The sequence below is a fragment of the Psychrobacter sp. 78a-MNA-CIBAN-0178 genome, assembly GCF_040309625.1.
GTDB lineage: Bacteria > Pseudomonadota > Gammaproteobacteria > Pseudomonadales > Moraxellaceae > Psychrobacter > Psychrobacter okhotskensis.
This window is the reverse complement of sequence record NZ_JBEOOZ010000002.1, coordinates 57,672-115,342: the sequence shown is the minus strand read 5'-3', so window position 1 is coordinate 115,342 and position 57,671 is coordinate 57,672. Positions and strand designations below refer to the sequence as shown.

44 protein-coding genes, 1 tRNA gene and 1 pseudogene (2 of these 46 cut by a window edge) are annotated in these 57,671 nt (G+C 43.7%); 10 read left to right on the top strand and 36 right to left on the bottom strand.

The window, feature by feature from the left end; genetic code table 11:
• The 4 genes from AAEY80_RS02235 to AAEY80_RS02220 form a co-directional block, all read left to right on the top strand.
• A protein-coding gene (locus AAEY80_RS02235; RefSeq protein WP_201608601.1) for an NADP-dependent malic enzyme crosses the window boundary here: on the top strand, window positions 1-1,613 show its 3' portion. 730 nt of this gene lie to the left of the window's left edge; 1,613 of the gene's 2,343 nt are visible here — the last part of the coding sequence; the start codon falls outside the window, past its left edge; the stop codon is at window positions 1,611-1,613.
• A 166-nt stretch (window positions 1,614-1,779) separates the two neighbouring features.
• Window positions 1,780-2,982 carry a tRNA nucleotidyltransferase/poly(A) polymerase-related protein gene (locus AAEY80_RS02230; RefSeq protein ID WP_350587830.1) on the top strand — a complete coding sequence of 401 codons (1,203 nt, stop codon included), beginning with the start codon at window positions 1,780-1,782 and terminating at the stop codon, window positions 2,980-2,982.
• Window positions 2,983-3,015: 33 nt separating this feature from the next.
• Window positions 3,016-3,822: a pteridine reductase gene (locus tag AAEY80_RS02225; RefSeq protein WP_350587829.1), complete on the top strand. Its 807-nt coding sequence runs from the start codon at window positions 3,016-3,018 to the stop codon at window positions 3,820-3,822.
• A gap of 83 nt (window positions 3,823-3,905) precedes the next feature.
• Window positions 3,906-3,982 (top strand) — tRNA-Ile (locus tag AAEY80_RS02220).
• Window positions 3,983-4,036: 54 nt separating this feature from the next.
• On the opposite strand, the gene AAEY80_RS02215 is transcribed toward AAEY80_RS02220, so the two are convergent.
• From AAEY80_RS02215 to AAEY80_RS02195, 5 genes and pseudogenes are all read right to left on the bottom strand, one after another.
• Window positions 4,037-4,876 (bottom strand): IS3 family transposase, encoded by an 840-nt coding sequence (locus AAEY80_RS02215; protein ID WP_265088546.1) that lies wholly within the window; start codon window positions 4,874-4,876, stop codon window positions 4,037-4,039.
• On the bottom strand, window positions 4,864-5,379 hold the full coding sequence (locus AAEY80_RS02210; protein WP_201577444.1) for a helix-turn-helix domain-containing protein: 516 nt from the start codon (window positions 5,377-5,379) through the stop codon (window positions 4,864-4,866). The genes AAEY80_RS02215 and AAEY80_RS02210 overlap by 13 nt, the downstream gene beginning before the upstream one ends.
• Window positions 5,380-5,593: 214 nt before the next feature.
• Window positions 5,594-6,553, bottom strand: a pseudogene (locus tag AAEY80_RS02205) (NAD(P)H-dependent flavin oxidoreductase).
• A gap of 63 nt (window positions 6,554-6,616) precedes the next feature.
• On the bottom strand, window positions 6,617-8,257 hold the full coding sequence (locus AAEY80_RS02200; protein ID WP_201566079.1) for a long-chain-fatty-acid--CoA ligase: 1,641 nt from the start codon (window positions 8,255-8,257) through the stop codon (window positions 6,617-6,619).
• Window positions 8,258-8,354: 97 nt separating this feature from the next.
• A complete protein-coding gene (locus AAEY80_RS02195) occupies window positions 8,355-9,506 on the bottom strand; it encodes an acyl-CoA dehydrogenase family protein (protein WP_201566071.1) in 1,152 nt (383 codons plus the stop codon).
• A 265-nt stretch (window positions 9,507-9,771) separates the two neighbouring features.
• On the opposite strand from AAEY80_RS02195, the gene AAEY80_RS02190 reads away from it, so the two are divergent.
• Window positions 9,772-10,509: a TetR/AcrR family transcriptional regulator gene (locus tag AAEY80_RS02190; protein ID WP_201566070.1), complete on the top strand. Its 738-nt coding sequence runs from the start codon at window positions 9,772-9,774 to the stop codon at window positions 10,507-10,509.
• A gap of 306 nt (window positions 10,510-10,815) precedes the next feature.
• Here the strand turns inward: AAEY80_RS02190 and AAEY80_RS02185 are convergent, their stop codons facing one another.
• Window positions 10,816-12,498: an NAD-dependent malic enzyme gene (locus tag AAEY80_RS02185; RefSeq protein ID WP_025650720.1), complete on the bottom strand. Its 1,683-nt coding sequence runs from the start codon at window positions 12,496-12,498 to the stop codon at window positions 10,816-10,818.
• Between the two features lie 36 nt (window positions 12,499-12,534).
• Here AAEY80_RS02185 and AAEY80_RS02180 point away from each other — a divergent pair, with 36 nt between their 5' ends.
• Window positions 12,535-12,747 (top strand): hypothetical protein, encoded by a 213-nt coding sequence (locus tag AAEY80_RS02180; protein ID WP_201566069.1) that lies wholly within the window; start codon window positions 12,535-12,537, stop codon window positions 12,745-12,747.
• 270 nt (window positions 12,748-13,017) lie between these two features.
• Here AAEY80_RS02180 and AAEY80_RS02175 read toward each other — a convergent pair whose 3' ends face one another.
• From AAEY80_RS02175 to AAEY80_RS02105, 15 genes are all read right to left on the bottom strand, one after another.
• A complete protein-coding gene (locus AAEY80_RS02175) occupies window positions 13,018-14,151 on the bottom strand; it encodes a M14 family metallopeptidase (RefSeq protein ID WP_173239890.1) in 1,134 nt (377 codons plus the stop codon).
• Window positions 14,152-14,550: 399 nt separating this feature from the next.
• Entirely contained in the window at window positions 14,551-15,477 is a 927-nt protein-coding gene (locus AAEY80_RS02170; protein WP_025650724.1) for a bestrophin family protein, read from the bottom strand.
• 332 nt (window positions 15,478-15,809) lie between these two features.
• Entirely contained in the window at window positions 15,810-18,197 is a 2,388-nt protein-coding gene (locus AAEY80_RS02165; protein WP_201566068.1) for a TonB-dependent receptor, read from the bottom strand.
• 184 nt (window positions 18,198-18,381) lie between these two features.
• On the bottom strand, window positions 18,382-19,020 hold the full coding sequence (locus AAEY80_RS02160) for an RraA family protein (protein ID WP_201566067.1): 639 nt from the start codon (window positions 19,018-19,020) through the stop codon (window positions 18,382-18,384).
• A gap of 54 nt (window positions 19,021-19,074) precedes the next feature.
• A complete protein-coding gene (locus tag AAEY80_RS02155; RefSeq protein WP_201566066.1) occupies window positions 19,075-21,183 on the bottom strand; it encodes an IucA/IucC family protein in 2,109 nt (702 codons plus the stop codon).
• Between the two features lies 1 nt (window position 21,184).
• Entirely contained in the window at window positions 21,185-23,107 is a 1,923-nt protein-coding gene (locus tag AAEY80_RS02150; RefSeq protein ID WP_201566065.1) for an IucA/IucC family protein, read from the bottom strand.
• A 120-nt stretch (window positions 23,108-23,227) separates the two neighbouring features.
• Window positions 23,228-24,736, bottom strand: coding sequence for an MFS transporter (locus AAEY80_RS02145; RefSeq protein ID WP_201575750.1), 1,509 nt, complete (start codon window positions 24,734-24,736; stop codon window positions 23,228-23,230).
• On the bottom strand, window positions 24,736-25,338 hold the full coding sequence (locus AAEY80_RS02140) for a GNAT family N-acetyltransferase (protein ID WP_201575748.1): 603 nt from the start codon (window positions 25,336-25,338) through the stop codon (window positions 24,736-24,738). Before AAEY80_RS02140 ends, AAEY80_RS02145 begins: the two co-directional genes overlap by 1 nt.
• A gap of 80 nt (window positions 25,339-25,418) precedes the next feature.
• Entirely contained in the window at window positions 25,419-26,798 is a 1,380-nt protein-coding gene (locus AAEY80_RS02135; protein ID WP_201575747.1) for a lysine N(6)-hydroxylase/L-ornithine N(5)-oxygenase family protein, read from the bottom strand.
• Between the two features lie 83 nt (window positions 26,799-26,881).
• Window positions 26,882-28,675: an IucA/IucC family protein gene (locus AAEY80_RS02130; RefSeq protein WP_201575746.1), complete on the bottom strand. Its 1,794-nt coding sequence runs from the start codon at window positions 28,673-28,675 to the stop codon at window positions 26,882-26,884.
• The gene (locus AAEY80_RS02125; RefSeq protein ID WP_201575745.1) at window positions 28,662-30,194 is read right to left on the bottom strand and encodes a pyridoxal phosphate-dependent decarboxylase family protein; all 1,533 of its coding nucleotides are present in this window, start codon (window positions 30,192-30,194) and stop codon (window positions 28,662-28,664) included. Before AAEY80_RS02125 ends, AAEY80_RS02130 begins: the two co-directional genes overlap by 14 nt.
• Window positions 30,195-30,311: 117 nt before the next feature.
• Window positions 30,312-31,661 carry a diaminobutyrate--2-oxoglutarate transaminase family protein gene (locus tag AAEY80_RS02120; RefSeq protein WP_201575744.1) on the bottom strand — a complete coding sequence of 450 codons (1,350 nt, stop codon included), beginning with the start codon at window positions 31,659-31,661 and terminating at the stop codon, window positions 30,312-30,314.
• 370 nt (window positions 31,662-32,031) lie between these two features.
• A complete protein-coding gene (fhuB, locus tag AAEY80_RS02115; protein ID WP_227687548.1) occupies window positions 32,032-34,182 on the bottom strand; it encodes a Fe(3+)-hydroxamate ABC transporter permease FhuB in 2,151 nt (716 codons plus the stop codon).
• Complete coding sequence (locus AAEY80_RS02110) at window positions 34,182-35,210, bottom strand: TroA family protein (protein WP_201575743.1); 1,029 nt, start codon at window positions 35,208-35,210, stop codon at window positions 34,182-34,184. The genes fhuB and AAEY80_RS02110 overlap by 1 nt, the downstream gene beginning before the upstream one ends.
• A 67-nt stretch (window positions 35,211-35,277) precedes the next feature.
• Window positions 35,278-36,042: an ABC transporter ATP-binding protein gene (locus tag AAEY80_RS02105; protein ID WP_201567902.1), complete on the bottom strand. Its 765-nt coding sequence runs from the start codon at window positions 36,040-36,042 to the stop codon at window positions 35,278-35,280.
• A 165-nt stretch (window positions 36,043-36,207) separates the two neighbouring features.
• Here AAEY80_RS02105 and AAEY80_RS02100 point away from each other — a divergent pair, with 165 nt between their 5' ends.
• Complete coding sequence (locus AAEY80_RS02100; RefSeq protein WP_201575742.1) at window positions 36,208-37,428, top strand: siderophore-interacting protein; 1,221 nt, start codon at window positions 36,208-36,210, stop codon at window positions 37,426-37,428.
• A gap of 349 nt (window positions 37,429-37,777) precedes the next feature.
• Here AAEY80_RS02100 and AAEY80_RS02095 read toward each other — a convergent pair whose 3' ends face one another.
• The 6 genes from AAEY80_RS02095 to AAEY80_RS02070 all read right to left on the bottom strand — a co-directional run bounded on the left by AAEY80_RS02095 (window position 37,778) and on the right by AAEY80_RS02070 (window position 45,123).
• A complete protein-coding gene (locus AAEY80_RS02095) occupies window positions 37,778-38,809 on the bottom strand; it encodes a porin (protein WP_201575741.1) in 1,032 nt (343 codons plus the stop codon).
• Window positions 38,810-38,932: 123 nt separating this feature from the next.
• Window positions 38,933-39,403 (bottom strand): acyl-CoA thioesterase, encoded by a 471-nt coding sequence (locus AAEY80_RS02090; RefSeq protein WP_201575739.1) that lies wholly within the window; start codon window positions 39,401-39,403, stop codon window positions 38,933-38,935.
• A gap of 129 nt (window positions 39,404-39,532) precedes the next feature.
• Window positions 39,533-41,242: a fatty acid--CoA ligase gene (locus AAEY80_RS02085; protein ID WP_201575737.1), complete on the bottom strand. Its 1,710-nt coding sequence runs from the start codon at window positions 41,240-41,242 to the stop codon at window positions 39,533-39,535.
• Between the two features lie 119 nt (window positions 41,243-41,361).
• A complete protein-coding gene (locus tag AAEY80_RS02080; protein ID WP_201575735.1) occupies window positions 41,362-42,564 on the bottom strand; it encodes a 3-oxoadipyl-CoA thiolase in 1,203 nt (400 codons plus the stop codon).
• Window positions 42,565-42,625: 61 nt separating this feature from the next.
• Complete coding sequence (locus AAEY80_RS02075; protein ID WP_201575767.1) at window positions 42,626-44,209, bottom strand: 3-hydroxyacyl-CoA dehydrogenase; 1,584 nt, start codon at window positions 44,207-44,209, stop codon at window positions 42,626-42,628.
• Window positions 44,210-44,346: 137 nt separating this feature from the next.
• Window positions 44,347-45,123, bottom strand: coding sequence for an enoyl-CoA hydratase (locus AAEY80_RS02070; protein ID WP_201566057.1), 777 nt, complete (start codon window positions 45,121-45,123; stop codon window positions 44,347-44,349).
• Window positions 45,124-45,438: 315 nt separating this feature from the next.
• Here AAEY80_RS02070 and AAEY80_RS02065 point away from each other — a divergent pair, with 315 nt between their 5' ends.
• The 3 genes from AAEY80_RS02065 (at window position 45,439) to AAEY80_RS02055 (ending at window position 49,222) form a co-directional block, all read left to right on the top strand.
• Window positions 45,439-46,593: an acyl-CoA dehydrogenase family protein gene (locus AAEY80_RS02065; protein WP_173239897.1), complete on the top strand. Its 1,155-nt coding sequence runs from the start codon at window positions 45,439-45,441 to the stop codon at window positions 46,591-46,593.
• Between the two features lie 147 nt (window positions 46,594-46,740).
• A complete protein-coding gene (locus AAEY80_RS02060; protein WP_101212060.1) occupies window positions 46,741-48,006 on the top strand; it encodes an MFS transporter in 1,266 nt (421 codons plus the stop codon).
• Window positions 48,007-48,376: 370 nt separating this feature from the next.
• A complete protein-coding gene (locus tag AAEY80_RS02055; protein ID WP_025650885.1) occupies window positions 48,377-49,222 on the top strand; it encodes an IclR family transcriptional regulator in 846 nt (281 codons plus the stop codon).
• A gap of 62 nt (window positions 49,223-49,284) precedes the next feature.
• Here AAEY80_RS02055 and AAEY80_RS02050 read toward each other — a convergent pair whose 3' ends face one another.
• From AAEY80_RS02050 to AAEY80_RS02010, 9 genes are all read right to left on the bottom strand, one after another.
• Window positions 49,285-49,731, bottom strand: coding sequence for an acetyl-CoA carboxylase biotin carboxyl carrier protein (locus AAEY80_RS02050; RefSeq protein WP_201633581.1), 447 nt, complete (start codon window positions 49,729-49,731; stop codon window positions 49,285-49,287).
• A gap of 10 nt (window positions 49,732-49,741) precedes the next feature.
• Window positions 49,742-50,929 (bottom strand): NRAMP family divalent metal transporter, encoded by a 1,188-nt coding sequence (locus tag AAEY80_RS02045; RefSeq protein WP_201608539.1) that lies wholly within the window; start codon window positions 50,927-50,929, stop codon window positions 49,742-49,744.
• A 53-nt stretch (window positions 50,930-50,982) separates the two neighbouring features.
• Window positions 50,983-51,717 (bottom strand): 5-oxoprolinase subunit PxpA, encoded by a 735-nt coding sequence (gene pxpA, locus AAEY80_RS02040; RefSeq protein ID WP_025650882.1) that lies wholly within the window; start codon window positions 51,715-51,717, stop codon window positions 50,983-50,985.
• Entirely contained in the window at window positions 51,707-52,627 is a 921-nt protein-coding gene (locus AAEY80_RS02035) for a 5-oxoprolinase subunit C family protein (protein ID WP_025650881.1), read from the bottom strand. The genes pxpA and AAEY80_RS02035 overlap by 11 nt, the downstream gene beginning before the upstream one ends.
• 49 nt (window positions 52,628-52,676) lie before the next feature.
• Window positions 52,677-53,330: a 5-oxoprolinase subunit PxpB gene (gene pxpB / locus AAEY80_RS02030; RefSeq protein WP_201566056.1), complete on the bottom strand. Its 654-nt coding sequence runs from the start codon at window positions 53,328-53,330 to the stop codon at window positions 52,677-52,679.
• Between the two features lie 69 nt (window positions 53,331-53,399).
• On the bottom strand, window positions 53,400-54,746 hold the full coding sequence (gene accC / locus AAEY80_RS02025) for an acetyl-CoA carboxylase biotin carboxylase subunit (RefSeq protein WP_201566055.1): 1,347 nt from the start codon (window positions 54,744-54,746) through the stop codon (window positions 53,400-53,402).
• Window positions 54,747-54,806: 60 nt separating this feature from the next.
• The gene (accB, locus tag AAEY80_RS02020; RefSeq protein WP_025650878.1) at window positions 54,807-55,328 is read right to left on the bottom strand and encodes an acetyl-CoA carboxylase biotin carboxyl carrier protein; all 522 of its coding nucleotides are present in this window, start codon (window positions 55,326-55,328) and stop codon (window positions 54,807-54,809) included.
• Between the two features lie 387 nt (window positions 55,329-55,715).
• Window positions 55,716-57,122 (bottom strand): YjiH family protein, encoded by a 1,407-nt coding sequence (locus tag AAEY80_RS02015; protein ID WP_201575721.1) that lies wholly within the window; start codon window positions 57,120-57,122, stop codon window positions 55,716-55,718.
• Window positions 57,123-57,401: 279 nt separating this feature from the next.
• Window positions 57,402-57,671: the final stretch of a 5-guanidino-2-oxopentanoate decarboxylase gene (locus tag AAEY80_RS02010; protein WP_350587827.1), read on the bottom strand. Its footprint extends 1,452 nt past the window's final position; only the last 270 of its 1,722 coding nucleotides appear in the window; its start codon lies off the right edge, out of view; its stop codon occupies window positions 57,402-57,404.

The window sequence follows — 57,671 nt, the reverse complement described above, 5'->3', positions numbered from 1 at the left end:
AAAACCTTGACGAAACAAAGCAACGCTACGCTCGTGACACGACCGCGACTACTATCGATGAAGTGATGGATGATGTCGATATGTTCCTTGGGCTATCTATGCCAGGAACTTTATCAGAAGATATGGTTCGTCGTATGGCAAAAGACCCTATTGTATTTGCCCTTGCCAACCCCACACCAGAAATTATGCCAGAGTTGGCACATGCTGTACGTCCAGACGTCATTATGGCGACCGGTCGCTCGGATTATCCAAACCAAGTTAATAATGCCTTATGTTTCCCTTATATCTTCCGCGGTGCATTAGACGTCGGTGCTACGACTGTCAATGAAGAGATGAAAGTTGCCTGTGTACGTGCGATTGCTGCCATGGCGCACGTTGAAGCGACACCGACCACCAATGTTAGAAACATCGAATCGATGAAAAGTTTTGGTCGTGACTACTTAATCCCAGGCCCATTAGAGCCAAACTTAATCATTGAAATCGCTTCTGCGGTTGCCAAAGCGGCGATGGATTCCGGCGTTGCCACGCTTCCTATCACAGATCTTGCAGCTTATCGTCAACGTCTATCTGAGTTTGTCTATAACTCAGCCTTTGTCATGAAGCCTATTTTTGCTCGTGCCAAAGCCGCACCAAAACGCATTGTTTATTGTGAAGGCGAAGACAATAACATCTTACTTGCGGTTCAGGTCGTCGTCGACGAAGAACTGGCGCAACCTATCTTGGTTGGTCGTCCTTCAGTTATCGAAGCCAATATCGAAAAACTGGGCTTGCGTCTAAAAGATGGCGTGAACATCACTATCGTCAATCAAGATGACGACCCACGCTATAAAGAGTACTGGCAGGGTTATTATGAGAAGAACAAGCGTAAAGGCGTTAGTATTGAACTTGCCCGCCGTGATGTTCGTCGCAAGACCACATTAATCGGCTCACTATTGGTCGAAAATGGCGATGCCGATGGTATGATCTGTGGTACGTTTAGCCATTATCAACTGCATTTAGACTACGTACAAAGCGTCATTGGCAAAAAAGAAGGCGTCAAAGATTTTTATGCGATGAATGCCGTACTTATGCAAGATCGCAATATTTTTATCGCTGACACCTATATCCATGAAGATCCAACGGCTGAACAACTGGCTGAAATGACCGTTCTGGGCGTTAATCAATTACGCCGCTTTGGGATCACGCCACGTGTTGCGCTCGTATCACATTCTAACTTTGGTACCTCAAACCGTGCCAGCGCGGTCAAAATGCGTAAAGTGTATCAATTACTAACCGATATGAATGTTGATTTTGATTTTGAAGGCGAGATGCAAGGTGATGCTGCTCTGAACGAAGCGATTCGTCTAGAAGATATGCCATCAAGCCCATTAAAAGGTGCCGCAAACTTGCTTATCTTGCCAACGCTTGATTCAGCAAACATCGCCTTTAACCTGCTCAAAACAGCAACTGGTAGCGCCTCTATTGGTCCTATTTTGCTCGGTGCGAATAAACCAGTCCATATCCTAACGCCATCAGTTACCGCTCGTCGTGTGGTCAACATGACTGCGCTTGCCGTGACGGAAGCTCAAGATCTAGAGAATGAAGCTCAGGATTTAAAGGACGAAGCTCAATGATAGTATGAGTGCACTATTGAGACTGTCGCTATAATTTATTTATCGCGACGGTCTGCTATACTAAAACCAGTCAACGCTTTTAATAAAGCATTGACTGGTTTTTTTTGCTCAGTACCACTTCTATTCATGCTATGAATGCCAATTGGGTCAATACCTAGGGAATATTATGCAAGTTTATCTCGTCGGCGGCGCAGTACGTGATCGACTGTTAGGTCGTCCTATCAAAGACAAAGACTTCGTCGTCGTTGGGGCGACAGTAGCTGAGATGATAGCTGCTGGGTTTCAACAAGTCGGCGCAGATTTTCCTGTGTTTTTGCACCCTACCAGTCATGAAGAGTATGCGCTAGCTCGTACCGAACGTAAGCAAGGTCAAGGCTATCAAGGCTTTAATGTTCATGCCAGTCCTGATATCAGCTTAAAAGACGATCTACAACGTCGCGACTTGACCGTCAATGCCATGGCAATCGAAGTTACTAGCCTCACTGACGCCACCCCTATCAGTGGCGAAGTGGTCGATTACTATGGTGGACTGGATGATATAAAAAGCAAAACCCTACGTCATGTCTCTAGTGCTTTTAGCGAAGACCCATTGCGTGTTCTGCGAGTCGCGCGCTTTTATGGACGGTATTATGACTTGGGCTTTATCATCGCTGGCGAAACACTGGAATTGATGCGTCAGTTGGTCAGCTCGGGCGAACTAACACATTTAAGTAGCGAGCGCATTTGGCAAGAATCGAGCCGTGCAATGATGCAGGTCTCTCCTCAGGTATACTGGCAGCAACTGTTCGAAATCGATGCTTTAACAGAATACTTTGCGCCCTTACATCAGACGTGGAGCATTAACGGTCACATAAGAGAGACGGTACAGACCGCACTATATTTCGCGGGTCAAATGCAATTGAACTTATCACAACGCTGGGCGTTATTACTGTCGAGCCTTAATCCGGCGTTATTCGGTTTAGTACCCAGTGAAACGATGTCTGCCACAAAAGCCATTACTGAAATAGGCAACACCGCCAAAATACCAAAAGCCCAAACTCAGTTTGCGACTTTATTCGTGCAACAAGGCGAAAAATTAAAGCGTATAAACGAGTTGAGCCCGAGCGAAAAAATAGACCTTATTCAAGCCTGTAGTGCTCATAAAGAGCCTGATAAGCTCTCGCAACTGCTAGTAACCAGTCACGTGTTACAGCTCGCCTCTCAGCACCGTGAGATGATGTTAGCTCTAGGCAGCTTCCATGCTATTGGCGTCAAAGATATCGAATCAGACCTCAAAGGTCCAGCGATTGGTGCTGCATTGCGACAAGCCAGAATTGAACACTTACAAGCGCACGATATGTCATCAATACCCTCTGAAAAGATGGCTTAGAAATCACTCTTCAATGTCTATTAAAACCTAACTATGAATCAAAAACTTAAGATATCTTTAGCAGAAAATACTGTTGCACCAGTGATGCTGGTGACTGGCAGCGCCAAGCGTATTGGTGCCGCTATTATTCGTGCCGCACACTATCAGGGCTATCGGGTGATTATCCATTGTCATCATAGTAAGAATGCAGCAAATACCCTAGCCAATGAGCTAAATGAAAATCGAGCCGATAGTGCCGTGGTAATCGTCGCTGATTTGGCAATCATTAATGACAGCTCGGCTCTTAGCCAGTTCATCCAAAATATCATAGGAAGTTTTGGTCAGCTCGATGTGCTGGTACATAATGCGTCACGGTTTTATCCGAGTCCGCTTGGTAGTATCGAAAACGCGCAATGGGACGAATTGTTTTTGACTAATGCAAAAGCGCCCTTACTATTAAGCCAAGCGTTATATCCCTATCTTAAAGCACGGCAAGGTTGCATCATTAGCCTACTCGATATCCATGCACACAATAAGCCATTCAGCACTTATACCATCTATAACATGGCGAAAGCCGCTCACCGAATGATGGTACAATCTCTCGCACTCGATATGGCACCTGATGTACGTGTCAATGGCGTTGCCCCTGGAGTCAATATTTTGCCTGAGACTGATAGCGATCAAGCGCTTGATGATGAGCAACAACAAAGCATCGTTAGCTCCATTCCCATGCAAAGAATAGGAATGCCTGATGAAATTGCACATTGCGTGCTATATTTGGCTAAAGCAAGTTATGTAACCGGCGAGATAGTCGCGGTAGATGGTGGACGTAGTTTGACGCTGGCCGGTGGCAGTTATTAACAAGCCGTCAAATACTCTACGCGATTTGCTAACTTTTACTTGAAAAATAAAAAAAATCAGGTATCATTGTGCGTCTACCGTTAGGGCCCATAGCTCAGTTGGTTAGAGCAGAGGACTCATAATCCTTTGGTCGTAGGTTCAAGTCCTACTGGGCCCACCAAATTTAAACCCTTACAGTCATTGTGAACTGACCCCCGAAACTTGGACGGTTTAATTAAAGATAGTACTGAGCTCTGTATTGTACAGGGCTCAGTCCTTTTAGTTTAAGCTGAATTCTCTCATGATTATAATAATGCATATACTCATGAATCTGTTTCTCTAAATCTTCAATGGTTTTCGGCTTCTTAATATAAATCGTCTCACACTTTAAAGACCCAAAGAAGCTTTCCATCAATGCATTATCTAAACAGTTCCCTTTTCGGCTCATACTTTGCTTAATGTTATTCTCTTTAAGCGTATTCGCAAACGCTTTCATCTGATAATGCCATCCTTGATCTGAATGCAGCGTGAGCTGCTCGGTGCGCTTTGTTGGTATGCCCTTAAGCGCACGATCAAGCATCTGTTTGACCAAGTCATATACCGGTCGTTTTGATAGCTGGTAGCTGACAATCTCATTATTAAAGCAGTCAAGTATCGGTGACAGGTACAGCTTGTCATCGCCGACTTTAAATTCAGTAATGTCTGTCAGCCATCTGCGATTGGGCGCACCCGCCCGAAACTTGCGCTTGACTCTATTCTTAGCAATGACGCCGCACGCTCCTTTATAGGATCGGTACCTTTGTCGTCTGATTCTCGCTGTCAGCTTAAGCTGTCCCATCAGCCGTGCAATCAGTTTGTGGTTATGAATGAGACCCTCATTCTTAAGGGTTTGGGTGATTCGACGGTAGCCATACCGACCTTTATGCTGATGATAGATGTCACTAATACGCTGTTTAAGATCGGCGTATTTATCTTGACTACTAAGACTCGCCCTACGGTAGTAGAAACTACTCCGCGCAAGCTTTGCTATGCTGAGTAAGTCAGATAACGTGTGCTTTAGTCTCAATCCTTCGATGAGCCTTGCTTTGTCGCGGCTTGTTCCCTTTCCCGAAGCAAGGCATCGAGCTTTTTTAGATAGGCATTCTCCGCTCGTAGATATGCGTTTTCACGTTTGAGCTCTGCTAGTGTCTTTTCATTATCGGGTTTGTCTGTGATAGGAGAGGTCATGGGATGACTACCTTTATATTTGGATGTGAGTCCAGACATACCATGGAGCCTGTAAGCTTTATGCCAGTGGCTAATAAGCGCAGGTGAGCTGATATTAAACCTAAGGGCAGTTTCAGATTGGCTTAATCCTTCTGCTAACATCACAGCGATCACTTTATACTTAAAGTCGCTACTGTATTTAGTTTTATTAGTCTTAGGTTTGATGGCGTCTATACCACTATGCTGATACTGCTGAACCCACTTAGATACCATTTTGTTATCAAGTCCAAACTTCTCACCTGTCGCACCGCTACTATGTCCTTGACGGTAGTATGCTATGACTTTGATCTTAAAGTCTATGTCGTATTTCATAAAATAACCCCCAGAAGTTGTGTCCAACTTATGGGGGTCAGTTCATTAGGCTTGAAGGGTTTTTTTGTTGTCTAAGTTTTCGGAAAATCCCTACATGCTATTACTTGCATAGCATGTAGGGATTAGGTATGAATTTTAACTTTCTCAGGTGATGTTGTTAATATCAGGGTTTACCATTATTCAAACAAATTAATATGGCTTAACTTTATAGATTTTACTTCATCCAGCTTGAAGCAACAGATAAGCGCTCACCACACTCAGCGACGATACGTTCAATGAGCTCGGCACAAGTAGGGATATCGTCGATAAGACCGACAACTTGACCTGCGGTGATAACCCCGTTATCCACCTCTCCTGAATTCAGTGCGGCTTGACCACGCGCACCAGCGACTAGCGGACGTATCTCAGCAAATTCAACGCCGCCTTCTTGATACTCCATTGAGACAACTTCATCTGAAATAGCGTTTTTGAGGACGCGGACCGTGTTATTTAGGCTTCTAAAAATAAGGCGAGTATCACGCTCTGAGGCGTTGACTAACGCTTGCTTAATATTATCATGCATGGGCGCCTCGACAGTGGCACAAAAGCGCGTGCCCATGTTGATGCCTTCTGCACCCAATACTAAAGCGGCGGCCCGATACCGCCAGAGGCGATGACAGGGATTGATAGCTGTTTGACGGCAGCTGGGATGAGCACCAAGCCACCGATATCTTCCTCTCCTGAGTGACCAGCACACTCGAACCCATCAATAGATATTATATCGACACCGTGGCGCTCAGCAGATAAAGCATGACGAACCGACACACATTTATGGATAGTAATTAAGTTGGCCGCTTTGGGTTTTGCCATAAAGTCTCTGGGATTATTGCCAGCGATTTCTAAAATCTTGACCCCACTTTCGATAATGGCGTCCATATACTCATCGTAAGGCGGCGGATTGATAGTAGGATAAATGGTTAAATTAACGCCAAAGGGCTTATCCGTCATCTCACGGCAACGGGCAATCTCTTTGGTCAGCGCTTCAGGCGTCGGCATCGTGAGGGCGGTAACCATGCCTAAACCGCCAGCATTTGATACAGCGAGCGGCCGCCATGTCCGCAGTGCCCACCCACATCATGCCGCCTTGGATAATAGGGTATTTAATATTGAGCATTTCGGTGATTCTGGTTTTCATAACAAGTCCATTTAGAGTTTATAAATATATATTGATACTAGGGAAACTAGCGCTTCACTTTAATTAATCGATCAAACCGCGCTCAATGAGATGATTTTCATACTGTTCACGCATATCCTTTTTGAGCATTTTTCCAGTGCCATTCAGCGGAACAGTGTCTACAAAGACTACGGCGTCCGGAAGCTGCCATTTTGCAAGCTTTCCCTCATAATGAGCGATTAAGGCCTCCTCTGTTAACTCCTCGCCAACTGCTAATTGAGCAATAATTATTGGACGCTCATCCCATTTTGGATGCTTAGCGCCGATGACCGCTGCCATAGCCACCGCCGGATGCGACATAGCAATATCCTCTAGCTCTACTGAGGATATCCACTCACCACCTGATTTTATTAAGTCTTTCGCACGGTCGCGAATGCTTAGATAACCGTCCTCATTGATGGTTGCAATGTCACCCGTATCAAACCAACCGTCAGCCTCAAGTGCCGACTCTGCACTATTGAAATAACTATCGACAATCCAATATCCTCGAATTTGTAGATTGCCTGAGGTTTTACCATCATTAGGCAGTAGCTTATTGTTCTGATCCTTATCAACAAGACGAATCTCCACTCCAAATGGCGGACGACCCTGCGACAGACGCGTCTTTAGCTTATCGTCTGCTGATAACTCGCTATGTTTGGCTTTGAGCTGATTGGCGGTCCCTAGTGGACTGGTCTCCGTCATACCCCACGCATGTAAGGTCTCGCAATCAAACTCATCACGAAAAGCTTTAATCATGGACGATGGACAAGCTGAACCACCAACGACGTTACGTTTAAGGCTAGGCAGCTTAGTCCCCGTCTCTTTGGCCGCTGCTAGTAAGGTTTGCCAAATAGTCGGTACGCCAACCGCCACATTGACCTTATACTCATCGATCATATTGGCCAAACTGTGTCCATCTAAATTTGGCCCTGGTAGCACCACTGAGGTCCCAATCATCGCCGCCGCATAAGGCAAACCCCATGCATTGGCATGAAACATCGGTACTACAGGCAACACGATATCTTGTGACGATAAATTCATTGAATCAGGTAAGCTGGCCGCGAAGCTATGTAGCACCGTACTACGATTGGTATATAACACGCCTTTAGGATTGCCCGTGGTACCTGAGGTGTAGCATAGCGAGCTTGGTGCATTTTCATCAAGCTCAGGCCATTTATAGTCATCTGACTCTTCATCTATCAGCTCATCATAGAATAGAACATTAGGGAGTTGCGCTCTGACCTCTTCGTCAGCCGCGGTCATACAAATGAAATGCTTAACCGTGTGCAGATGGTCTTTAACCCCTAATACCAGCGGTAAAAACGTCTTTTCGAAAAACAGCACTTGATCCTCAGCATCATTAACAACATAGATAATTTGCTGCGGAAATAAACGTGGATTGATGGTATGACATACCATGCCGGAGCCGGACACCCCATACCATATCTCAAGATGACGACGGTTATTCCATGCGATGGTCGCTAAGCGATCGCCCTGCTCTATGCCCAGCTTGGCTAAAGCGTTTGCGAGGCGCTTACTGTTATTATGTATCGTTTTCCAATCAGTATGAGTCGTACTACCATCAGTCTCACGCGAATAAATCGGTGTATCACCATGGTAATCGGCAGCGTGTTCAATCAAATGGCTAATCAACAATGGCCGTTGCATCATGTGTCCGAGCATACTTTTCATACTTTCTTCCTTGAAAGTTCGTTCTGAATAATAAATATAAAATAGAGGTATAAAAGGGGTATAAAGTACTGATATCAAAAAACCGCTTTTACATAAAACGTGAGGCCAGTTCCTTCATAATCTCATTGGTACCGCCATAGATTTTTTGTACTCGGGCATCGGCATAGAGTCGTGCAATTGGATATTCCATCATGTAGCCATAACCACCAAATAGTTGTACGCATTCATCCATGACGATGCATTGCTTTTCGGTCACCCAATACTTAATTAAAGCCGCATGTTGAACCGTTAGCTCTTTTTCCAGTAATGATTCAATAGCAGCATCGCATAGGGCACTTGAAGCGATATAATGACTGTTACACTCTGCTAACTTAAAGCGGGTATTTTGAAAGCTCCATACTGGCTTACCAAAAGCGGTGCGCTCTTTGGTGTAATCAATGGTGAGATCCAGTGCCAATTTCATGGCACCAACCCCCGCCAAGGCGACGATGAGACGCTCTTGCGGCAGCTCTTGCATCAGCTGCATAAACCCCATACCTTCAACCGTACCCAAGAGGTTCTTTTGTGGCACTCGCATATTACTAAAAAACAGCTCCGAGGTATCTTGAGACGCCATACCGAGCTTTTTTAGCTTCTTGCCACGCTCAAACCCGGGCGCATTGTCCGTCTCTACTACAATCAGCGAAACGCCTTTCGCCCCTTGCTCTCTATCCGTTTTGCAAGCCACGATTATTAAATTGCCCAATTGACCATTAGTAATAAAGGTTTTAGAGCCATTGATAATATAATCATCACCGTCTTTGACTGCGAAGGTTTTGATATTCTGTAAGTCAGAGCCTGTACCCGGCTCAGTCATCGCGATTGCACCAATCAGCTCACCGGTCGCCATCTTGGGTAGCCATTTCTGCTTTTGCTCTTCGGTACCATGATGCAAAATATAAGGGGCGACAATTCCTGAATGCAAAAAGCCGCCAAAACCTGCTTGATTGGCTTCTGACTGTGCATAAATCAGCGCCGCTTCATGACGAAAATCACCGCCTGCGCCGCCATATTCCTCTGGCATCGAGGCGCATAAAAAGCCCATCTCGCCAGCTTCTAGCCAAGCTGCGCGGTCAAGCATGCCGTTCTCACGCCATTTTTCATCATGCACTTCCCAACCTTTAAACACTTTTAGCGCACTCTCATGCAGCATCTCGATTTCTTCGTCCATCCACTTCGGTTTAAAACAGGCGATAGTCATAAAGTCTTCCTTGATATGGTATTAGTTTTAATGGATGTTAAACTTCTTACACGGATAATATAATAAAAAATTATAAAATAGTAATTAATATTACCTTTTATAAAGTTATAAAAATACATATTAATACTAGCCTAGTTGCTTTTATCTTATAAAATAAATCTTACATTTGCAACAGAGTTCATTATAATGGTAATTATAATTATCCTAAATATTAACTGCTGGTTTTAAAAATTGATAAGCTAGAATTATCAAGGAGATACTAAATATGAAAACCACTCGCTCAAAAGCGCAAGCAAGTAGCAAAACTGACATTGATAAAAAAAGCGCCAAAAATAAACGTGGCAAACATAAAAGCAACTCTGCTAATTTGATTGCTCAAACGGAGTCTTTAGCCTTAGCGCCATTGTCCGATATGCGCCCTGCTACTTTAGATAAAATAGAGAAAGCCGTACGCCAGCTTTTTGCTAGTAGTGATGCTAGCGATATTACGATGATACAAATTGCTAAGGCTGCAAACGTCTCGTTGCAAACACTCTATAAGTATTTTGGCGATAAACAAACGGTACTTTATACTATTATGGATATAGTGCTTGGTAGGCTAGCGACAAGGATGATGGATCATTTGCAAGGTATTGATAGCGTAGAAGATCGTCTGCGTAAGACGTTATGGGTGTGCTTAGATTTTGTCGACACTCATCCTGACGCCGTGATGGTGTTATCGAAGGTATCGATAGCGCGTTTTCATAACATCGCTATTTACAATAATAAAGAGCTTATCAATGCTTTTTTGAGCGTGCTTGAGGATGGTCAAAAGCGAGGGGTACTGGTGGAGACGGTTCCACTGCATATCTTATTTGACGTGTTTATGGGGTTTATCAGCCGTCTCGGTATTATGAAAACGATTCGTCAAGCAGATGCCCCGCTCAATGCAAATTTTGATGCCTTATTTGATATATTATGGCGTTCGATGTCAAAACCTGAGGCAATGCAAAACTCGTCTTAGTAGCGCTAGAAGAAGAGAGACACCACTTTAATAAAACCCTCTTATCAGCCGTCCTGAATTAGTTGACTACCACAATAATGAAAAAAGCCAAATGCTACTTTTAACGGTAACGTTTGGCCTTATTATATGTATAGTCAAAATATCCTAAAAACGCGACGGTATTGCTGATATCAATTTTTTGTCGCCTCTGTCTGCGCAGGCACAGCAAGCAAGAAAAATAGATATCAGCAGTGTGTGATGGTTCGATATTATTTTTCACTGACTATATTTTATTATGAGTGCTTTTTAGCAGCTACTTTTTGACTACTAAAAAGAAGTACGACGATAGTTGCGGTATTTTGGTAACCAAAAATTGGCTTGTAATTGACGTTCTAAATTCTCTGCCGTGACAGGTAGCGCCAATTTATCTTCAATTGCTTGTCGTGCAACTGCGTAGGCTATTTTTTCACTGATCTCTCTAATGACTCTAATTGGCGGTAATATTGCACCTGGTGCTTTTTCATATTCCATAGATATATCTGCCAGTGCTTGGCTTGCGGCCATTAACATATTATCGCTGATACCCGTCGCACGTGAGGCTAACACTCCTAGGCCAATACCAGGGAAAATATAGCTGTTATTACACTGCGACACTTCGAAAGTCTGACCTTCAAAAGTGGTGTGAGGAAAAGGGCTTCCGGTTGCAATAATTGCGCGACCTTTGCTCCAATTGGTCACTTCTTGCGGCGTTGCTTCGACACGAGACGTTGGGTTTGAAAGCGGTAAGACAATGGGATGTTCAGTATTAGCACATAACGTTTCGATCACCTCTTGGGTAAACAGACCTTTTTGGCCACTGACGCCAAATAATACCGTTATTTTTGCTTGTTTCACCACTTGGGCTAAACCAAGCTTCTTACTTTTATCCCAATTTGCAATGGCCGATTCTTTTTGTACCAACGGTTCTTGGAATTTTTGTAGCTCTGTCATGCTATCAGTAAGTAGGCCATAACGATCCACCATAAATACTTGGCTACGCGCCTGCGCCTCCGTTAACCCTTCACGCTGCATTTGGCGAATGATATGCTCGGCGATACCGCAACCTGCAGATCCTGCACCCAAAAACGCTATTTTTTGTTCGCTAAGCTTTTGACCCTTATTTAAACACGCTGCAATCAAGGTGCCGACTGAAACAGCAGCAGTACCCTGAATATCATCATTGAAGCAGCATAATTGGTCACGATATCTATTCAATAATGGCGTCGCGTTCTCTTGGGCAAAATCTTCAAATTGCAATAATGCCTCTGGCCAGCGACGTTTGACCGCTTGAATAAACAAGTCTACAAACTCATTATAGTCATCACCAGAGATGCGTGGATTTCTCCAGCCCATGTACATAGGGTCGTCAATTAGCTGTTGATTATTGGTGCCGACGTCTAACAAAATCGGTAAGCAGTAAGCTGGGCTAATACCACCACAAGCCGTATATAACGCTAACTTACCAATGGGGATTCCCATGCCGCCAATACCTTGGTCGCCTAGGCCTAATATACGCTCACCATCGGTGACAACGATCACTTTTACGTTTTGTTTGGTGGCATTTTGCAGCATGTCATCGATTTTATGGCGCTCAGGATAAGAGATAAACAAACCACGTTTGCGGCGATAAATTTGCGAGAATTTTTCACATGCTTGACCAACCGTTGGGGTATATATGAGCGGCATGACCTCTTCAATATGCTGTTCAATTAGATGATGAAATAAGGTTTCATTAGTGTCTTGTATATTACGCAGATAAATATGCTTATCCATATCACTAGTGAATGAGCGCAGTTGATGATAAGCGCGCAGAGATTGCTCTTCAATCGTCTCAATGTTATGAGGTAGCAAACCTGTCAGATTAAAGCTATCACGCTCTTCTGATGAAAAAGCGCTGCCTTTATTTAGTAAAGGGGTTTCTAATAATGCAGGACCTGCAAAGGGAATATATAGTGGACGTTTGGTTTGCATAATAAAGTCTTCTTATTAATTATTAAAGGCGTATGGATGAAAAATCAATGGGTCAAATATTTTACTGATTTATTAGAGCGTGTTGAAAAAATCGTAGTGGTGAACTTGGTAAAACAGCCACTCTATGATGAGTGTATCATGACCAAAAAATTGCAGAGCAATAATGCGGAATTCAAAGCAGAAGCGGTCAAAAGAAGGCATGCTTGTCGTCACAGCAACCTATTATACTGGAGTGCTGACCGTTCTTGAAGGAATCAAGCCACTTAAACGCCAATTAAAAATAGCGGAAGAGAAATGAGAGATATTAAATAAGGAAGGATTAAGCTTCAAACAATTAACCTGAATATTTAACTATAGTCGATGTACTCTAAAAAGAACATAGCGCTACTGGGATGCTGTCTTTAAATATGGGTTGCGCAGCCTATGGGAACGCAGCACGTAAGTAACATTTATACCAGTAGCGCGTTTAAATTTATATAATCGTTTTATTTTTAATGAACTATAATATCAAACTATTCACTAGCGTAAATCATCAACGACCGCCAACATAGCAACTAGCGACGCTTCACCCAGTTTAGCAGAACGCTCTGGTGACCAGCCTGTATCCTCAAAAGGTAAATTATTATTGTCTTTAAACGGCATCTCTAAAGTATTGGCAAGGCAATCAAAACGTTCCGCCACCCAGTGAGTTGCGATAGTCATATTGGCCGTACCTGGCGCATCAATGTCATAGCCAACTTCGGACTGAAAATCAGCACTGGCTATCTTTAACACCTCGGAGAATTTATCGCGTAAACGGGCAAGGCGGTCACTATAACTTGGTGTGCCTTGCGACCCTGCTAAGAAAACATAAGGTAAGGCTTCATCACCATGCACATCATAAAATAGGTCAACGCCTGTCGTCTCCATTTTATTAATGACATGAAAGACTTCAGGGCTTTTTTCTAAGCTTGGATTGGACCATTCACGGTTTAAGTTCGTCCCGACAGCATTGGTACGCAGATGTCCACGCACACTACCATCAGGGTTCATATTGGGTACAATATAGACGTTCGCTTTTTCTAATAATAATTTAGCAGTAGCGTTATCACTGTCTAAGAGGCTATATAATAGTCCCTCAACCAGCCACTCAGCCATGGTTTCGCCCGGATGCTGACGTGCCGTGATCCAAATGTTGCGTTTATTGACCTCATTATTGCCATCGCTAATGTTAACTAAGGTTAAATCGCGCTTATCCAGCGTTTCGCCTAAATGTTCTAAGGTTACCAAGGGATGCGTTTGTACAGCTGCCAATAAGTCTTGATGACGCTCATAACTGTACGGGGCAAAGTAGGCAATTTGAATGGTATCGCATTCAAGCTCTACCGTTATGGTCAACTTGCCATCTGTATAAGAGGTTGGCAAACGGAACCAATACTCTCGATCATAGGAGGCAACCGCTTGGTAATTCTCCCAGCCTGCAAGGTAGGATGCCTGCCCTGCATTCACAATATTCAGCACATACTGCTCGCCCACTTCGCCTGATAAACGAAAGTTAAACCACTGAAAAAACTCTTCGCCAACGTCAGGACGAATCGCCAACTGAATATTGTTTTTATTGTCCAAGTTAATAACGTCAATATTACCCGCATCGAAATTTGCCGTGATATGCATAACTTTTCCTTCCTTCATTATTATCATCGTTTTTGAGACTGCTTACCTTTAAGCTGAAACAATAACAGTCTGGTTAACTCATCTGACTCTGTGTCTTTATGAGCTTAAATATAACATTTTTTCTTTAGATGTCGCCTCTTCTTTGCTGCCTCAGCGTGCTTTTTCAAGCATCACTGCCAAACATCGCTCTCAAACGTTATCCGCAAAAGATTAATCATCATTATCTTCTCAACTTATCGAGGTTAAGCCCTTCTCTTTTATATGCTCAGTCTTAAATAAATTTAAAAGACAGAAATCATTTCTCAGCCTCAAAATATAAGAAAGCCTGTCACGCTGGATACTTTATAGCGTGACAGGCTTAACAAAGGCATGTGCTCAATCTAAGTGATAATAACTAATTTACTGTAAATAACCATCTTCAGACATTAATTCAGGGGGAAGCTCCGTCTCTCCCAATGCTTCGAGCAGATTGATTTCGATGGTGCGGGATATAGCAGTGAGGGGCAAGTGATTGGCAGCAACGCCAAAAGGATCGGTAATTTCTTCATTGAGCGCATCTAAACCAAAAAAAGTATAGGCAATGACACCGCAAACCAAAGGAGTGACCCAGCCCAAAGATGTTGCCAAGCCAAAAGGCAGCATAAAGCAATATAGATAGGTGGTACGATGCACGAGTAAGGTATAGGCAAATGGCAAAGGCGTATTATGAATGCGCTCGCAAGCTGCCAATACTATCGTCATCGAGGTCACACGCTCATCCATGTTCTGTATCATAAGATCTGATGATAGCTGCTGGCGTCGACTATATCCGAGCTTTTTACCCATTAGGCGCAGTAGATACTCGGGTAGATTGCCTGCTTGGCGCATACTAATGTGATGCTCCGGCTCTACAAATCGCTCGACATCCTCCCATGGAGACGTCTTGCGAAGCCTGTGCCGCAGTGCGTGCGTAAAAGCAATCGTCAGATGAATCATAGACTGCTGTGTGTGGCGTCCAGTCTCAGTTTCATCATCTATAAAAGAGAGGACTTGGCGGGTAAAGCTACGAGCATCATAGACCAGTTGCCCCCATAAACACCGACCTTCCCACCAGCGTTGGTAGCTTGCATTGTTACGAAAGCCTAAAAACAACGATAAGGCGATACCAAGCAAGGTAAATGGCGCAGCACCATAAGAGGAAAAAGAGCTTGGAAACCAATGCTGAACCGCTGAAATGATGGCACTTAGTAGGGTAATCAGCAAAACTTGGGGGTAAATATGGGGTATGACAGAGCCGCGCAAAGTAAAAAGTATTCTGAATGCATTCGGTTTTTGCCAAACGATCATGAGAGCTTCCTATTAATATAATATTGGTACGCGCGGTATCAAATACATGATTTGATCGATGATGCGATTAGCCCATTTACACAGGCACTAGCGGCTGGGGTAATAATGACTGGCGATTTTAGCATTAAATCTTTTACCGCTGTTGAGGCAGTTGTGTAATAAGTAGAATACAGTTATTAAAAAATGGAATATTTAGGGCGTACGCCATAAAATTACCCCCATCAGTTGCATCCAACTGATGGGGGTAGGCTTAAATTCTTATATCAAATCTTTAGATCAAATCCTTTTTAGATAACGTAAAGGATTTGTAGGGCATGTCATCGTACCCTTCTTTAATAATCTACAGTGTAGCTCAAGCCGTAAGTTGTGCCCGAGGCAGGTAGACGATTCAAGTCGCCATAGGTTGTTTGATGATAGACCGTTAGATAATCCTTATTGAGTAAGTTATAAACCCCATAGTCTACTCGGCCTACTGGCATTTTTACTTGTCCCAAAACGTCTAGTGTCATATAACCTGTCACTGGCAATGCGCTAGAATCAGGGTCTTTCTGTTGATCCTTAAAGGCTTTATCATCACCGCCAATTGCTAACGCTTGTAGACGTACATTACTGCCTTCATCAAAGTTGTATTGCGCAAATGCGGTGCCTTTAAGTGGCGTCAAGCGCACGGCATCGAGCTCCAACCAATCGCCATCTTTGTCGTACTGACCACGGGTATAGGCGACACTGCCACCCACTTGCCATTGCTCATTAATATCGTGACTGAATGAGCCTTCTACGCCGTAGACACGCTCATCGGTATCGACCACTTCTACCGTATAGTCATTGGTAAAGCGTACCGTTTTGTCTGATTCGTTATAAAAACCGCTCAAGCGTGCCGCTGTATCACCGTGTTTTCCTTGCCAACCAAACTCATAGTTATTGGTTGCAATCGGTTGAACATTGTCTGAATTAACCACGAAACCGGCACGCACATCACGCAGTGCTCGCTGTATATCTGCAGTATCAAGACCTTGTGAAAAATTGGCAAACAATTGATCTTTCGGTGTTATCTGATAGCTGGTACCAAGATTGAAAAGTACTTTGTCATGGTCGGTGTTGCCTTTTTCTACGTCGCCTGCTTGATAGTCAATGCCATAAGCTGCACTTGTCCCGCTAATAGCAGAACTATTAAAATACTCTTCAAGCAGCTGCTCATAGATGGGCGTAAAGGTATCAGTCTCAGATTTTAGCTTTTGATAACGTACGCCAGCACTAGTATGCCACTTGTCGGTCAAGTCAACATCTGCATTGACAAAAGCACCCAATTTATCGATGGTAGTATCTGGCCCACCATTGTAAGTAAGCCCATTGGTTTGGGCGGTCAAGCCATTACTAGCAAGAAATATATTTAAGTCTTGACCATAGTAGGTCTGCTCACTGTTTTCGCGTTCGACATCCACACCATAACTAAACAGTGTGTTTTTGCCTGCGATTTCGGTTTCAGTTTGCATGGCTGCACGTAGACCCATCACTTCGATATCAGCTTCTGACTGGGTCACAAATACTGCGGCACTGGTAAGCTTGTTCACTGTGTTTTCGTTAGTCAAACCATTGGCCTGCCATACTTCAGCTGCTTGGGTTGCTGCACTCTTGGCAGAAGGATAAAAACGGCCTTTTTCATCTCTATAGTAGCCCGTTACACTTAAGCTAGAACCTGAACCCGCAAAATCATCATCACTATAATTTAAATTCACGGAGCTTTTTTCGGTATAAGGCTGGTTTTCTACGTTGGCGCCATCAATGGCTACTAAAGATGGGCTGGCACCATATAACACGGCTAAACCATCACCGTAGTCTGGGCCGTAGTCAGTATCTTGCTTATCTTTATAATAAGTCACTGCGAGATCAAGACGTTGGGTGTCCGTTAGCTCTATACCTAAGCTACCATTCACACTTAGTGATTCGGTATCTTGTTGATCCGTTTGGTTGACATCTGGGCTAACTCGATCGCCCTTGCTATCGAACTTTCCACCTTTGGTCTCATAATCAACATCTAAGCGTCCATAAGCCCGCTCGCCGCCATATCCTAAGGTTTGCCCTACATTATAGCCAAATGAATCTGAGTCAAAGTCGCGGCTACTACTAACGCCCACTCTGGTTTGTCTAATAGGGCCATAACCCACCAGAGATTTAGTCACAAGGTTAATCAGGCCACCTGACGCGCCAGCACCATAGATACTAGTGGCACCCGAAAGCACCTCTACCCGCTCAAGCTGTGACGTATCAATACTGTTAAGCTCACGTGAAAGACTGCGTGAACCGCTTAATGGCACACCATTTAGCAAAAACTGTACTGGACGGCCATGCATGGTGGTGCCGTAGTTACTGGTCGAACCACTACTGGTACCCAAGCTCGGAATCAGCTGTGCCAAGATGTCACCAGTGGTACGGTTGCCCGTCGCCTGCATCTGAATCTCGCTTTCAGTAATTACTTGCGTGACGGCTGGCATCTCACTAATCTTCTGAGCCAGCGCCGTACCCGTTCTGGCTTTAGCAGTGACATTGATAGTGTCTAAAGTCACATTGGGAGTCTCATCAGACACAGTACTTGAAGCCAGTTCCGCTGAGGTCTGTGCATCTAATACGGCATCCGCTTCATTGACATTGTTTTGTGCATATAATTGCTGACTAATACAAAGGGTGAGAACAGATAGAGCAACTTGATGATGGCGTTTCATATTCACTTCACTTAGTTGGAGGGTCAAATAGTGGTAAAAGTTATATTTAGCTAATAATACTGTGTGTACTAAGTTTGTGAATGATATTGTAAATGATAATCATTTTTATTTCTACAATTATTTACAGTATTGTGAATGCCATCCTTGGCTAAAAGAGCTTGCTTAAGCGTTGTTTAAGTAATGACTACTTAAAGAGTTGATCTAACTGATTATGACGATAAGCATCAAAAAATAGCTGAAACTTTATCTCATCTGCTTTGTGCTTGTTTTGGCAATCTAATAATAACTTCTGCGCCACGTCAATAGGCAAGATAAACACGCCATCATTATCCATAATGACGATGTCTCCCGAACGAATCGTCGTAATCTGCTCACCAAAGCGATAGCAAATATCGGACGCTAGCGTGCCTGGTGCTTGGTTGCTCTTGAAAGTGGTTATGGAACTGATACCTTGTGCAAACACAGGAAAGCCCAGCTGCTTAATTTGTACCGAGTCAGTTGCCTGCCCAATGACAATGACGGCTGATAGCTTCTCATAGATAGCCGCGCAAGTTCGCAGTGCTCCCCAACATGCTTTAATGCCTAATACTTGAGCATCAATACATAGCACATCATTTGGCGCTGCTTGAATCAATGCCTGATTGATCACATCCGTGTTGTCAGAGGTTAGCTGTACCGTTAACACTCGGCCGACTATGGTAGCCGTACAAGGATTCAGCGCTTTGATATCTGGCAAATACCCTTCCCCAGTCAGATGACCAATAGTCGATGTACCGATTTTTTTATAAATATTTATGAGTTTATTAATATCAACTTCGCTCATTTTTTTCTCATCATAATACGTTTTAGTTGGATATTATTTTTATAGCGCTATGAGCTAGATGTTTCTATTGACGCGCATAAAGGGGTTTATCGTCCTACTTTCTCCAGCTGGCATACTGCCATGAGGGTCAGAGCCACGTGCTATCACAGGCAGTAGCAATGTCTTATGCGGGTAGTGTGAGTTGCTCAATAACTCGTCACGAATAATCTGACGTTGATCATCATCAAAATCGATAGTCATCAACGCCTCCTCAATACTTGTCATTGCTTCACGCCATAGGGCATCCTCATTAATTTCGTAGTGCTCGACCAAGGATTCGATAATGGCGCGAATATTGACCAACAACCCTAATGACTGTAGATAGAATACCAGCGCTTGCGGCGTCTCTCGGTATAGCCGATTTTTAAAATCTGGCGGGCTCAGATAGTCAGGATCTGCGATTTGGTGGCGTGCCAGCCATGGTAGATAGATACGTACTGAATCATGATCACGCAGTAACAGACTGGTAAAACGATTATCTTTTAGCACGATAACAATATTTTGCCCATGCATCTCAGGCGCAAACCCTAAGCGTAAGCAGCGCAGCATCGTCCCCAAAAACACCTCACACAGATTGCTAAAGCACTTGATAACCGCTATTTTTTTATTCTGCGGCGAGCCTTCTTGAACACTGCTTTGACTACTATTCTGAATACCTTCCTGAACAATATCGTCAAAAATATGGTGACTGACACCTTGCTGATATACCAACATACCCAAGCTTGCCATGGGTAACAGTTGAATTGTATCGTCGCATAGATCTGCTGGTAGTTGGCGTAGCATCGCGCCTAAGTGCGTGGGTTTTCCTTGATAAAAGTAAGGATTGATTGAGCTTTTATCGTGCACATGAGACGGCGACATATAGCCCCACCAAAGACGTTCATCCCATAATCGTAGCTGCGCTGATAGTGCAGGGTCTAACGTTCTTGCCTGCATCAGTATGGCTTGGTTTTTTTCGCCATTGATCAGCTTAAGTGCTGGTAGATAGCGCTTTGAGTTCAGTGCATACACCCCTATAGGCAGCTTAATGCTATTCGGCGTATCCGCGTCAATCAGCATACTACGCATGGATGAGCTGGCATAAGTGATGAGCGTATCAAACTTGAGAGTGACAACTGTGCCATTAGCAAGATCGTCGGCATACATCTCATCAATTACATGAGTTATTTGCCAAGGGTGTACGGGCATCGCAATGTGCGTATCCACAATGCCTTTTTCGTCTAGCTCTCGCATCAAACTCTGCTGCTGCATAGTATCCAAAAGATAAGTCGCTGGATTTTGTATTGTCATGTCTTGAACATGCTCTGCCACCATGACATGGCTTTTGGCAATGGCGACCCATACCAGCTTAATGGGTTGGTTAAAATCTGCCATATAACGTTGGTATTCTGTTGCCGTAAAGCCCAATTTACCTTTTGCCAATGGATGAAAAGGACGATCCATCAACGATGCCCATTGCTCCGCTGCAATCAAGGTTTGATGCCAGTGCGGATGTTGACAAACTGCCGTCGTGATATTTGCAGTTGTTGATTGTTGCTGAGCTATAAAAGAAGCCTCTAAGCTTTCTTTTAGCTTTAAAACACCGACATCAGACAACGTGGCACTATCCATCATTGATAAAAAGATATCTAACAATTGCTGTGCTGAGCTTACTGGCTCTAGCAAAGCGCTATCTTTGTGATGCTTGTTATTGAGGATGCTATTAAGATCGTTATTAAAGTTGTTATTACGACTGTCATTGACACTGTGTATGACAGGCAAACAGGATTTAGATAGTCGCCATGGTGACGTGTAAGCAGGCTCGACCAGTAGTAATAACTGTCTATTTTGGTCAACTTTCATAACCATTAACGAGTTATCTTGGTCAAAGAAGTCTTGATACTGCTGTGGTAGTGATTCTAAAAATTGACGGGTATCTTGAGTTTTAGAAGCTTCATGAATTGATAGATAATATGTCGTTGTTGTCACTTGAATAAGTTGCTCATCCACCCATTGCTCTAATAGAAAACACTCTACTAAATGACTCATCAGCGACCATTGAATGGCCTCGATATCTGGCTCAGGATTTACATCAAGATGGCTGTTTTGCGCAGAAGTTTGCACAGGAAATAATGTATGCATCATTTCACCCCCGACTTTTAAACAATGGGTTATTAATGTATTTAATCGGGAATGCTTTGTCTCCGAATAATCGGCGCTTAGCCAATGACTCAATGCGAGTTTGCTTGGCAAATATATCAAACAAGCCGAACCGTATTTGATGCTCTGGATGGGAGGTTTGATAGTCAGTCACGCAGTCAGTAACCTGTTGCCAAAACGCCACTTCAGCATAGTGATAATGCGTCTGCATAAAAATCGCAATGTCTGACAACGCCACAAAAAATAAGCAAGCAACCGTCATATCCCGAATGCCATCGGTATCTTCGGTCTCGATAAATGAGCCTCTATTTAAGGCAGCATGAGCAGGTGGCAAGCTATAGAAATCTGGACGCAAGTGTTGTTGGGTTAAGTGCTCAGGTGAATAGCGAACCCCGTCATGCAAATCTTTTAATAATATTTTTACGGGATAGCCATCTTCATGTACCAAGATGATGTTTTGCGCATGGCACTCTAATGCCACACCATAACCAAATAAGACATGTAATAAAGGGGTGACAGTGACCTTAATTAACTGCGCAATCCATGTCTCTACGCCATATTTATCAAGCCAAGGTGCTATCAGATGCGAGCCGTCAGCATTGACATAACTGACACCATTGAGCGGAAATGCTACTTGCTCTTTTGATAGATACTGGTTCACGTTTTCTCGCCAAATCGCAGCCAGCCCGCCATACATATTTGGATGCTGATAGCCGCGCGCGCGTAACGCCTCATGGTCTAAACTGACGCCAACCGTCTCACCCAAAAACGCAATGGGTAATGCTTGGGCGGTCTTGTCGTCTGCAATCAGTTGATTTAACCAAGTAGTGACAACAGCAGCGTTCATCACGGTATGCTTTGCTAGTATTCGCGTGCTTGAGGTATTAATCAGATGCATACTTAGTTTTAGGTAGGCTTTATCATTAATAGTGTCATTGTTACCATTGTCATCGCTATTACCAAGTATCGTCAGTGAGCGAATAGACTGCTGAGCGCGGTATTGATGACCCGCGCTACCCAAATAGATAATCTCTTGCGTGGCAAGTAATGGTTGTAATGCTTGAATCAAGGTGTTTTGCCATTGCCAAGGATGCGCAGGTATTAGGCAATAGTCATTAGCCGTCTCATTTGCGATTGTAAGTACTTCTGTCAGTTTGGCATTAAGTGCAGCAAATTCATCAGTACCCACATAATCTTTCACCCATTCATTTATATCGATGCCGGTGGTGGTATTGCTCACCAGTAGCTGTTTTTTGACCGCCAACCACACCACACCGATATTTTGATCAAACTCTGGGCCATAGTCATAGTTATCTTGCAAATCAAAACCAATACGAGACTTAAAACACGGATGATAAGGATGCCCTGCCGTCAAATAGCCTTCGAGTTGCTCATAAGTGAGCGTATCAATAGGCACAGGTATGCTAGAAGCCAGTATCTGAGCTTGTGTTTCATTTACTAAGGTATGACGCAGCTCTTTAATAAAGCTGTCTTTGAGTTCTGCACCCTCAATGTTGAGCAAGATATCACTGATTACATGCTCAAGAATAGCGTCTTCGGCAACACCGTTAACCACTCGCTGCACATTCAAGTCATTTAAACGAATGATGTCAAAACTATAATGAATATGACCTTGCGCGGTATAGTTGACATCATTACCTGCTTTGATAACAAAATTCAGCAGCGTTTCATTACCAGTACTTTCATGAGTGGTGTTCGCACTTTCAGATTCAAACTCAATGATATTTTCATATAGCAATGCTTGTAGCAATTGCTTAATCACTCGTTGCTCAGCGCGTGCTATAATTTTAGAATCGACAGGCGCTTGCCACGGTTTATTTGCATAAGTGATATCAGCACTATGATTGCTATTATTGTTTTTGGTAGAGTTTGCTAGATGATTGGACATAGATATAAGCTTCCTGTCTGAAAATTGAATCAAGTAAAAGTATGAATTTAGATGCGTGCAAAGCGAATGATAATTATTTACATTAATAAGTTAAAGTAAACCCCGATACGGGGTGTTTGTTTATGGGGATCGTGGTAATTTGCACGCTGAAGGAATCGTAAATATCAAAATTACAGCGATAATTACCAATACTTCTTGGATCGCGCTTGCCGTGCTTTCTCGACTGCCTGCCGCTAATAATTGAGCGCCTCGACCATCTATATAAATAGTAGCCAATGCTATGAACAATGTAGAAACGATACGGCGACTGATGTTATTAAGCGCCGCCCCTTCAGTGACCGAGTCTTTGGGTAAACTACTAAACCCAACGGTAGTGGTTGGTAGGTATGCTAGACCCACTCCGACACCGCGCACGCACATAATCAGCATCAGTAGCCAAAGCGTGGGCTGATACAAGCACCACGCCAGCATAAAGGTAGACAGCGCACTAATCACAATTCCAAAAATGCCAATGCTTCTTGCACCGCGCCTGTCTACAATCTTGCCAGCGTAATGCGTGGTGATACTGGCTACGAGGGTCGCGACCATCAAGACAACACCTGTCCATAAAGCACTCTCGCCCATCACGTCTTGTATCAACACGGGTAATAACAAGAGACACAGCATCAAACCGACTGTTTGGGTAATGCTGATAATGGTACTGTGCAAATAGGTTTGATTACTAAACAAGCGCACGTTCAGTAATGGGTGACGCTGACGACGTTCATATGCCCACCAAACCATCGCGGACAGTAAAAATCCGACAGACAACAAACCCAACGTGGCTATCTCTAATAAACCATCATTGCTTGACAGACCACTAGTAAAATCTATTTTCAGTGTACTCAGCCAAACCATCATCGCGAGCAGCCAAATTAGTAAGCTGACAAATCCGATGGTATCGAAAGGGCTTTTTTTGTCATGTGAGCGCATGTCAGGTATTAACCACCACACCATCGCCATGACCGCCATACTAAGTGGTAACGTAATGGCAAACAATGTCCACCACGCAAACTGCTCAACCAAGTAAGCCCCGACCAAAGGGCCAAACGCTAATGACATCATAATAACAATGCCCCATAGCGCCATTACTCTGCCGTGCTGCTTCTGCGGATAAATCTGATATAGAATGCCAATAGACAGCGGGATAATCAGACCGCCACTCAGCCCTTGTATGGCTCTGGCAATGATGACAAAGCCCATACTGGACGCCAACATGCCAATGACTGAGCCTAGCATAAACCCGAAAATCGCGGCTAAATAAACATACTTGAAAGGAAACTTTTTGTTTAAGTAGCCACTCAGCATCAGCCCCACACTCATGGCCAAGACATAAGCATTTAGCACCCAGCCGCCCATCACAATGTCGACATCAAACACCGACATAAAGACAGGAATTGCTGGATTGAGCGCGCTATTACTAAAGCTGACCACCGTGCCGCCGAGTAGTAGTGTCAGTAACACTCGTTGTACTTGCTTGTCGTTCAAGCCATCGCTCTCCTCAAGGGCACTATTTGAAGACAGCTGTGAAGAAGGTTGCTCTGTAGGCAATTCACCTATAGGCGCTTCATTGATAGAGGTGTTGCTCATTAAGCGGTGGCACCATAAAAGCTGAGATATCCTCTAGATTCTAAGAACTCATCACGATTGCAAAAATACAAGGAGGCGGTCTTTTCTGGCATATCAATCAGTCGTTGCACTCTATAAGCGAAGCTATCTGCAATCCATTGGTATACTTCAACTTTGCTATCCGGCTCAACCACGATTTTTTTGGCTTCAGTATGCTCAAATATAAACTTACTAATCATCATCCCAGTTGGTTTTAGATAGCCTTTGCCAACCACCGCTGGATCGCCAAGCAAGATATGCCAGCCCATATCCGTCTCTTTGGCTTTGTAATACTGAGACAACCGGTCACGAGCCGTTTCATAAATCTCTGTATAGCCAATCGGCTCATCATTACAAAGTATGAGGTAAAGACGCTGATGGTCATCGGCAAGCATTTTTTCAAAATGGGTTTTTAGCTGCGCCATTGGTAGATGCAGCTGCCACTGATCAACCACATGTTCGGCATGCATCCATTGATATAGTAATGGCATGTCTTCTGGATAGCTGACAGGTCTCAATGCAAATGTCTTTTGATACGCTTCAATACTAAAAGTATCTGGCAGGTTTTGGGTGATGGTCGGCATGACTTGCTCCTAATTATTATTTTGTTAGATGATTAATATTCTCTAATATCGTTTCTGTTAAATATGAGTCTGATAAAGCACTACGCGCCAAAATTTTGAAACACTGTTAAGGCGTCGGTGTCATAAGTCTGCTCACCCGTCAACTGATTAATGATGCAACCTGCTCGGTACGCACCCAGTCCCAAGTCTGGAGCGCCAACGCCATGGGTATGCACCTCTTGGTTTTGCACAAAAATCTTGCCGTCAGTCGCCATCTCTTTTTGATACGTCAGCACATATTTCAGCACATAGTTTCGATCAATGATTGGCTGCTCAAACTCATCGTGTGCGATGCTAGGTAGTATCGTGTTTAAACACTCAGGCAGACCATAACGATAGCCTGTACCAGCAATCACACAATCATACTCAGCAGTAAAATCTTGATTTTGTTCACGCTGTCTACCTACTAGTTTTATGGTGCCTGTCGGCTCTGGCTCTTCTAGCATTGTTGTCAGCGTTGCCTCAACCACTTCACAGTTAGACAGCAACGTTGAATACAAGTCTTGATTGGTGATACTGCGCTCATAGAGACGATAATAAATATCTCGTATGGTCTCAAAGCCCATGCCTTTATAGAGCAGGTCTTGCTTGGCAGTGATTTGGGGTTTGGTTACTGAGTCTAAATGATAAAAGTAATCGGTATATGCAGGGCTAAAATGCTCCAAGCCTAATGGGGAGTATTCCATGGGGAAAAATCCTGCCGAGCGCGTCATCCAATCTAGCTGAAACTTAGGGTTGTCATTAGTACTATCATCGCCATCAAACTGTTGATCGAATAAGGTTCGATATACCTCTGCTGAGGACTGACCAGATCCCAATACCAATATTTTGGGTAACCCCTCTTCTACCTTACCGCTATTTGGCTTTAGACTATCTAAGTCAAAACTGTCTGCAAAATGGGCGGTGTGCATACAACGGTTGGGTGCTTGCTTGGCAATGTCTTGCAACGATAGTGGTAGCGTGGCCTGTGTGCCCGTGCCTATGACTAAATTTTTAGCATGATAGGTGTTTTGTATACCTTGCTCACAGACCGTCACGACAAACCCATCGTTACTGTCGTCAAACGCCACATCTATGACTGTCGCATCAAAACTCAGACTATCCAGCTGCCCTGCTACCCATTGGCAATAGTGGTTATACTCTTTGCGATAAATTTTAAATTCTTCTAAAAAGTAAAACTTAAGCAATCGCTGCTGAGTATGCAAATAATTTAGAAAGGAATACGGGCTGGTTGGGTCTATTAATGTCACCAAGTCTGCCATAAACGGCACTTGCAGTGTAGTATTCGGTAAAATCATACCTTTATGCCAATTAAACTCGGCTTTTTGCTCAAAAAATTTGGCCGTTACCTCTGTTTTCGTCAGTAATGCCGCTAAACTGAGATTGAATGGCCCGACGCCAATACCGATAATATCTAACACTGTCACCCCTTAGTGATTACTTTTATTCTACTGCTAGTTTCTGTCGTACGCTTATTTGTGCTTTCGTTTCGTGATATAAAAGGCTACGTCATCATAGGGTTTGGAATATCGACATAAATAGACTGGGTCTCAACAGGTGCGGTTAACTCATCCAGCGCATAGAGTCTGGTGAGTAGATTGCCCTTAAACGGCAATGTAGGGCTACGCAACAACAAGTCAAATAACGAACGATGCGGGTATTGTTGCTCTAACGCCATTAGACAATTTCTAAACATCGCAATTAATGCATCCTCACTCACAAGCTGAGTACGAGCAATGGCGGTAATAAGGCCAAATATGCTATTACCAACTAAATAATAGGCAAATCTTGAGTCAGCAAAGTCCTCTGGAATGACGCACTCTCCTTCGCTAATAAGCTCTGGATAAGCATCAATGAGCCGCGTAGCGTACTCTGCGATATAACCAAACCCTTGATTGTCTCTGGCCCAAAACTTAGTAGGATAGCCGTCTGTTAGCTCGATCAGACTGTTTTGCTGATGTACCTCAAACCCAATACCATGCTGATAATACATATGAATGAGCGGTATAAAACCGACTTGCAAATAAGTATCAAACCACTGGACAGCAATTTTATCCAACGGCTCGTCGGTGCCTTTATGAATAGACTTAAACAACGTTTCTAACCGGTTGGTGAGACGAGTCGGATGGTCTTGGCTTAAGCTAGCAAGATTGGTGACTTGCGTATCCTCTGTAAAAGGGTTGTCACGTAAGATACAAATAGTCTCATCAATAATTTTACCGTCGACACGTAAGGCAATCCAAGCAGGATCATTCAATACCGCAATCGTAGGGTACTCGGTTTTGAGCTGGGTACCATAGTCGCTACGCCAGATTCGGCAGGCATGCATCCCGCGTTTGCATTCTTTAGGCAGGTTAATCCGCACCGAATTGGTAATTGCTACAGACAACGACAGTTTAAACATCCAAGGCGCATCAAAGGCCGCTAGCGTGCGTACTGATGTTGTTGGGTGCAAATACCAACCGAGCTCACCCAAGTCAAACAATTGGCCTTTTTCTAGCAGCTTTTGATACCACGGCTGCTGCTGCAAAAACCTTGCTTGCCAAGGGTGCAGTGGCAACAGCTTATAGTCAGGATGCTCATCGACCAGTTGCTGTTGATAATGACTCATGCCAGCTGTTAGCTTTAGTTTGAGCGCTGTGGTAATGCTCTCGCCATCTACGAATTCTTCTGCAATGCAGCTGGGGTGCACCAGCCAATAATGCAGCTGGGTTTTGCTGCTGGTCTCGGGCGCATACTTTGCCCACTCGTCAGCATAAAACCCTGCACGGCCTTTGGGTGTGGGATGCATGGCATGACCGTAAATAAGGTTTTGTTCGGTCTGAATAAAGTCTTGCTGATAGTCAATAATGTCATCAATCTCATCATTGCGATGCTCTAAGATAATCTGTAGCCCTTCATAACTCTCAATCCAACGCTTTAATACCCCATTGGCATCTAGCATCGCTTTGTCTTTATAACGATGGACAATGTCTTCAATAATCAAAGATGCTAAGCTCATAGCAGAAGACTTTATCCATTGTTTGTTTTGCAATGAGCTATCCGTTTGCTTGTTTAATATAAGCGGCGTACCTGCAAAACGGTGCTGACCCAATTGGCTTACTCTATCGACAGGTACGACCATTACTGTGTTTAAAGGCGCTAACGTTAGCACTAATAGAGGCTTATTCTGTGAGGCCTGCTTCTGTATATCATCCTGCTGCTCTACGGCAATAATGTCACCGCGCCCAGTCTCAAAACAGTAAGCGTTGATTAGATTTTGTAGCGTGAGACGATCAAGCGTTTTATGCTGCATCATGTTGTTTCTTCCCATCAACTTTCGATTTGTCAGAATTGAGTTGGTTAAAACCAGCAATAGCCATCTGCTCAATGATGCCTGCAATATCATTGATGTGAGTACTGGGATTTAAAATGGTGAATTTAAGGCAAAGGCGCTGTTCAAACTGAGTGGTGGCCACATTGGCAATATTATTGACCAATAATGCTTGCGCAATGTGACGATTGAGCTGTGCTAGTTGGTCGTTAGATAGTGCAGCCTCTTTAGGGGTAAAATAAAACAAAACACTGCTAATGATGGGCTCATGTACCAGTACAAAATTGTCGTTGGCACCAATCAGCTGTGCCGCCTGCTTAGCGGTATCCAAACAGTTATCAATCAAGGTTGCATAGCCATCCGTACCTAGTAAGTCCAGAGCCATCCACAGCTTCAAGGCATCGAATCGGCGTGTAGTCTGTAAAGAGTACGTCACCAAGTTTGGGATATTGTCTTGTTCATCATCAGTAGAGTTTAGATACTCGCTATGATGGCGAATGCTCTCGAAATTTTGATTGTCTCGTAAGAGAAAAGCACCGCAGCTAATCGGTAAGAAAAAATGCTTGTGAAAGTCCAAGGTGATAGAATCAGCTTGATTCAGACCATCAATCAAGTGTTGATAGCGCTGTGATAATAGTAATGCCCCGCCCCATGCCGCATCGACATGTAGCCATATCTGTGCATCACGGCAAATTTTGCCAATAGCCATGAGAGGGTCAATAGCACCCAAGTCAGTCGTGCCAGCGGTTGCGATGATAGCCATCACATTGTCAGCGCCTAGCTGATTTATCTGATGTTGTAAGTCAGACACCAGCATGGCACCCGATGCATCGGTCGCTATTTTAATAACAGATTGTTGACCTATACCCAATAGTGCTGCATTTTTTTCGATAGAAAAGTGCGCTTGGTCTGAGCATAGAATACTACTAATAGGCTGACCGATCAGGCCGTCCTTTTGCACATCAACGCCTTTAGACTCATAGAACCTATTGCGTGCCAGCAGTAAACCCATCAGATTACTTTGCGTACCGCCACTAGTAAAAACACCACCAGAGTCGCTATCAGCCTGACTATCAAAGCTGTTATCGAAACTGTTATCAAAACCACTGCCAAACTGACATAATTTGCACAGCCATTTGATTAAATCTTTTTCGATATAGGTTGCTGCTGGGCTTTGATTCCACGAGTCCATACTCTGATTGGTAGCCGCGATAATCATCTCAGCAATCTGACCGATGACCAAGGTTGGCGGATGCAAGTGTGCCAAACAATTCGCATTGGCCGTCGAGACACAACTGGGTAAAAACTTGCTTTGAATATCAGCGAGTATCGTGTCGATGTCTCGGCCCTGCTCACGGATGCTAAAAGTATTGGTCGCTTGCACTTGTTGCGGTGTGCCGCCCAAATATACGTTATTGTCGTCTAGCCACTGTTTGATAACAGCGCTGGTTTTTTGCATATGCGTGACATATTGCTCACTGGTTTGTTGATTTAATAAATGCAAAATGTCCTCACCCGTCCTATCCTACGATGTTATAAATCATAGATAAGTGACTTGTTATTAGAGTTGTTATCAGAGTTTTTTTATAGATATGTGAATCATCCTAAGGCGTTGGCAACGCTATTGATTTTCTTCTAGCGCCATATCAAGCCTTTGCAAGACTTGCTGTAGCTCATCTTTGGTCACGTTAAGCGGTGGTAATAATCGCAGTACTGTGCCACCGCGTCCGCCCTTTTCAATCACTAGACCATGTTTAAAACACGCTTGCTGAATTTTGGCAGCCACATCGCTGTCTGCTGGATAGCTACCATCATTTTGCTTAGACAAGCTAGGGTTGATAATTTCTATACCAATCATGAGGCCTCGCCCTCTGACTTGACCAATGCTCGGATAACGCTGTTGAAGTGTCTTTAACTGTGACATAAACCATGCGCCTATTTCTAAAACATAGTCAGCGACATTGTTGTCGTTCAAGTAATTGAGGGTGGCAAGGCCAGTCGCCATTGCCAATTGATTGCCTCTAAACGTGCCAGAATGATTGCCCGCTTGCCATACATCGTATTGTCTTTTGATACCCAATACCGCAAGTGGCAAACCGCCACCAATCGCTTTTGACATGACGATCATATCGGGATCGATATCCGCGTGTTGATAGGCAAACCAACGTCCTGTACGGCAAAACCCTGTTTGTACTTCGTCGATAATCAGCATAATGCCAAGCTCTTTTGTCACTCGGCGCACATGCTTTAACCACTCAATTGGGGCAGGATTGACACCGCCTTCACCTTGTATAACTTCCAAAATAACGGCTGCTGGTTTGACCACGCCGCTCTCTACATCTTTTAAGAAGTTTTCGAAATAGTTCATATGGGCATGAATGCTTTGCTCAAAAGGCAAACCAAATGCACAGCGATACATATTGGGATAAGGTAAAAACTGTACCGAACTCATCAGACCTTCAATACCTTCTTTCGGTGCCAGATTCCCTGTGACAGCCAGCGCGCCATGCGTCATGCCATGATAACCGCCACTAAAACTAACAAGCCCTGAACGCCCAGTGACTTGCTTCGCCAACTTGATAGCCGCTTCTACCGCATCGGCACCCGTTGGCCCGCAAAACTGCAAACAATACTCGTCGCTATTGGTGCCAAGTAGCTCATACATAAATTGGCTAAATTTGTCTTTTAACGGTGTGGTGATATCCAATGTATGCATTGGTAGATTACTGTCTAACAGCGCTTTGATGCTTTCTATGACCACAGGATGGTTGTGTCCAAGTGCTAATGTGCCAGCACCTGACAGGCAATCTATGTAATCATTGCCTTCAACATCGGTAATCCATGCCCCTTTTGCCGATTGAATCGCAAAGGGCAGCTTGCGTGGATAACTACGAACCTTGGATTCAAACTTTGCTTGGCGATGTAAATAGCAGTCGTTATCAAGTGGTTCGTCTAAAAGCAGCGTGTCCATAGCATCAACCTTGTTGTTAGTAATCTTGAATAAACAATCAAACATAAACCTTACGTCTGAAAAGTCATTTTTATTGAAACATTGAATAATAATGTAAATGATAATCATTATCTTTAATGGGGTGTAGTATTTACTATCAGCAATTTGCTGTCAACTCATTTTTTATGATTTTCTGCAATGTTAAAGTCAATCAACTCACATAGCGATTTTTGAGCTATGTCTTTATGAGGCATAGCTGACAAACGCAGCTGAGTTAAGAATTTATCCTAACCTGCGTTTGTCATTATGAAATATCTAGGGCGTGTTGAACATTCACAAGATGTCACTGCCACGGTCAAAAGATCAAACACGCCCCGATCAAAGCAGAAAACTATCGGCTCACTGCGACTGGCACTTTACGAATCAGCCATAAGAAATATCCACCACCGATAATGGCAGCAATGGTACCCGCAGGCAGCTCATAGGGGAAAATGACATAACGTCCAATCCAGTCTGCTATGACCATCACCCCTGCGCCTAACAAAGCCGCTAAAGGTAATTGGCGCTCCAGCCTCACAGCTCCGAGTGATGTCGCCAAGTGCGGCACCATTAGACCAATAAAACTTAATGGCCCGACCGCGAGTGTACTGGCCGTACTTAGCGCTGCTACCAATACCAATAGCGCGAGCGTCACTGGTGTCACTGCCACTCCCAAATTACGAGCGATTCCTGTACCCAAACCAAGTACGCGCAGCGGTTTGATAATCAGCAAACTGAGCGCAAATAAAATAAGAGCAATAGCAATAAGATACCAGACCGTACTCGGCTGGGCGCTATAAGTCGTCCCCGATAGCCAACTGAGCATCGCTTCTAGGCGCGGGTCACCAGATAACTTGACCATATGCATTACCCCATCCATCATCGCGGCAATACCGATACCCACCAATAATAGATAGCCTGAGCTTACCTTGCGTGCTAGCCAAATGATCAGCAATAGTACAGCCATAGCACCTGACAGTCCTGAAATCAGCAACGTCCCTGCCCCAGCGGACAACCCCAAGCTTGGTAACAGCAAAAATCCTAAGATGACCCCAAGCGCCGCCCCCGAGCTGACCCCTAAAACCTCGGGGCTTGCCATCGGATTGCGGGTGAGCGTTTGCAATAGTACGCCAGCGATAGCCAACATAAGACCTGTTGCCGCCGCGCTCAAACTGCGTGGCAATCGATACTGCTGGGTAATCACCCAATCAGTACTAAGCCCCCAACCGTTAACGTCTTGGACAAAAAGACAAGCCAACATGATAAGTGCGAGCACGCTGATGCCCCAGCGCCAAAATGCAATAGACGTATGCTTGCCGGTAAGCATTGGTGTCACGGTTTCTATACGCTCACGGCGCTGGCGTAAAATCAGCCAAATAATCAGTGGCGCACCAAGAATACCTGTCAGCGCTCCTGCTGGGATTTGCATATCGAGTATCGGCTCTAACAGTAGCGCGACATTACTGGTCAGCCATAACAGCAGCGCACCTAGGGCAAAAGCTGCTGCCAAGCGTTTGCTAATGGAGGAGATACCCAGCGCATTGACCAAACTGGCAGCACCCAGACCAATAAAACCAATCAGACCCACTTCACTGATGACCAAAGCCGTTACGATAGCCACAATGAGCACTACTAATGCACGTATACCATTAATAGGCACACCCAACCGCTTGGCTTGCAAATCATCCAAACTCATTAGGGTTAATGGTTTTAGCAGTGGCAGACAGACGAGCGCCATTACGACTGCCGTGATCGCCAGTATCGTACTGGTATGCCAGCTATTTTGTGCCAAAAAGCCAGCCGCCCATGACAACATACCATTACTACGCTCAGCGAAAAACAACACTAGTACATTAGCAACGGCAGCGAGCAAAATATTCACCACCAGACCCGCTAATATGAGAATCAAAGGATTAAAACGACTCGGTGCGGATAAAGCAAATACCAGCCCCATACTGATGAGTGCGCCGACGAAGGCCACATAAAGCCCACCATAAATCGCCAAGCTTGGCAGAAATAGCGTCACGATAAGCATGGCTAATTGCGCACCAACACCGACGCCCAATGTGGTGTCTGAGGCCAATGGGTTTTTGACCAATTGCTGCAGCAAAATACTGACAACGCCCAGCAGTCCCCCTGCCAATAGCGCCACTATACTGGTCGCTACTATATGCAGCTGCGTCGCAAGACTGGTAATATCCAATTGCGCGCTGGGTATCAATAAGTCGCTAACAGGCCGCGTCCACTCTTGATCTATTAATGCCCAGACGCTCCATAGTGATAAAATCGTGAGGCTAAAAAGCGCCGCCCATAATCGTCCTGAACTGGCAGTAGAGGAAGTGTTTTGCGGTCGAGGTGACTTTGGTGATGGGTTTGGTAACGGATTTGATGAGAGCTTAGATTGTGCTTTTTGCGAGTTTGAAGGCTGTTGTGATAGATCAGAAGACTGTGATGAAGAGAGCGAAGTCATAGCATTGCCGTGATGGGTCGTATTGATTGTCATTATGCCGCTCCACCTTTTAACACTACGGTTGATAAATTATCCGCCAAGCTGACCAATGACGACATACCACCATAAATCCATACGGGTGGTAGCTCACCCACACAGCGTGTATCGCCATAGCCTAAACGTTGCCAAACCAAACTATCCTCTATCTCAGCCCGTGTTATCGGACTCAGCGGTTCTATGATTAACAGGCAGGTATCCTCATCTAGTTGTGCCAAGTCACCCATTCGTATGGGCACAAAACCCCAGCTGTTTCCTTTACCTAAAACCACAAGCTCCTTATCCATTTTGTCAAAAGCAGGTTTGAACAAGCTATTGGCCACATACATGCGCATATTATTGGCATCGGCAAACTGCACAACGGCGAATTTCTTCACTTTAGGATAGCGCTTTTTAAACCGCTCACCGGCCAGATTGATGTCTTTCTGACTTTTTGCAATATAGTCTTCAGCTAATTTAGGATTGTCAATCAGCTCACCCAACTTGCGGGTCGGCTCAGTATAATCTGCCCAAGTCGCGGTATCGCCTTTGGCTGCGAACATGACAGACTCAGCGGGCACGTCCCCATAGAGACTGCGCGCATGCTCATAAAAAAAGTTATCCACGACCATATCAACAGGCAATTGGGCAATGAGTTCCGCATTGGGTTGATAGCGAATGCCCAAATCAATGATTGAGCTTGGCAGTGTAGGCTTACCCACCCACCTGTCCCAGACCCTAACATCGCCAGTAGCAATCGGCGGATAACCCATAGCGGTCAAGGTCGCCGCATTACCCCAGTCAGGGGATACGATATTAATGGTTTTGTTAGTATGATTGGTTTTGCCAGTATGGTTGTCTGCTTTTAGAGCATTCTTAGAATGTGGCTCATCAAGTTGGTCAGCGCTTTGTGCAGTCGTTGCATTATTACAAGCCGTTAAAGCTAAACATACTGAAACCGTTAGCCATTTTAGGGTTGCTAGCGGCACAACAGTTGATAGCTTGGATAGTTTGGACGATTTATACTTATAAAAAACAGGACGCATAGAAGCATATCTTTGTAGGCGAGTTAAGAAGAAAGAGCAAATTGAATAGCAAGTTAAGTACCGAGTGCTAAGCCACTGCGACGGGCTGACCAGTAACTGGATGACTGAGTAATTGCATATCGATATTGAATATATCGTGCAATATTTTGGGTTGCATAGTGCTGGACACATCACCGTTATGACAAACACGACCGTTCTTTAGCGCAATGATTCGATCTGCATACTGAGCGGCTAAATTAATATCATGCACAATGATGACCACACTCAAACCTTGCTCATCGACTAAACGACGAATAAGCTGGATGACCTCGATCTGATAGTGAATATCAAGGGCAGCCAGTGGCTCATCAAGTAACAAATATCTGGTATCTTGCGCCAGACACATCGCCAGCCAAGCTCGGGCGCGCTCACCTCCTGAAAGTGTGGCAGTAACACGGTCGGCGAACGCATCTGTTTGGGTCACTCTCATCGCCTGCGTGACTTTATTTTTATCGATTTGGGTTGGCTTTTGTAGCCATTTTTGATGCGGATAACGACCTAGCATGACCAGCTCACGTATGGTAAATCCAGCCGCTTCAGGCAACTGCTGCGGCAGATAAGCCATTTGCCGCGCCAACTCTTTACTGCCGTAATCTCTAATAGATCGCTCATCCAGAGTGATGCTACCGCTACTGCTGCTCATCTCGCCTGCCAAAGCTTTAATCAAAGTCGATTTGCCCGAGCCGTTATGCCCTACCAGTGCGACCAATTGATTGCTGGCAATCTCACAGCTCACGTTGTCTAGTAAAGTATTTCCTTGACGACTGATAGTTAGTTGGTTTGCACGTAGCATATAGGCACTCGTTGTTAATGAAATTAATGGTCAGTAAGATTGTTGTCTGTAAATTGATATAACAATAAAAACCGATTTTACTCGCAAACAATAATAAAAACAATTATCATTACCAAAAAATCACTGACTCTATATCCTAATTCACTGTTGCTTGTGAGTATTACTATGACAGCACCTCTTTTAACTACTAACAAAAGCGTACATAACCAAGTACGCCCCTATACCTTAATGAATGACCCTGAAATATCGAACATTATTGCCCATCTTAATGAAGAGCATCTTGATGAGCTACTTGGGTTTATTAGGGTGTTTACGCCGCTATCTTTAGATGAGTTAAATAACATAGACGTGCAGTTAACCGCTATCTACTCTGAGGGTGTGGCGTTACAAGTACAGCCCAAAAATCAAGAGCAACAGCCCACAGACTCTCAAGATAAAACCCTTTATGATCAGACTTTTTTTATTGCTTTTGCAACCCCCATTACAGAGCCTGATGAGTTACAAACTCAATATATTTTGCTCAAACAAAAAGCGGATAAAAAGCTGGGTAAGAAAAGCATCAAATTAACCAAGCAGACCTTTATAGTGCAGGACAGCTACAGAGTCAGCAAAAATATGCTGCGTCTTACACTGAACGTGCCAACATTAAACGTTCCCGCATCGAGTGAAAATGACCCATCAAACACCAACCCAACCTCGATACCCATTAATGAGGCCGGTTACGCGTATTTGTTTGATTTAGAACACAACGTCATTGTTAGTGATAGCATAAACAGTATAAAAGACAGCTCGCACCCCGCTCGTCAGCATTGCTATTACACCCTAAGAAAGGCATGGCAAAGCTCTGATGGTGTGCAAGCATGGGTCGATGTCTTTGTTCATGGCAATACCCCGGGCGGGGATTGGGCGACAGCCTTGCAGGCAGGTGATACGGTTATCACTAAAAGGGAGTTTCCAGAAAAGGTTGAGCATTTACTTGATGGTCAAGCGCTACTGATCGTTGACGAGACTTCAATGCCAACAGCTGCACGTTTGCTAGAGCTTTGGGACAACCCTAAACCGCCACTGGTTGTATGTGTCACGCAAGATGTAGCCGATCAAAGCTATTTTGATGACATCAAAATGAACGACGACGTTGAGGGCGGTACGGATCGAAACTTTACCGTACTACCTATCGTAACCAGCTCAATAAACTCAGAGCAGAGTTTAGCCACAGTGATCGATAGTAAGCTAAGCGATTACTTGACTCAACATCCATTGCAAATTGATAAGGTATGGGGCGCACTAGAGGCTAGCACGGTGAAAGCGCTCCGACCTATGTTAAGAGAGAGGTTCGAGCTCAGCCGTGCAGAAGTCGTTGTGAAAGTGTATTGGCGTCAAGACTGAGTCGACATAAATATAGTGTGGGTTGAATGAAATAAAGATTTTGAATGACAGGACTTTTGAGTGAGGCTAGCGAGACTGTAGATATAGTTGGCAAGCTAGAAAGGCGATTGAAAGTACGAAAAATATGAAACTTTCTCAAATTGAGGCTTTCCTAAAAACGGTGCCATTGCTTATAATCCTGTAACAGGAGAATAAGCAATGATTAGAGCCTGTGATCAATAAAAAATTAACTAGAGGGTATATTTAACATGATTTGAATACAAAGAAGGTGAGTGAAAATACGACAAATAGTAGACCAAGCGCGAACCTCATACCATATCTGATTTATATAGGACTCACTATATTCAACTTAAAATTCGTATTTGGCCATTACTTCAACTTCTTGACCTTTTTTTACCTGCGAAAGGGTTTTGTCGCTTCGATCTCTAAATTCAATACCGATATCTAGATCTGGCAAATATTCATAGATGAGGTTAATACTTTTTACATTCACAGAGGTATCTGCGGCATCATCTACTTTAATCTCGCCATAACGCGCATTACTCATCAGTTTTTTTGTGAACTTGTGCCTATACCCTACCGTGTAACCCGTTTGCGAGACAAGTTTGCCATCTTCTGCATCACAATCTAAATCACCGGTCATACTAGCGACCTTTCCAACACATACTGTGGAATAGACGCCCATACCTTTGCCGTTGTATACGCTTGCATGTAGCGAATCGTCGCCCAACTTTAGTTTGCCTGCCAGTGAGACACCTACACCTACATCCGAACCTTCTCCATTTTTAGCCTCACGAGCAGTAACAGCCACGTTATAGCCAAAATTAGATATATTATCCTTGTAGCTGACAACCATATCAGGCAGATTAGCTTCCTCGTCAACAGGTTCTTGAGCAGTAAAACGAAACCCCTTATGAACATAATGCACAGTTAAATCTGGGCGAATATAAGCACCGCCACCAGAGATGGTGCCCAAACCCGTGCCCCGAAAATCCATCTGTTCAGTTAAAAGTGGGTAGACAGCTAAGAACTGACCATTCCACGTCTTACCAACAGTTAAATCATCGACCTGAACATAAGCATGGCGGAGCCGCAATTCTGAACCACCATTTGCGGCGTTTCCATAAAAATCGCCTTCAATAAAACCCGTTATTTTTTTATCTTCTAGCATTTTAGTGGTTTTAACATTAATCCGAGATTGGCGTGCACTTCCTTTGAACTCAGACTCTCCTTCATCTGGAGAATAAAATATGCCTTCCGCTTTAACATAACCGCCAATACTTAATGTGGTATCTCCATTTGTGACAATATCTATTGCTTGTGCCTGTGCGCATACCGCAAAAGCGGCCAAACCAAAAGACAGCTTTTTTATATAAAGCATGATTGATACATTCCCTGTTTCATTTTAAAATCCCTTAAGTCCCTTTAAGTAAATCCCACTACTGTGCTTTTAATACCATAACTATCAGCGCCACCTTTTTGTGTAAAACCCATGCAGCCTATTTTAGTTAGAACGTTCAAAAGCAGTAATCGCGGCTTTTTTGGTGTCATCGATATTTTTCTTTTTTCCACTGGTTTTATCAAGATATACCAGCACGGACTCACTCTTAGCAACGATGGTATTTAACACCGTACTATAATAGGTATATTCATGAATCAAGCTGGCATTACCAATTTTCTTAACTCGAACCCCAATCCATAAGGTATCGGGGTGAGTCACGGGTTTGAAGTATTGACAGGATGATGCTGCCATGACGGAAAAAGTGTTTTCATTAAATAGATTTAATTGACTGTTGTAGTAAATTCGAGCGTTTTGGGCATAAGTGTAATAGACCACATTATTGACGTGACCAAAAGCATCCATATCGCCCCACGCTACTTGTTGAGAGTAGATAACCGCGAAGCCATGCATGGGATGGTTTTTGTCTTTGTCCAGCACCTCTTGGATTTCCGGTAATATAGCTAAAGCTTTCATAGTTTTTTCGTCTCGTCATGCCAGTGAACGTACATGTTATTGACACATACGTTAAAATTATTAGGGTCTGTTGAACATTCAAAAAAAAATTTGCAATTATCTTTTGCAGTCATCGATAGAATTTTTGGATTAAATGAGTTTTTCTGCGCACATTATCCGCATTCTTTTCTTATCGAGCTTACCCACACTGGTTCTTGGCATTTCTGCTAAGAACTTGATTTCGCTTGGCACGCCATACTTTGGTAAATGGCCTTTCTCTACCGCTTGATGACCTAAGGCTAAAATATCATCCGCTTTGGTATCGATATATTCAGGTTTTAAAACCACTAACGCTAAAGGGCATTCGCCCCATCTTTCATGTGGCACGCCAATGACAGCAACATCAGCGACGCTGGGATGGAAGGATAAAATCGTTTCGACCTCAAGCGAAGATACCCACTCACCACCAGACTTAATCACATCCTTAAGCCTATCCGTAATGCTTAGAGTACCGTCAGAGGAAATACAGGCAATATCTTGGGTATGCATCCAGCCACCGCGCCATAACTCATTGCCAGCATCTGGGTTTTTAAAATAACTCTGGGTCAGCCAAGGCGCTCGAATGACCAACTCCCCTGTCGATTCACCATCCATTGGTACCGGCTTGCCATTTTCATCCCAAATTTCCATTGAAACGAGCATAATGGGTGAGCCAGAAAGACACCGATAATTGAGCTGATCCTTCATCTCCATCGAGCCCGTTTTATCATCGAATACTGCTCTAGATAGCACAGGACAGGATTCTGACATGCCAAATCCAGACATAAACTCAATACCGCTTTCAATGGCTGCTTTGGCCAACCCTTCATTCAACTTTGAGCCACCGAGTAACAACTTCAGCCCATCAAACTTACGTCCTCGTGCTGCCATCTCTTTTAATAGCATCTGTAAAATCGCAGGAACACCATGTGAAAGCGTGACTTTGTGCTGCTCAATTAAATCCACCAACGTGGGGGCTAGATAGCGCCCCGGATACACTTGCTTAAGCCCTATCATGGTTGCCCCATACGGCCAGCACCAAGCATGCACATGGAATAATGGCGTCATTGGCATGTACACATCATTGTAGCGCGCGCCTTGACCTTCGGCATTTAGCGCAGATGCTAATGTACTTGCCAGCGTCTGCAATACGATCTGGCGATGGGTAAAAAAGACGCCCTTTGGATCGCCCGTCGTGCCACTGGTATAAAATGTGGTAGCGATGGTATTTTCATCGAAATCTGGAAAATCAAACGCATCACTAGCAGCTGCTAGCATGGCTTCATACTCACCCTCAACATAATCTGGCATTCTAACTTGCTCAGTTTTTATTTTATCTTTATCATATTGGTCTTCGATATACTGCGTGTCATCGAGCCAAACAATTTTCTCGATAGAAGGGGCTTCATGACGGTAATTTTTCGCCATTGGCTCAAATTCAGCATTTAGCAACAAAGCTTTGGGCTTAGCATGATTAATGGTATACAGCACTTTATCTTCGGCCAAGCGTACATTGACCGTTTGTAAAATCATGCCAGACATCGGCACGGCAAAATACGCTTCAAGGTAACGATGACTGTCCCAATCCATAACAGCAACCACATCGCCTGCTTGCAAACCCATGTTTTTCAGGACGTTTGCCAAGCGATTAACGCGCTTAAAAAATTCAGCATAGGTATAAGTAACCTTATCGGCATAACTAATGGTTTGATCCGTAGAGGCAATTTTTGCACGGTTAAGCAACTGTTTGATAATTAAAGGAAAACCATACGCTTCTTCAGCTTGTTGGTAGTCCTCATGTTGGTTAAGTATAGAAGTCATTATTGTCGTCCTTGATAATAAAATAGTATGGCGAGGGCATATAGTTGATTCAATTTAAAAGAAGGGCAAGGCAAGCGAGGTTAACGTTGTCACTCTTTTACAGTGGATTAACGAAAGAATTAAACTCGTTCTATTACCATGGCAAGCCCTTGCCCAATGCCAATGCACAAGCTGACCACTGCGTATTTTTCGCCCGTACGCTGTAGCTCGCGCGCTGTGCTCAATGCAAGTCTTGCCCCTGATGCACCCAGCGGATGTCCGACAGCGATCGCCCCACCATTGGGGTTGACACGCTTGTCATCAAAATCAATATCTAAACCTTTTAGACAGCCGAGTACTTGCGAGGCAAAGGCTTCATTAATCTCAATGATGGACATGTCATCAAGGGTCAAGTCAGCACGTTTTAGTGCCAATTTGATGGCCTCAACAGGTCCTACGCCCATAATATTAGGCTCAACACCCATAGCACCAGATGACAGAATCTTGGCAATAGGCTTAAAGCCTAATTTTTCTTCTGCCTGCTTTGAGCCAATAATTAAAGCCGCTGCGCCATCATTAATACCTGACGCATTACCTGCTGTGACGACACCTTCATTGTTTAAAGGTTTAAGTTTTTGTAGCGCTTCCACAGTAGATGTGGCGCGAGGATGCTCATCTTCTGTTATCGCCTTTTCTGGTAATTTTCTACCTTGCGACACCATGATTGGTGTTATTTCATCATCAAAGAACCCAGCTTGCTTTGCCGCTTGGTATTTAGCTTGTGAGGCTGCTGCGAATTTGTCTGCTTGCTCGCGAGTGATACCATATTTGCGGGCGACATTATCACCCGTTTGCGGCATGCTGTCGCTGCCAAACTCTTTAGTCAAAAGTGGATTGGGAAAGCGGCTGCCAATAGTTGTATCGAATACTTTAAATTCACGACTAAAAGGCTGCTCTGTCTTAGCAAACACAAAGGGTGCGCGGGTCATTGACTCAACGCCACCTGCTAAAAATATATCCCCCTCATTACAAGTAATTGCGCGAGCGGCATCAATGACAGTAGATAACCCTGAAGCACATAAACGGTTGACGGTTTGACCGGGGGTTTTGACATCTAGTCCTGCTAGCAATGCAGCATTACGAGCGATGTTGCGTGAGTCCTCACCGGCCTGATTGGTGTTACCGATCAGCACTTCATCAAAAATATCGTTAGGCAGTTGATGCTTTTCGATCAGAGTCTTCATCACTGTGGCGATTAAGTCATCAGGACGCACGGTTGCTAATGCTCCACCATGGCGACCAAAAGGGCTTCTTAATCCGTCATAAATATAGGCATCTAACATAACTGTTCCTTGTTGTGTTTTGAGAATTTGAATTATAGGGTTTATTAAATTGGTCTAGCTCTTAACGTTGACAATTGCTCTGTTGAGTAAACAATGAGACGCCTAACTTGGCACGGCGCTGTAACCATGGGCTTGGACGGTAACGCGGATCACCCGTTAACCCATAAATACGTTCTAAGATAAGTAAAATACGCTCGGCACCAAGCTCGTCCCCCCATGAGATAGGGCCATACGGATAACCCAATCCAAGCTTAACGGCATTGTCGATATCTTTTGGTGTGGCAATACCTTGCATCGCAATATCGCAACCTAAATTAATGACCATAGTAACGACTCGCTGCGCCACAAAACCAGTGCTTTCAGTAATCAGCGTGGCATCGACAGCCATATTTGAGCCCTCATCCGAGCTTTTACCAAACTTATTATTTCTAGAAAATAGAGCATAAGCTTGCGCCACAAAATTATCCTCTGTAACGATACTTGGCATGAGAGTACGATGCTGGGATAAGTCAGTCAGCATATCAATGGCGACCGCTTGCTTTGGATTAACTTGATAGCGAATAGCCGCATTGGTGGTATCTTCGCCATAAATTGCCAGTAATATTAAACTGTCAGGATTTGGCTGATCATTATCGTCGATAGTGATGTCATTAGCGTTTAGATGATCAATCAGCTGTTGTTTATCTTCTGCTAAATCTGCGCCAATCCAAACTGAGAGGTTGGAGGTATCGGAATCTGTCTTATAAGGTAATTGTTGATTTGTATTTGATGTCACTTTTTGACCGTCTTTGTACTGGTAGAAGCCTTCACCAACTTTACGACCAAGCTTGTTACCCGTTAGCATTTGACGGGTCAAAGGATGCGGACGATAGCGAGGCTCAAAGTAATATTGGTTATAAATCGACTCCATCACTGGATGCGAGACATCGATACCAGTGAGATCCAGTAGCTCAAACGGCCCCATTCGAAAGCCAGCGCCATCACGTAAAATACGATCTATATCCTCAAAACTAGCAACGCCCTCGCCTAATATTTTCAACGCTTCTGTGCCATAAGCTCTACCGCCATGATTGACAATAAACCCTGGAGTATCTTTTGCAACGACCCCTAAATGTCCCATGCGTTTGGCTAGAGTTGTAAGCGTTTCTACTACTGAAGATTTGGTAGAGAGTCCCGGAATCACTTCAACGATTTTCATTAAGGGTACTGGATTAAAGAAGTGAAATCCTGCCACGCGCTCTGGATGCTCACAATCGGAGGCTATCGCCGTCACCGCTAGCGATGAGGTATTGGTTGCCAAAATCGTCTCGGCAGGGACAATGCCTTCTAGCTGCTTAAACAGCTGTTTTTTTATGTCTAAATTTTCAATGATTGCTTCAATAACGACATCAACATCGGCAATTTTGGCTATATCTTCGATCACGGTTAGATTCGATAAAGTAGACTGTAGCTGCTCATCGGTGAATTTGCCTTTAGCCGCTAGCTTCTCTAACATAGCTTGAAGCGATTGACGTCCCTGCTCAGCAGCGCCTGCTTTGGCATCAAATAACAGCACTTGAATGTCTGCTTGGGCGGCGATTTGGGCAATACCCATACCCATAATACCGGTGCCAATAATGGCCAATGATTTAACAGTCATAATAATCCTTTATATGGTCTTGTTAATTTATATGCTCTTATTGAATAGTCTCGTTTTCAAAGTATATGTGCTGTTTCTTTCTATGCTTTGAGAAATTTACGCTTTGAGAAATCTATGTCTCGGAAAGTCTATGCTTTGACAAGCTACTGACCTTTATAATTCGCGTCACGCTTTTCTAAAAAGGCTTTCGCGCCTTCCTTTTGATCTTCGGTATCAAATAAAATCTGAAAGGCTTTACGCTCCAAAGCTAAGGCAGCTTGTAGCGGCATATCTACCCCGAGATTGGCGACTTCTTTAATTTGGGTTAGAGCAATCGGTGAATACCCTGCGAGTTGTTCAGCGATTTCAATAGCACGATTAATAGTCGCCTCATCTTCGACCACTTCAGAGACCAGCCCCATTTGATCCGCTGCATCAGCGCTTATCATGTCGCCTGTTAGTATCAGCTTCATGGCTTTATGTTTGCCAATCACGCGAAACAAACGCTGCGTACCTCCTGCACCGGGCATCAGTCCGATTTTGATTTCTGGTTGTCCAAACTTAGCAGACTTGCCAGCGACGATGATGTCGGCATGCATAGCAAGCTCACAGCCACCGCCAAGGGCATAGCCATTTACCGCCGCGATAATCGGCTTACGACAATTGGTGATAGCATCCCAATAACGCTCGCTATGACGGAGATACACATCAACCGTTTTGGCGGTTAAGAAATCATTGATGTCAGCACCAGCCGCAAACACCTTATCACCACCCGTCAGCACGATAGCTTTGGTCTTTGGGTCATCGTTTAATTTGATGAAAATCTCTGCCATTTTTTCGCGTAGTTCAGTGTTTAAAGCATTGCGAACCTTGGGACGATTCAGTCTTATCACACTAACGCCACTATCTAACGTTTCACAAATAATGATTTGCTCTTCCATGATGCTGTCCTTTAAGTAATGTCCTTAGGTAAACTGCCCACCCTTAAAACACCCTAACAATTATGATTATTAATATCGCATAGCGATATTCAGTACCAATATATACTGTTTATTTTCTTTTGTGAAGAGTAAAATCCAGTTAAATTGATAAATAATCAGTTCATTAATACCTTACTTCATTTATAAATACCGCATTGCGGTTTTTTAAACCAAAAGTATTGTAATTTAATAAACTATCGATTATGCTGTTTGTTCGAATTAACCATAAAGTCCCTATTAGCAATATTAGATATCATTTCAACAAGGAAGAACTACATGATTAGAGATAAGGAAGTACTCGACCATATTGTCCAAACCATTCGTCAATTTGTGAATAACCAACTCATACCGAAAGAAGATTGGGTGGCAGAAAATGACCGCCTACCAGAAGAGATTATTAGTCAAATGCGTGAGTTGGGTCTATTTGGACTGACCATTCCCGAAGAGTACGGCGGGCTTGGCGTTACAATGGAAGAAGAGGTCACACTGGCATTTGAGTTAGGGCGCACCTCACCGGCTTTTCGCTCATTAATAGGCACTAATAATGGTATTGGTTCTTCTGGCCTTGTCATCGATGGTACTGAAGCACAAAAACAAAAATATCTACCAAGGCTCGCCAGTGGTGAAATTATTGGCTCTTTTTGCTTGACCGAACCTGAGTCAGGCTCCGATGCCGCATCGCTGCGAACCACTGCAATTAAAGACGGCGATACTTACGTACTCAACGGCACCAAGCGTTATATCACCAATGCCCCTCAAGCCGGTATATTTACTGTGATGGCACGCACTGACCCCGAAAACAAAAGATCGGGCGGTATTTCAGCATTCATCGTTGAGAGCGACACCCCTGGTATTACACTTGGTAAAATCGACAAAAAAATGGGGCAAAAAGGCGCACATACTTGTGATGTCATTTTTGATAACTGCGTCGTACCTGTTGATGCGTTGATCGGCGGTGTAGAAGGCGTAGGTTTTAAAACCGCCATGAAGGTTCTGGATAAAGGCCGCTTACATATCGCTGCAGCGAGTACAGGCGCAGCCACTCGCATGTTAGATGACGCGCTACGCTATGCCGTCGAGCGTAAACAGTTTGGTCAACCCATTGCCAATTTTCAGCTGATTCAAGCGATGCTTGCTGACTCAAAAGCAGAGATTTATGCGGCCAAATCGATGGTATTAGATGCTTCACGCTTGCGCGATGATGGCAAAGATGTCGTTACCGAGTCGTCATGTGCCAAGATGTTTGCCACCGAAATGTGTGGCCGTGTTGCTGATAGAGCCGTGCAAATTCATGGCGGTGCTGGTTATATTGCCGATTATGGCATTGAACGTTTTTATCGTGATGTGCGCTTATATCGTTTGTATGAAGGCACGACCCAAATCCAGCAGATCATTATTGCCCGCAATATGATTAAAGAAGTTAGCGAGTAGTTGTCATTTATTTGAATGCTATTTATTTGATTATTAAAAGGTATTTACATTATCAAAGCATATCGAGGTATTTGCTAGGACGCAGATATCTGGTTTATGTCGCTGTTACCATAAAATTTCTTTCTCACAACAATAAGGATATACATTGTGAAAAGTGCTGCTATAACGTCAACTCCAAGCTCAAGCTCTATCCAAAAGCAACCTTGGAAATTGGCCTTCTTTTTTTGTTTTCTAGTGCTGTTATGTGATGGGGCTGATATTGGGATTCTCGCCTTTACCCTGTCAAGTCTCAAGCTAGAGTTTGGATTGACCAATATACAAGCGGGTGCTTTGGGCAGTTGGTCGTTATTTGGCATGGCCATCGGTGGATTTTTCGGTGGCTGGGCCTGTGATCGTTTTGGCCGGGTACGTGTTATCGTGATTGCGACAGCGATGTTCTCTGTGTTATCTGGTTTTAGTGGCTTTGTACAGAGCTACGAGCAGTTTGTAGCATTGCGATTCACCGCTTGCTTGGGTCTTGGCAGTTTATATATTGCCACTAACACCCTGATGTCTGAAATGGTACCTACCAAACATCGAACGACGGTACTTGCAGCACTGATGACAGGTTTTACGTTAGGGTCTTTAGTGATCACAAGCATTTCGGCTTGGATTATTCCTACCTATGGTTGGCGTACCTTATATCTCTTAACATTCTTACCTATCATTCTCTCGATATCGATGTATTTCCTTATCCCTGAACCAAATTCTTGGAAAGAGGCTCGTGCTCTCAAACTTAGTGGTACGAAAAACTCACTCACAAAACCTGAAAACCCTTATAAAGCCATCTTTGAAAATCCAAAACATCGCATCATGTTCATTTTATGGTCCATGAGTTCAGGGCTATTACTATTTGGTTATTTCGGTGTAAGTAACTGGCTACCGTCTTATCTAGAAACTGAACTGGGTATCAAGTTTAAGGAGATGGCACTATATATGGCGGGTACTTACTTGACGATGATGTTTGCTAAAGTCGTGGCAGGTTTAGTGGCTGATAGAATTGGTCGCAAAATAGTATTTGCCTTCGGCACTATGGGCACAGCGCTATTTATTCCAGTGTTAGTCTATATGCATACTCCAGAGAACATCGGTTGGTTAATGATAACCTTTGGTTTCTTATACGGCATCCCTTATGCGATCAATGCCACTTACTTGACGGAAAGCTTTCCTACCGCTATTCGAGGTACGGCCATTGGCGGTGCGTTCAATATCGGACGACTGGGCTCAGTTATTGCACCAGTTGCCATTGGTTATATGGCTATGCAAAACTCTATCGGCGCAGGTCTGTTACTTATGGCAGGCGCGTATTTCTTATGTGGTCTTATTCCAACGTTGTTCATCAAAGAACAGCAATATGATCCACAAAAGGCGTGATACTTTTAAGTCCATATATACCGCATAGCGAAATACTTTATATTTATAATAGCTATGTTAATAATTTCAATGTACATTAATAGAGTGTTATCAGAAGCGGTATACTACTATTAGCGTACAACTATTGGCTTGCAAAGTACTAGGGCGTGTCTTCATTTCAAAAATGGTGATAAAAATGAGATAAATTGCCGTCAAACAAGAAAAATAGTGCAGATAATATCGGGATATTAACCAGCTATTTGACGATGTTTGGCAAAATTTAGCCATTTTTAGCCCATTTAGATGACTATCGAGTGAATTGAAGACACGCCCTAAAAGTAGTGGATTCTATGCTATTTAAATCAATTTAACTAAGAGCAACAAATCGTATATGACAACTAATATCCTTGCTGATGAAGACTCTAATAAATCAACACATATTGAGCTGTTAGAGCCGATTAGTGACATGAGAGATAAAAACGATAGGCAGTTCATTACCGCTTTGGCACGCGGGCTAGAGCTGCTGCGTTGTTTTACCCCGCAGCGCCCTTATCTGGGTAATCAAGACTTAAGCCAATTAACTGGGCTGCCTAAAGGGACAATTACGCGTCTGACTTATACTCTTGTGAAGTTAGGATATCTAAAGCAATCGACCAACAGTAGTAAATATCAGCTTTCTGCCGGTGTCTTAGGGTTTGGCTATACGATGATGGCGAATATCTCTATCAACAATTTAGTCACCCCCTATATGGAAGAACTGGCAGATTATGCCAATAGTGCGGTCGCTATGGCAACCCGTGATCGCCTGAGGATGGTATATCTCAATGTCGTACAAGGGTCTGGGACGACTACCATGAGACGTAATGTCGGCTCATACCTACCCATTCATTTAAGCTCAATGGGACGTGCGTGTTTAGCCAGTATGCCCGCTGCTGAGCAAGAATTTATCCTTGATGCCATCCGTAGTAAGTATAAAGATGATTGGCTGAAAATTAGACGCGGACTGGATAAAGCCTTTAGAGATTATGACGACTATGGTTATTGCTTTTCGATTAGTGAATGGCAAAAAGACGTCAATGCTGTCGCCACTGCCATCATGCATCCAACTGAGGGCTTACTGACTTTTAATTGCGGCGCACCTAGTTTTGTTCTTAGTCGTACTAAACTAGAAGAAGACATTGCCCCGCGTCTACTGCATATGAAGAATAATATTGAGAGTAATATGTATATTAGCTAAAGCATGTAAGCCATACTTCACATGCTAAGCTCGCCTAATCATCGATGATCCTAACGATCATTTTAATATAATTCCAAAGCTAAAATAGACTGCCCGTATTCAACACCTTGCCCATCCTCAACCAATATATCGCTCACAACCCCTTCTTTGTCACTGACCACAGGTAGCAGTCGAGTCAACTCTTCAATAAAGCAAATCGTTTGACCTTTTTCAATATGATCGCCCTTGCTCACTAAAGGATCAATTGCCCCATCTTCACTTAAATAAACCCGTCCAACATGCGTCGCGCGCACCTTCGGTAGATTATTTTTAATGGCGCTACCATTTTGATCTGCACTGTTTTTATCCGTACTATCTTGAACAGCCTTTGTTTTTACGGGGCTGGCAGTCTTCTGCTGGTTTATGTTATTAACTACGGTAATTGACTGCCCGTTATCTTCAATCGTTACTTTATACAATCGGCTGCTTTCAACGAGTTTAACCACCCGCGCCACTTGTTCTATATCCATCATAAACTCCTTAACTGATACCAAGATATTGAGCGATAGTCATCACGCTTAGAATACTCATCGCAATAGCAATCAACCAACCAAAGACAGCAATCCAAATAGGGTGTTTATAATTGCCGACGATATTTTTTCTATAGGCCGCAATAAGTATAATCACCATAGCGATAGGTAGTACTAAGCCATTTAACGTCCCGACTAATACAAGTACTTGAGCTGGCTTGCCGATAGTGGCAAAGACGAATGTCGAGATGACAATAAAACCAATAATAAAATAGCGCTTATGGGTCTCGATAAAGGGATGAAAATTGGTCATAAAAGATACGGAAGTATACGCAGCGCCAATAACAGAGGTCACTGAGGCCGCCCAAATCACCATACCAAAAACAACTTTACCAGTATTGCCTAGGATATACTGAAAAGGCGACATTGCTGGATTTGAGGGGTCTAACGCGATACCTTTGGAGACCACGCCCAAGACAGCAAGGAATAAGAAGACGCGAATAACAGAGGCAATCAAAATGCCAGAGACCGAGCTTCTGGTCACAGAGTCTAGGTTTTCTTCTCCGCTGACGCCTGCTTCTAACAAGCGATGAGCACCAGAGAAAGTAATATAACCACCAACCGTACCGCCTACTAAGGTTACGATCGCTACCGCATCTATCTTATCAGGCATAATGGTTTTGGTAACTGCTTCAGCTAATGGTGGATCAGACTTAAACATTACATAGATAATTAACACAATTAAAATAAAGCCCATTAGCTGAGTGAACTTATCCATGATAGGGCCGGTTTCGCGGCCTAGAAATATAGCAACAGCGATTACCCCACTGATCAGTGCGCCAGTAATGGGTGAGATATTGAACATCGACTGCATACCAAGACCAGCGCCGCCAATATTACCGATATTAAATGCTAAGCCTCCAGCAATAATCAGGAAAGCGAGCAAATAACCCACTCCAGGAAATACCAAGTTAGCAATTTCCTGCGCGCGCTTTTTGGATACGGCTACTACTCGCCAAACGTTAAGCTGGACGCCAATATCCATGACAATAGAGATTAAAATAACAAAACCAAAGCTTGCCATCAAGCTTTCGGTAAAAGTAGCAGTTTGTGTCAAAAATCCTGGCCCTACTGCTGAGGTTGCCATCAAAAAAGCGGCACCTAAAATAGCTGTATTGTGTTTTTTTAAGGTACTCATAAACATCCTTGTTTTATACAGAGTAGGTCGTTCAAGTTATTATTAATCTAATATTAAGCTGATATCTCAATACCTTTTAGCTCAAGCTGCTTTTTTATTTCTTGAGCAAAAAGAATGGCGTGTTCGCCGTCGCCATGTAAGCAGACGCTTTGGGCATCTACCGGCACTTTTTCACCGCATACACTGGTTACAAACCCTTCAGTAATCATTTGTAGCACATGATTGGTCGCTTCATCCGTGTCCGTTATTAGGGCATTGTCTTTGCTACGCGAGACTAGCGAGCCATCCTTCTCATAGTTCCTATCAGCGAATACTTCAGATATCACCTCTAGACCATGATTTTTTGCTGACTTGACCAGATAGCCACCCGACAAACCCATCACTTTTAAATTGGAATCGAAATTCTTAATTTCACTGACCAGAATATCTGCTAATGATTCATTGGCAGCGGCTTGGTTATATAAAGCGCCATGCGGTTTAACATACTCTAACGGCACACCAACCAAGTCGCAAAGCGCTTTGGTTGCTCCCAACTGATACCGCATTAAGGCACGATAGCCTTCTTCGTCTAAAACTTGATCGGTACGACCAAAGTTCTCTCTATCGTCTAGACTGGGATGGGCCCCTACCCTGACGTTATTTTCTTTTGCCAACTGTAAGGTGATTAGCATCTCGGCATAAGAACCGGCATGTAATCCACAGCACACGTTAGCCGAACTTACTATGGTCATCAGCTTCTCATCTTGTCCGCAGCCTTCGGCAACGTCGGCATTTAAATCAACTTTCATGGGCGTACTCCTTAATTTGCTCGATATAGTATTGTCTTTTTTGCTGCTCACGCAATGCTTGCTCTACCTCTATGATGACAAATTGACAAGTTTTACCAAACCGAATTTGCGCCATGAGCCCTATATCAGCGTTAATTACCGTCGCAATTTTAGGATAGCCACCCGTCGTTTGGGCATCAGCCATCAGAACAATCGGCTGCCCTTGCGGCGGTACTTGAATCATGCCAATATCGACACCGTGCGAGCTCATTTGCGTAGCTTCATTAAACTCAAGTGCGGTACCATCCAAGCGATAGCCCATACGGTTGCTACTGCTTTGTAGTTGCCATTGCTGTGATTCAAACGCGGCTTTTGAGGCAGAGGTAAAGTACTCATACTCACTGTTTTTTATTACTCTAATCCTATTGGTTGGCTCAAGGCGAGCCACTCCTATAACCCGTAAGCTTGAGGATGTTCTCACTTTTAGAACATCATCTGCTTTAAGGTATCTACCTTTAAAACCGCCAAAACTGGCTTTTAGATTGGTGCTGGACGATTGTAGGACTGGCTCGATATCAAAGCCGCCATGTACACACAGATAGGTATACATACCTTGTAATGGACGCAGCAGTTTAAGCGTTTGCCCTGCCTGCGCATTAATACGCCAATAGCAAGGAATACGCTTATCATCTATATATGCCTCGTAGAGCGCACCCGTTAAACAAAAACTGACGTCCTCTTCAAACTGTATCGTGAGACTACCGACCGCTATTTCGATAGCAGGCTCGTTAAGGTCGTTCTTTAACAACGCATTTCCCGCTTGCAAAGCCCAGCTATCCATTACCCCACTTCTATCCACGCCCATGCTTCGATAGCCAAATCGTCCCGAGTCTTGGATGCTAGCAAGCGCACTAGTGGTTAAAATCTTCATTGATAGCCCCTATTTATTGGTATGAGCAGATACCTGATTTAAAGGTGTTTTATTCATAAATATCAATAGCGGTAAATTTCAAGGTATCGCCTGCGTTAAGCAAAGTAGGAGACGCTTTTGTTAAATCAAATAAAGGTATATCAGTTTGGCCTAACAGCTGCCAACCACCTGGGGATTCAAAAGGATAGACACCGGTTTGTTCACCACCGATGCCGACCGAACCTGCAGGCACTTTCGTTCTTGGGGTCGCATGTCTTGGAAAATATAAGGATTCAGATAAGCCGCCAAGATAAGGAAATCCGGGCTGAAAACCAATGAAATAAATCGTATAAGTCGCCTCGGTGTGTAAATTAACAACCGCTTCAACGGAGAGACCCAGTTCAGTGGCCAGTGTTTTTAAATCAGGGCCATATTTGCCGCCATAATGTACGGGAATATCCACATGCTTACCGTTTATGGTTTTTGAAGGAATGTCATCAAGTAGAGCTGATAGTTTATCTTTAAACGCTTCAAGCTCCACCCATGTTAAGGAGACGGTGAAGACACTTAGTGTATTCATGCCGATGACGACTTCTAAGACTTCTGGCATTTGCTGTATGCTGTCGGCGAGCGCCCAGCACTGTTGCTGCTTCTCTAACGTTATAGGTTTAGGGAAAAACAAAGTTAGATTGGTCTCACTGCATAGCTGCCATTGTAATTCCATTAGCACACGCTCCGTTATCTTTGTCTTTCATGTCGGCTTCAGATCTATTTTTAGATATTAAAACTTAACTTAGATATTCTCTTTTATCCATTCGGTTAGATAATGAATACTCACTTGACCCTGACGAAACGCTTCATCTTTAAACAGTCGCTCGTGCAGGCTGATATTGGTATCAATGCCTGTAATTTGCGCTTCTGATAAGGCTGCTTGCATCTTCTTAATCGCCGCTTCCCTTGAATGGTCATACACGCATATTTTCGCGATTAAACTGTCATAAGAGGGCGGAACGGTATAGTTCGACTCGATATGGCTATCAACTCGAATACCGAGCCCTGCTGGCATATGACAGTAATCTATACGGCCAGCATTAGGCAAAAACGTATTCGGATTTTCAGCGTTAATACGGCACTCAAAAGCGTGTCCAGTGATAACGATATCACTTTGTTTATGTGATAGCTCTAACCCTGCGGCCACTCGTATTTGTTCTTGAACGATGTCGACCCCAGTAACCATCTCGGTAATAGGATGCTCAACCTGAACACGAGTGTTCATCTCGATAAAAAAGAACTCGTCGTTTTCGTATAAAAACTCAAACGTACCCGCCCCTCTATATTTCATTTGCTGACAGGCAGTCGCGCAAGCTTGACCTATCTGTTGTCTTTGTTCGTCAGTAATACCTGGCGCTGGCGCTTCCTCTATTACTTTTTGGTGGCGGCGCTGCATAGAGCAGTCGCGCTCACCTAGATAGATAGCATTGCCATGGGCATCAGACAATACTTGGATTTCGATATGGCGCGGCGCTTGTAGGTATTTTTCGAGATAAACAATAGCACTACCAAAATTGGCTTTGGCTTCTGTCTGCGTCATAGAAATAGCGGATAATAAATCGGCCTCTTGTTCCACGACTCGCATACCGCGGCCACCACCGCCGCTTGCTGCTTTAATAATGACGGGATAGCCAACATCACTTGCAATCTTGATTATCTGATCGCTATCTGCGGGCAAAGCACCTTCGGAGCCAGGTACACAAGGCACACTCGCGGCAATCATTTGCTTTTTAGCAGCGACCTTGTCTCCCATCTGTCTAATATTATCTGCGGTCGGCCCGATAAAAACGAGACCCGACTTTTCAATCAAATCCGCAAATTCAGCATTTTCGGACAAAAACCCATAGCCTGGGTGGATGGCGTCGGCATTGGTCATTTTTGCCGCAGAGACAATCGCTCTTTGATTTAAGTAGCTGTGTGTCGCATTAGCAGGCCCAATACATATGCTCTCATCGGCTAAACGTACGGGTAACGAGTCTCTATCCGACTCCGAATGGGCTATGACTGATCCGATACCCAACTGTTTGCAAGCTCGCACAATGCGTAAGGCAATCTCGCCACGGTTAGCAATTAAGATTTTTGAGAACATGTCGGTCTTCCTAAGCTGATATTCCTAAAAAGTATAGTACGTAAGCAATGTACACTAATCTTAGCTGGCTGGTTCAATGACAAACAAGGCCTGTCCATATTCTACGACATCACCTTCATCAACTAATGCCTCTTTAATAGTGCATGGAAACTCAGCTTTGACCTCGTGCATCATTTTCATAGCCTCAATAATACATAGCGTCTGTCCTTTGTCTACCGTACCCCCTACTTTAACAAACTCGTCAGCTGTAGGCTCTGAGCGTCGATAAAAAGTGCCTAGCATGGGTGCTGTTACTTGTTTTTGGGCGTCTTCATTTGCCTCTTTTTTATTGAGAACTGCGTCATCATTACCAACATCGTTTTGATTGCTCTCAGCGCTTATATTCGCTCGCTGTTTTGAGCCGGAAGTGCTAGCAAGATTGCGCTTATTGTTATTGTTGTTGTCACCACTGATACTCTCGTTGCCATCAGATCGGCATATTATAGAGATACGCGCGTCACCATCCGTTACTTCTAAGGAATTTATGTTAGAGCGTTCAGCTATCTTTATCAGCTTTTCGAGGTCAGGGAAGTTAATATTCATATTATTATCTAGTCCATTAGAGTGAAAAGAACACCATTATTTTATTTGACTATATTGCACTGCTTTATTTAATCGTAGCATATATTTTTTGTCAGATTTAGCTAAATAACCACAATCATCTTGCTATCAAACCTATTTAAAAACAGTCAATTCACTATAAAAAAATTACACTATTAAGCGTGCTTGAGTTATTACATATACATCGGCACTCAGTCACTTTTTATCTTTTTTAAATTGTATAAACTATAGCTTAACACCAGTCAAAAGTTATTATTTACAACCACTAAAAATTGGTTAAGCCTATGTAGAAGTAGAATTAATCGCGTCAAACTTAGCCAAAATCATCAGTTATATCTGATAATTTTGACTAAGTATCAATATATCTAACTAGTATAAAAGATGGGCTACTGAGGTGATAATAACTAAGCTAATTAAAGTACGGAGAATGAAGATCATAAACAGCTCTAACACATTGAGCTTGATATTTGATTTCAAAATTAACGCCCCGACCTCAGACATATAAATAATCTGGGTAATAGAGGCCGCTCCAACGATAAATCGTGTCATCTCACTTTCAATGCTTTTACCAACCAACGCTGGTAGATACATATCAGCAAAGCCCATAATCATGGCAGGCGCAGCTTCTGCCGCTTCTGGAATCTTTAACAATTCAAGCACTGGCACGAGGGGCGCGGATATCCAATTAAATACCGGCGTGTACTCTGCTAGCCCCAGACCAATGGTGCCGATAGCGAAAATAACAGGGATTAAGCCGAAATAAATATCAAATAGATTCTTTACGCTATGCTTAAATACGCTCGCCAGACTGGGCATAGAGTGCGCACGCGTCACGGCACGATTGAGCGCCCACTGCGGCATACTATACTGCGCAGGAATCTCTTCATCTAGCATACATTTGCCAGAATGGTAAGTGTTGGCCTTTAATGACAATGGCGGGATACGTGGCATGATAATGGCCGCGACAAAACCGGTCAACGCGATGGTGAGATAAAAGAAGACAAAGTTATTGTCAACGCCAATAGTCTTGGCAACGACATACGTAAAGGCAATTGAGGTCACCGAAAAAGTCGTGGCAATAATCGCCGCTTCACGCTGGCTATAGTAGCTTTTGTCATACTCTTGCATGGTCACGAGCAAACCAATAGACGCCGCGCCAAACCAAGAAGACATCGCATCGACCGCTGAGCGTCCGGGCAGTTTAAACAGCTTGATAAATACCTTGCTCGATAGCGTCCCTAAAAATTCCATCAAGCCAAAATCGGTCAAAAACGGTAACGATAAGATGGCGAAAAAGAAGAGAGGAATCAAAATCGGAATCAAATCTTCAAAAATAACGCCGCCAGTATTACGATTAATAATAAACTCGGGGCCTACTTGTAAAAAGATCATCCAGATAAATACTGCGCCTAAAAAACGGGCGGCGAGCCATAACCATTCAACATCGAAGAGCTTCTTTAGCATCGAGTCTTGCTGCAAAGTAGGTCGTAGCAGCTTAATAGCAAGTGCACCGATAAAGGAGGTAGTAACAATCGCTAGGGCCACGTAAACCACATAGTCGCCTATCCAGCCTTGCAGCGCATCGGTCAATACCCCTAATAAAATAGTAACCTTGCCATCCCACTGGAATGGAATGATAAATAAGGCGATACCAAGGGCGGAAAATAACAGGAATTTCCACAATGCTGCTCGCCATTGTGTGCCCTCTGGTGTTTTTGGATCGACAGCATTGTTACCTAAAACTGGCTGCTGTGACTTACTAATATGACTCGTCATTTTATTCCTCCATGATAGGCGACGACCGCCAATGTTTCTTTCGCTTTTTGACCGATCCTTGGGTTGAGCGAATGAGTCGATTCAGTTTCTTATGGGTAAATTTCTGATGGTTCGGTTTTTCAATCTCTCAAATAAATAAATAGCGATACCGTATCATCGATACCGTATTTAACAATGAGTTTTTTATCTGCCTCTTTATGTCCTTCATTCAGCACACTTTAATATAGCCAGCCTCACTATTGTTAGTGTTCTTACTATTAATGTCACTGCCTTTAACCTTTAACTAAAACAACTAAAACTCTTACCCATTTCGGTTAGAAATGCATCAGATTCATCAACTTCATAAATAATAGGTTGCTTGCCTTTAATATCTTCTTTCAATGCATCTAGCAGTTGCTGTTTGGCTGTAATTCTACGATAACCAACACCAAAGCCTGCGGCTAATGGCTCAAAATTCGGCGTCTTAATATTAACCCCGATCAGTGGCAACCCGCCCTCCTCCATATAACGACGAATCTCGCCATAGCCTTGGTTATTCCACAGCAGGAC

Coding starts and splice junctions, on each gene's coding strand:
- AAEY80_RS02230 (WP_350587830.1), top strand. CDS start 1,780: ATGCAAGTTTATCTCGTCGGCGGCGCAGTACGTGATCGACTGTTAGGT.
- AAEY80_RS02225 (WP_350587829.1), top strand. CDS start 3,016: ATGAATCAAAAACTTAAGATATCTTTAGCAGAAAATACTGTTGCACCA.
- AAEY80_RS02210 (WP_201577444.1), bottom strand. CDS start 5,379: ATGAAATACGACATAGACTTTAAGATCAAAGTCATAGCATACTACCGT.
- AAEY80_RS02200 (WP_201566079.1), bottom strand. CDS start 8,257: ATGCTCGGACACATGATGCAACGGCCATTGTTGATTAGCCATTTGATT.
- AAEY80_RS02195 (WP_201566071.1), bottom strand. CDS start 9,506: ATGACTATCGCCTGTTTTAAACCGAAGTGGATGGACGAAGAAATCGAG.
- AAEY80_RS02190 (WP_201566070.1), top strand. CDS start 9,772: ATGAAAACCACTCGCTCAAAAGCGCAAGCAAGTAGCAAAACTGACATT.
- AAEY80_RS02185 (WP_025650720.1), bottom strand. CDS start 12,498: ATGCAAACCAAACGTCCACTATATATTCCCTTTGCAGGTCCTGCATTA.
- AAEY80_RS02180 (WP_201566069.1), top strand. CDS start 12,535: ATGAAAAATCAATGGGTCAAATATTTTACTGATTTATTAGAGCGTGTT.
- AAEY80_RS02175 (WP_173239890.1), bottom strand. CDS start 14,151: ATGCATATCACGGCAAATTTCGATGCGGGTAATATTGACGTTATTAAC.
- AAEY80_RS02170 (WP_025650724.1), bottom strand. CDS start 15,477: ATGATCGTTTGGCAAAAACCGAATGCATTCAGAATACTTTTTACTTTG.
- AAEY80_RS02165 (WP_201566068.1), bottom strand. CDS start 18,197: ATGAAACGCCATCATCAAGTTGCTCTATCTGTTCTCACCCTTTGTATT.
- AAEY80_RS02160 (WP_201566067.1), bottom strand. CDS start 19,020: ATGAGCGAAGTTGATATTAATAAACTCATAAATATTTATAAAAAAATC.
- AAEY80_RS02155 (WP_201566066.1), bottom strand. CDS start 21,183: ATGATGCATACATTATTTCCTGTGCAAACTTCTGCGCAAAACAGCCAT.
- AAEY80_RS02150 (WP_201566065.1), bottom strand. CDS start 23,107: ATGTCCAATCATCTAGCAAACTCTACCAAAAACAATAATAGCAATCAT.
- AAEY80_RS02145 (WP_201575750.1), bottom strand. CDS start 24,736: ATGAGCAACACCTCTATCAATGAAGCGCCTATAGGTGAATTGCCTACA.
- AAEY80_RS02140 (WP_201575748.1), bottom strand. CDS start 25,338: ATGCCGACCATCACCCAAAACCTGCCAGATACTTTTAGTATTGAAGCG.
- AAEY80_RS02130 (WP_201575746.1), bottom strand. CDS start 28,675: ATGATGCAGCATAAAACGCTTGATCGTCTCACGCTACAAAATCTAATC.
- AAEY80_RS02120 (WP_201575744.1), bottom strand. CDS start 31,661: ATGGACACGCTGCTTTTAGACGAACCACTTGATAACGACTGCTATTTA.
- fhuB (WP_227687548.1), bottom strand. CDS start 34,182: ATGACAATCAATACGACCCATCACGGCAATGCTATGACTTCGCTCTCT.
- AAEY80_RS02110 (WP_201575743.1), bottom strand. CDS start 35,210: ATGCGTCCTGTTTTTTATAAGTATAAATCGTCCAAACTATCCAAGCTA.
- AAEY80_RS02105 (WP_201567902.1), bottom strand. CDS start 36,042: ATGCTACGTGCAAACCAACTAACTATCAGTCGTCAAGGAAATACTTTA.
- AAEY80_RS02100 (WP_201575742.1), top strand. CDS start 36,208: ATGACAGCACCTCTTTTAACTACTAACAAAAGCGTACATAACCAAGTA.
- AAEY80_RS02095 (WP_201575741.1), bottom strand. CDS start 38,809: ATGCTTTATATAAAAAAGCTGTCTTTTGGTTTGGCCGCTTTTGCGGTA.
- AAEY80_RS02090 (WP_201575739.1), bottom strand. CDS start 39,403: ATGAAAGCTTTAGCTATATTACCGGAAATCCAAGAGGTGCTGGACAAA.
- AAEY80_RS02085 (WP_201575737.1), bottom strand. CDS start 41,242: ATGACTTCTATACTTAACCAACATGAGGACTACCAACAAGCTGAAGAA.
- AAEY80_RS02080 (WP_201575735.1), bottom strand. CDS start 42,564: ATGTTAGATGCCTATATTTATGACGGATTAAGAAGCCCTTTTGGTCGC.
- AAEY80_RS02070 (WP_201566057.1), bottom strand. CDS start 45,123: ATGGAAGAGCAAATCATTATTTGTGAAACGTTAGATAGTGGCGTTAGT.
- AAEY80_RS02065 (WP_173239897.1), top strand. CDS start 45,439: ATGATTAGAGATAAGGAAGTACTCGACCATATTGTCCAAACCATTCGT.
- AAEY80_RS02055 (WP_025650885.1), top strand. CDS start 48,377: ATGACAACTAATATCCTTGCTGATGAAGACTCTAATAAATCAACACAT.
- AAEY80_RS02050 (WP_201633581.1), bottom strand. CDS start 49,731: ATGGATATAGAACAAGTGGCGCGGGTGGTTAAACTCGTTGAAAGCAGC.
- AAEY80_RS02045 (WP_201608539.1), bottom strand. CDS start 50,929: ATGAGTACCTTAAAAAAACACAATACAGCTATTTTAGGTGCCGCTTTT.
- pxpA (WP_025650882.1), bottom strand. CDS start 51,717: ATGAAAGTTGATTTAAATGCCGACGTTGCCGAAGGCTGCGGACAAGAT.
- AAEY80_RS02035 (WP_025650881.1), bottom strand. CDS start 52,627: ATGAAGATTTTAACCACTAGTGCGCTTGCTAGCATCCAAGACTCGGGA.
- pxpB (WP_201566056.1), bottom strand. CDS start 53,330: ATGGAATTACAATGGCAGCTATGCAGTGAGACCAATCTAACTTTGTTT.
- accC (WP_201566055.1), bottom strand. CDS start 54,746: ATGTTCTCAAAAATCTTAATTGCTAACCGTGGCGAGATTGCCTTACGC.
- accB (WP_025650878.1), bottom strand. CDS start 55,328: ATGAATATTAACTTCCCTGACCTCGAAAAGCTGATAAAGATAGCTGAA.
- AAEY80_RS02015 (WP_201575721.1), bottom strand. CDS start 57,122: ATGACGAGTCATATTAGTAAGTCACAGCAGCCAGTTTTAGGTAACAAT.